This is a genomic window from Pseudomonas sp. BP11-1-1, assembly GCF_052112105.1.
Taxonomy (GTDB): domain Bacteria; phylum Pseudomonadota; class Gammaproteobacteria; order Pseudomonadales; family Pseudomonadaceae; genus Aquipseudomonas; species Aquipseudomonas alvandae.
In genome coordinates this window covers 57,133-112,904 of the sequence record NZ_JAUTYU010000008.1, presented here as the reverse complement: position 1 = coordinate 112,904, position 55,772 = coordinate 57,133, and the positions used below count along the sequence as shown (strand labels likewise).

54 protein-coding genes, 4 tRNA genes and 1 pseudogene (2 of these 59 only partly in view) are annotated in these 55,772 nt (G+C 61.6%); 13 read left to right on the top strand and 46 right to left on the bottom strand.

Annotated elements, in window-relative coordinates; all coding sequences use genetic code 11:
- From acpP to Q7C33_RS17380, 6 genes are all read right to left on the bottom strand, one after another.
- Nucleotides 1-13, bottom strand: partial view of an acyl carrier protein gene (gene acpP / locus Q7C33_RS17405; protein WP_003175607.1) — the 5' portion only. It extends 224 nt beyond the left edge of the window; 13 of the gene's 237 nt are visible here — the first part of the coding sequence; the start codon lies at nt 11-13; its stop codon lies beyond the left edge, outside the window.
- Between the two features lie 191 nt (nt 14-204).
- Nucleotides 205-948 (bottom strand): 3-oxoacyl-ACP reductase FabG, encoded by a 744-nt coding sequence (fabG, locus tag Q7C33_RS17400; RefSeq protein WP_030137707.1) that lies wholly within the window; start codon nt 946-948, stop codon nt 205-207.
- 15 nt (nt 949-963) lie between these two features.
- A complete protein-coding gene (gene fabD / locus Q7C33_RS17395) occupies nt 964-1,902 on the bottom strand; it encodes an ACP S-malonyltransferase (protein WP_217861483.1) in 939 nt (312 codons plus the stop codon).
- Between the two features lie 123 nt (nt 1,903-2,025).
- The gene (gene plsX, locus Q7C33_RS17390; RefSeq protein ID WP_258650020.1) at nt 2,026-3,036 is read right to left on the bottom strand and encodes a phosphate acyltransferase PlsX; all 1,011 of its coding nucleotides are present in this window, start codon (nt 3,034-3,036) and stop codon (nt 2,026-2,028) included.
- Between the two features lie 4 nt (nt 3,037-3,040).
- Nucleotides 3,041-3,223, bottom strand: a complete 183-nt coding sequence (gene rpmF / locus Q7C33_RS17385; RefSeq protein WP_003179396.1) for a 50S ribosomal protein L32 — start codon at nt 3,221-3,223, stop codon at nt 3,041-3,043.
- 13 nt (nt 3,224-3,236) lie between these two features.
- Nucleotides 3,237-3,764, bottom strand: a complete 528-nt coding sequence (locus tag Q7C33_RS17380; RefSeq protein WP_003204262.1) for a YceD family protein — start codon at nt 3,762-3,764, stop codon at nt 3,237-3,239.
- A gap of 105 nt (nt 3,765-3,869) precedes the next feature.
- Here Q7C33_RS17380 and Q7C33_RS17375 point away from each other — a divergent pair, with 105 nt between their 5' ends.
- Nucleotides 3,870-4,448, top strand: coding sequence for a Maf family protein (locus tag Q7C33_RS17375; RefSeq protein ID WP_323155164.1), 579 nt, complete (start codon nt 3,870-3,872; stop codon nt 4,446-4,448).
- 77 nt (nt 4,449-4,525) lie between these two features.
- Here Q7C33_RS17375 and Q7C33_RS17370 read toward each other — a convergent pair whose 3' ends face one another.
- From Q7C33_RS17370 to rluC, 3 genes are read right to left on the bottom strand one after another with little or no spacing between them, the layout of a single operon-like run.
- Nucleotides 4,526-5,515, bottom strand: coding sequence for a S49 family peptidase (locus Q7C33_RS17370; RefSeq protein ID WP_198798208.1), 990 nt, complete (start codon nt 5,513-5,515; stop codon nt 4,526-4,528).
- A 20-nt stretch (nt 5,516-5,535) separates the two neighbouring features.
- A complete protein-coding gene (locus Q7C33_RS17365; protein WP_030137702.1) occupies nt 5,536-6,198 on the bottom strand; it encodes an HAD-IA family hydrolase in 663 nt (220 codons plus the stop codon).
- Nucleotides 6,188-7,144, bottom strand: coding sequence for a 23S rRNA pseudouridine(955/2504/2580) synthase RluC (gene rluC, locus Q7C33_RS17360; RefSeq protein ID WP_030137701.1), 957 nt, complete (start codon nt 7,142-7,144; stop codon nt 6,188-6,190). The genes Q7C33_RS17365 and rluC overlap by 11 nt, the downstream gene beginning before the upstream one ends.
- Nucleotides 7,145-7,844: 700 nt before the next feature.
- On the opposite strand from rluC, the gene rne reads away from it, so the two are divergent.
- Nucleotides 7,845-11,042 (top strand): ribonuclease E, encoded by a 3,198-nt coding sequence (gene rne, locus Q7C33_RS17355; RefSeq protein ID WP_407683844.1) that lies wholly within the window; start codon nt 7,845-7,847, stop codon nt 11,040-11,042.
- A 208-nt stretch (nt 11,043-11,250) separates the two neighbouring features.
- Here rne and Q7C33_RS17350 read toward each other — a convergent pair whose 3' ends face one another.
- From Q7C33_RS17350 to Q7C33_RS17295, 12 genes are all read right to left on the bottom strand, one after another.
- The gene (locus Q7C33_RS17350; protein ID WP_407683843.1) at nt 11,251-11,841 is read right to left on the bottom strand and encodes a nucleotidyltransferase family protein; all 591 of its coding nucleotides are present in this window, start codon (nt 11,839-11,841) and stop codon (nt 11,251-11,253) included.
- A gap of 20 nt (nt 11,842-11,861) precedes the next feature.
- Nucleotides 11,862-12,833, bottom strand: a complete 972-nt coding sequence (locus Q7C33_RS17345; RefSeq protein ID WP_407683842.1) for an XdhC family protein — start codon at nt 12,831-12,833, stop codon at nt 11,862-11,864.
- Nucleotides 12,833-15,148 (bottom strand): xanthine dehydrogenase family protein molybdopterin-binding subunit, encoded by a 2,316-nt coding sequence (locus Q7C33_RS17340; protein ID WP_407683841.1) that lies wholly within the window; start codon nt 15,146-15,148, stop codon nt 12,833-12,835. The genes Q7C33_RS17345 and Q7C33_RS17340 overlap by 1 nt, the downstream gene beginning before the upstream one ends.
- Nucleotides 15,145-15,615, bottom strand: a complete 471-nt coding sequence (locus Q7C33_RS17335) for a (2Fe-2S)-binding protein (RefSeq protein ID WP_030137696.1) — start codon at nt 15,613-15,615, stop codon at nt 15,145-15,147. The genes Q7C33_RS17340 and Q7C33_RS17335 overlap by 4 nt, the downstream gene beginning before the upstream one ends.
- A 269-nt stretch (nt 15,616-15,884) precedes the next feature.
- A complete protein-coding gene (murB, locus tag Q7C33_RS17330) occupies nt 15,885-16,904 on the bottom strand; it encodes a UDP-N-acetylmuramate dehydrogenase (RefSeq protein ID WP_030137695.1) in 1,020 nt (339 codons plus the stop codon).
- Complete coding sequence (locus Q7C33_RS17325) at nt 16,901-17,365, bottom strand: low molecular weight protein-tyrosine-phosphatase (RefSeq protein ID WP_030137694.1); 465 nt, start codon at nt 17,363-17,365, stop codon at nt 16,901-16,903. The genes murB and Q7C33_RS17325 overlap by 4 nt, the downstream gene beginning before the upstream one ends.
- On the bottom strand, nt 17,365-18,129 hold the full coding sequence (kdsB, locus tag Q7C33_RS17320; RefSeq protein WP_030137693.1) for a 3-deoxy-manno-octulosonate cytidylyltransferase: 765 nt from the start codon (nt 18,127-18,129) through the stop codon (nt 17,365-17,367). Before kdsB ends, Q7C33_RS17325 begins: the two co-directional genes overlap by 1 nt.
- Complete coding sequence (locus Q7C33_RS17315; protein WP_003179363.1) at nt 18,126-18,311, bottom strand: Trm112 family protein; 186 nt, start codon at nt 18,309-18,311, stop codon at nt 18,126-18,128. Before Q7C33_RS17315 ends, kdsB begins: the two co-directional genes overlap by 4 nt.
- A gap of 23 nt (nt 18,312-18,334) precedes the next feature.
- Entirely contained in the window at nt 18,335-19,345 is a 1,011-nt protein-coding gene (gene lpxK / locus Q7C33_RS17310) for a tetraacyldisaccharide 4'-kinase (protein WP_030137692.1), read from the bottom strand.
- Nucleotides 19,345-19,773 (bottom strand): ExbD/TolR family protein, encoded by a 429-nt coding sequence (locus tag Q7C33_RS17305; RefSeq protein ID WP_249875658.1) that lies wholly within the window; start codon nt 19,771-19,773, stop codon nt 19,345-19,347. The genes lpxK and Q7C33_RS17305 overlap by 1 nt, the downstream gene beginning before the upstream one ends.
- A complete protein-coding gene (locus tag Q7C33_RS17300; protein WP_030137690.1) occupies nt 19,770-20,405 on the bottom strand; it encodes a MotA/TolQ/ExbB proton channel family protein in 636 nt (211 codons plus the stop codon). Before Q7C33_RS17300 ends, Q7C33_RS17305 begins: the two co-directional genes overlap by 4 nt.
- 96 nt (nt 20,406-20,501) lie before the next feature.
- Nucleotides 20,502-22,748: a DNA internalization-related competence protein ComEC/Rec2 gene (locus tag Q7C33_RS17295; RefSeq protein ID WP_407683840.1), complete on the bottom strand. Its 2,247-nt coding sequence runs from the start codon at nt 22,746-22,748 to the stop codon at nt 20,502-20,504.
- A 144-nt stretch (nt 22,749-22,892) separates the two neighbouring features.
- On the opposite strand from Q7C33_RS17295, the gene Q7C33_RS17290 reads away from it, so the two are divergent.
- A complete protein-coding gene (locus Q7C33_RS17290; RefSeq protein WP_030137688.1) occupies nt 22,893-23,408 on the top strand; it encodes a DUF2062 domain-containing protein in 516 nt (171 codons plus the stop codon).
- Nucleotides 23,409-23,574: 166 nt separating this feature from the next.
- Here the strand turns inward: Q7C33_RS17290 and Q7C33_RS17285 are convergent, their stop codons facing one another.
- The 3 genes from Q7C33_RS17285 to Q7C33_RS17275 all read right to left on the bottom strand — a co-directional run bounded on the left by Q7C33_RS17285 (nt 23,575) and on the right by Q7C33_RS17275 (nt 26,041).
- Nucleotides 23,575-24,354: an ABC transporter permease gene (locus Q7C33_RS17285; RefSeq protein WP_030137687.1), complete on the bottom strand. Its 780-nt coding sequence runs from the start codon at nt 24,352-24,354 to the stop codon at nt 23,575-23,577.
- A complete protein-coding gene (locus Q7C33_RS17280) occupies nt 24,351-25,283 on the bottom strand; it encodes an ABC transporter ATP-binding protein (RefSeq protein ID WP_030137686.1) in 933 nt (310 codons plus the stop codon). Before Q7C33_RS17280 ends, Q7C33_RS17285 begins: the two co-directional genes overlap by 4 nt.
- Nucleotides 25,284-25,417: 134 nt before the next feature.
- Nucleotides 25,418-26,041 carry a glutathione S-transferase family protein gene (locus Q7C33_RS17275; RefSeq protein ID WP_030137685.1) on the bottom strand — a complete coding sequence of 208 codons (624 nt, stop codon included), beginning with the start codon at nt 26,039-26,041 and terminating at the stop codon, nt 25,418-25,420.
- A gap of 294 nt (nt 26,042-26,335) precedes the next feature.
- On the opposite strand from Q7C33_RS17275, the gene Q7C33_RS17270 reads away from it, so the two are divergent.
- From Q7C33_RS17270 to Q7C33_RS17250, 5 genes are all read left to right on the top strand, one after another.
- Nucleotides 26,336-28,783: an acyl-CoA dehydrogenase gene (locus Q7C33_RS17270; protein WP_030137684.1), complete on the top strand. Its 2,448-nt coding sequence runs from the start codon at nt 26,336-26,338 to the stop codon at nt 28,781-28,783.
- Between the two features lie 88 nt (nt 28,784-28,871).
- Nucleotides 28,872-29,279 carry a PA2817 family protein gene (locus tag Q7C33_RS17265; protein ID WP_030137683.1) on the top strand — a complete coding sequence of 136 codons (408 nt, stop codon included), beginning with the start codon at nt 28,872-28,874 and terminating at the stop codon, nt 29,277-29,279.
- A 472-nt stretch (nt 29,280-29,751) separates the two neighbouring features.
- Nucleotides 29,752-30,975 (top strand): type II and III secretion system protein family protein, encoded by a 1,224-nt coding sequence (locus tag Q7C33_RS17260; protein ID WP_030137682.1) that lies wholly within the window; start codon nt 29,752-29,754, stop codon nt 30,973-30,975.
- A 56-nt stretch (nt 30,976-31,031) separates the two neighbouring features.
- A complete protein-coding gene (locus Q7C33_RS17255; RefSeq protein ID WP_030137681.1) occupies nt 31,032-31,745 on the top strand; it encodes a tetratricopeptide repeat protein in 714 nt (237 codons plus the stop codon).
- Between the two features lie 20 nt (nt 31,746-31,765).
- Complete coding sequence (locus tag Q7C33_RS17250; RefSeq protein WP_030137680.1) at nt 31,766-32,035, top strand: DUF3613 domain-containing protein; 270 nt, start codon at nt 31,766-31,768, stop codon at nt 32,033-32,035.
- A 900-nt stretch (nt 32,036-32,935) separates the two neighbouring features.
- Here Q7C33_RS17250 and Q7C33_RS17245 read toward each other — a convergent pair.
- The 12 genes from Q7C33_RS17245 to Q7C33_RS17190 all read right to left on the bottom strand — a co-directional run bounded on the left by Q7C33_RS17245 (nt 32,936) and on the right by Q7C33_RS17190 (nt 43,195).
- A complete protein-coding gene (locus Q7C33_RS17245) occupies nt 32,936-33,901 on the bottom strand; it encodes a type II secretion system F family protein (RefSeq protein ID WP_030138418.1) in 966 nt (321 codons plus the stop codon).
- Nucleotides 33,902-33,927: 26 nt separating this feature from the next.
- Nucleotides 33,928-34,914: a type II secretion system F family protein gene (locus Q7C33_RS17240; protein ID WP_198798362.1), complete on the bottom strand. Its 987-nt coding sequence runs from the start codon at nt 34,912-34,914 to the stop codon at nt 33,928-33,930.
- On the bottom strand, nt 34,911-36,353 hold the full coding sequence (locus Q7C33_RS17235; protein ID WP_407683839.1) for a CpaF family protein: 1,443 nt from the start codon (nt 36,351-36,353) through the stop codon (nt 34,911-34,913). The genes Q7C33_RS17240 and Q7C33_RS17235 overlap by 4 nt, the downstream gene beginning before the upstream one ends.
- A gap of 3 nt (nt 36,354-36,356) precedes the next feature.
- Nucleotides 36,357-37,577 carry an AAA family ATPase gene (locus Q7C33_RS17230; protein WP_407683838.1) on the bottom strand — a complete coding sequence of 407 codons (1,221 nt, stop codon included), beginning with the start codon at nt 37,575-37,577 and terminating at the stop codon, nt 36,357-36,359.
- The gene (locus Q7C33_RS17225; RefSeq protein ID WP_030138422.1) at nt 37,571-38,065 is read right to left on the bottom strand and encodes a TadE family protein; all 495 of its coding nucleotides are present in this window, start codon (nt 38,063-38,065) and stop codon (nt 37,571-37,573) included. Before Q7C33_RS17225 ends, Q7C33_RS17230 begins: the two co-directional genes overlap by 7 nt.
- The gene (locus tag Q7C33_RS17220; RefSeq protein WP_030138423.1) at nt 38,065-38,544 is read right to left on the bottom strand and encodes a TadE/TadG family type IV pilus assembly protein; all 480 of its coding nucleotides are present in this window, start codon (nt 38,542-38,544) and stop codon (nt 38,065-38,067) included. The genes Q7C33_RS17225 and Q7C33_RS17220 overlap by 1 nt, the downstream gene beginning before the upstream one ends.
- 8 nt (nt 38,545-38,552) lie before the next feature.
- Nucleotides 38,553-39,890: a Tad domain-containing protein gene (locus Q7C33_RS17215; protein ID WP_030138424.1), complete on the bottom strand. Its 1,338-nt coding sequence runs from the start codon at nt 39,888-39,890 to the stop codon at nt 38,553-38,555.
- Between the two features lie 69 nt (nt 39,891-39,959).
- Nucleotides 39,960-40,775: a Flp pilus assembly protein CpaB gene (gene cpaB / locus Q7C33_RS17210; protein WP_198798364.1), complete on the bottom strand. Its 816-nt coding sequence runs from the start codon at nt 40,773-40,775 to the stop codon at nt 39,960-39,962.
- Between the two features lie 15 nt (nt 40,776-40,790).
- Nucleotides 40,791-42,119 (bottom strand): AAA family ATPase, encoded by a 1,329-nt coding sequence (locus Q7C33_RS17205; RefSeq protein WP_198798365.1) that lies wholly within the window; start codon nt 42,117-42,119, stop codon nt 40,791-40,793.
- Nucleotides 42,120-42,121: 2 nt separating this feature from the next.
- On the bottom strand, nt 42,122-42,652 hold the full coding sequence (locus Q7C33_RS17200) for an A24 family peptidase (protein ID WP_030138369.1): 531 nt from the start codon (nt 42,650-42,652) through the stop codon (nt 42,122-42,124).
- A 27-nt stretch (nt 42,653-42,679) separates the two neighbouring features.
- Entirely contained in the window at nt 42,680-42,871 is a 192-nt protein-coding gene (locus Q7C33_RS17195) for a Flp family type IVb pilin (RefSeq protein WP_030138368.1), read from the bottom strand.
- 132 nt (nt 42,872-43,003) lie between these two features.
- Nucleotides 43,004-43,195, bottom strand: a complete 192-nt coding sequence (locus tag Q7C33_RS17190; RefSeq protein WP_030138367.1) for a Flp family type IVb pilin — start codon at nt 43,193-43,195, stop codon at nt 43,004-43,006.
- Nucleotides 43,196-43,496: 301 nt separating this feature from the next.
- On the opposite strand from Q7C33_RS17190, the gene Q7C33_RS17185 reads away from it, so the two are divergent.
- Nucleotides 43,497-44,357: a response regulator transcription factor gene (locus Q7C33_RS17185; protein WP_030138366.1), complete on the top strand. Its 861-nt coding sequence runs from the start codon at nt 43,497-43,499 to the stop codon at nt 44,355-44,357.
- A gap of 57 nt (nt 44,358-44,414) precedes the next feature.
- Here Q7C33_RS17185 and Q7C33_RS17180 read toward each other — a convergent pair.
- The 4 genes from Q7C33_RS17180 to Q7C33_RS17165 form a co-directional block, all read right to left on the bottom strand.
- A tRNA-Gly gene (locus Q7C33_RS17180) sits at nt 44,415-44,490 on the bottom strand.
- Nucleotides 44,491-44,493: 3 nt separating this feature from the next.
- Nucleotides 44,494-44,569, bottom strand: a tRNA-Glu gene (locus Q7C33_RS17175).
- Between the two features lie 105 nt (nt 44,570-44,674).
- Nucleotides 44,675-44,750 (bottom strand) — tRNA-Gly (locus Q7C33_RS17170).
- Between the two features lie 2 nt (nt 44,751-44,752).
- Nucleotides 44,753-44,828, bottom strand: a tRNA-Glu gene (locus Q7C33_RS17165).
- Nucleotides 44,829-45,197: 369 nt separating this feature from the next.
- Between Q7C33_RS17165 and Q7C33_RS17160 the strand changes: the two genes are divergently transcribed.
- Entirely contained in the window at nt 45,198-45,956 is a 759-nt protein-coding gene (locus tag Q7C33_RS17160) for a hypothetical protein (RefSeq protein ID WP_030138365.1), read from the top strand.
- Nucleotides 45,957-46,232: 276 nt separating this feature from the next.
- On the opposite strand, the gene Q7C33_RS17155 is transcribed toward Q7C33_RS17160, so the two are convergent.
- From Q7C33_RS17155 to Q7C33_RS17140, 4 genes and pseudogenes are all read right to left on the bottom strand, one after another.
- Nucleotides 46,233-47,096, bottom strand: coding sequence for a methyl-accepting chemotaxis protein (locus Q7C33_RS17155; RefSeq protein WP_407683877.1), 864 nt, complete (start codon nt 47,094-47,096; stop codon nt 46,233-46,235).
- Nucleotides 47,094-47,288, bottom strand: a pseudogene (locus tag Q7C33_RS17150) (HAMP domain-containing protein); the annotation flags it as partial. The gene Q7C33_RS17155 and the pseudogene Q7C33_RS17150, both read right to left, overlap by 3 nt.
- A gap of 1,022 nt (nt 47,289-48,310) precedes the next feature.
- Nucleotides 48,311-49,705 carry an aminotransferase-like domain-containing protein gene (locus Q7C33_RS17145; protein WP_407683837.1) on the bottom strand — a complete coding sequence of 465 codons (1,395 nt, stop codon included), beginning with the start codon at nt 49,703-49,705 and terminating at the stop codon, nt 48,311-48,313.
- A gap of 207 nt (nt 49,706-49,912) precedes the next feature.
- On the bottom strand, nt 49,913-50,674 hold the full coding sequence (locus tag Q7C33_RS17140) for an SDR family oxidoreductase (protein ID WP_198798369.1): 762 nt from the start codon (nt 50,672-50,674) through the stop codon (nt 49,913-49,915).
- A 224-nt stretch (nt 50,675-50,898) separates the two neighbouring features.
- Between Q7C33_RS17140 and Q7C33_RS17135 the strand changes: the two genes are divergently transcribed.
- Nucleotides 50,899-51,903: an NADP-dependent oxidoreductase gene (locus Q7C33_RS17135; RefSeq protein WP_407683836.1), complete on the top strand. Its 1,005-nt coding sequence runs from the start codon at nt 50,899-50,901 to the stop codon at nt 51,901-51,903.
- A gap of 153 nt (nt 51,904-52,056) precedes the next feature.
- Here Q7C33_RS17135 and pyrF read toward each other — a convergent pair whose 3' ends face one another.
- A complete protein-coding gene (gene pyrF / locus Q7C33_RS17130; protein WP_160893102.1) occupies nt 52,057-52,755 on the bottom strand; it encodes an orotidine-5'-phosphate decarboxylase in 699 nt (232 codons plus the stop codon).
- A 274-nt stretch (nt 52,756-53,029) separates the two neighbouring features.
- Here pyrF and Q7C33_RS17125 point away from each other — a divergent pair, with 274 nt between their 5' ends.
- Both Q7C33_RS17125 and Q7C33_RS17120 read left to right on the top strand, forming a co-directional pair.
- Nucleotides 53,030-53,788, top strand: a complete 759-nt coding sequence (locus Q7C33_RS17125) for a response regulator (RefSeq protein WP_198798372.1) — start codon at nt 53,030-53,032, stop codon at nt 53,786-53,788.
- The gene (locus tag Q7C33_RS17120) at nt 53,788-54,825 is read left to right on the top strand and encodes a sensor histidine kinase (RefSeq protein ID WP_407683835.1); all 1,038 of its coding nucleotides are present in this window, start codon (nt 53,788-53,790) and stop codon (nt 54,823-54,825) included. The genes Q7C33_RS17125 and Q7C33_RS17120 overlap by 1 nt, the downstream gene beginning before the upstream one ends.
- Before the next feature lie 78 nt (nt 54,826-54,903).
- Here Q7C33_RS17120 and Q7C33_RS17115 read toward each other — a convergent pair whose 3' ends face one another.
- Nucleotides 54,904-55,772: the 3' portion of an AI-2E family transporter gene (locus Q7C33_RS17115; RefSeq protein WP_030138355.1), read on the bottom strand. Its footprint extends 169 nt past the window's final position; only the last 869 of its 1,038 coding nucleotides appear in the window; its start codon lies beyond the right edge, outside the window; its stop codon occupies nt 54,904-54,906.

Here is a 55,772-nt window from a genome sequence, read left to right as displayed (position 1 = left end):
CGATGGTGCTCATACCTTGTTTTCACTCCTAATGGACAAATTCAGGCAGCTGGCCGGTGGGTAAGTGTATAGAAAGACTTTTCGGTTTTTCAACCGAAAGCTTCACTCCTCGAACCCTGGGGCCCGCCGCCTATAAATAGATTGCAGCTTTATAACGGATTTTAGACAGCTCGTATGACATTTTTTTGAAGCAATCCGTCACATTTAACTCATGTACATCCCGCCGTTCACCGGGATTGTAGCCCCGGTCACGTATGCCGCACCGTCCGAAGCAAGAAAAGCGACCACGGACGCGATTTCTTGAGCTTGCCCCAGACGACCCAGCGGAATCTGCGTCAACAAGGCTTCACGCTGTGCTTCCGGCAGTTCACGGGTCATGTCGGTGTCGATGAAACCCGGTGCAACCGAGTTTACCGTAATCGAGCGCGAACCGACTTCTCGTGCCAGCGCACGGCTGAAACCTTCCAGACCGGCTTTCGCCGCAGCATAGTTTACTTGGCCTGCGTTGCCCATGGCACCCACAACCGAGCCGATACTGATAATTCGACCCCAACGTGCCTTGGTCATGCCGCGCAAGACGCCCTTGGACAGCCGGTACAGGCTGTTCAGGTTGGTGTCGACCACGTCGAACCACTCGTCATCTTTCATGCGCATCATCAGGTTATCGCGGGTGATGCCGGCATTATTCACCAGGATCGCCGGTGCACCGAACTGCTCCTGGATGCTTGCCAACACGGCGGCAACGGATTCATCACTGGTCACGTTGAGCTCGAGCCCGGTGCCCTGGATACCGTTTTCCTTCAAGGTCGCGGCGATACGCTCGGCGCCCGAAGCGGACGTCGCGGTGCCGACAACGATGGCGCCTTGACGACCCAGTTCCAGGGCGATGGCCTGGCCGATGCCGCGGCTTGCACCGGTCACCAGTGCAACTTTACCTTGCAGACTCATGCAAGCTTCTCCTGTTCAGGCTTGCGCTGCGCGAGCGGCAGCGAAAGCGTCTGGGGTGTTGAGGTTGGAAGTGGACACGCCTTCGGCGCAGCGCTTGTTCAGGCCTGCCAGCACCTTGCCAGGGCCGCATTCGACCAGCTCGGTCGCGCCCTTGGCTGCCAGCGTCTGCACCGATTCGACCCAGCGAACCGGCTTGTAGAGCTGCTCCAGCAAGTCGCGCTTGAGGGTCTCGAGATCCGGTGCCACGTTGGCGCTGACGTTCTGCACAACAGGAATCTGCGGAGCCTGCCAGTCGATGGCGGCGATGGACTCGGCAAAACGCTCGGCAGCCGGACGCATCAGTTCGCAGTGCGACGGCACGCTGACCGGCAGCGGCATGGCGCGCTTGGCGCCACGGGCCTTGCAGCCTTCGATGGCACGCTCGACGGCAGCCTTGGCTCCGGCGATAACCACCTGGCCCGGGGAGTTGAAGTTGACGGCGCTGACCACGTCGCCTTGCGCCGCTTCGGCACAGGCAGCCAACACATCGGCATCTTCCAGGCCGAGGATCGCGGCCATGCCGCCCTGCCCGGCCGGAACGGCTTCTTGCATCAACTGGCCACGACGCTCCACCAGTTTCACCGCATCAGCCAGGCTCAGGCTGCCAGCGGCCACGAGTGCGCTGTATTCACCCAGGCTATGACCGGCGACAAACGCCGGGCGCGCGCCGCCTTCAGCCAGCCACAGGCGCCACAAGGCAATCGAGGCGGTGAGGATGGCCGGTTGGGTTTTATCGGTTTGATTGAGTTGCTCTTCCGGCCCTTGCTGGGTCAGTGCCCACAAGTCGTAGCCGAGCGCGTCGGACGCTTCTTTGAATGTTTCGAGGACCAGCGGGTATTGCGCGCCCAGCTCGGCCAGCATGCCGAGGGACTGCGAGCCCTGTCCTGGAAAGACGAATGCGAGGGAAGCAGACATGAAAACAAAGCCCCTAATGATCTTGTCGTCAAAAATTGACGCCCCTGGGGGCGCTAGGAAACTGACAGTTGGATGACGGCTTGAACCGACCGGTCACATTTAAGCATTGTCAGACGAAAACGCCTAAGTTAACAAATCCTCGAGACGGCCGTGCAAGCGTTCCGGCAGGTTTTCCTGCACTTCGATCACCGCCCGGTTGATAGCGCTTTGAAAGCCCTGCACGCCCGCCGAACCATGGCTCTTGATAACGATACCTTGCAGCCCGAGGAAACTCGCACCGTTGTGCCGCGCCGGCGCCAGGTCTGCCTGCAGCCGTCGCATCAATGGCAGCGCCAGGGCACCCACCACCCGCGAAGCCAGGCTTTGCTTGAACAGTGTCTCGATGCGCTGGCCAATCATGGTCGCCAGCCCCTCGCTGGACTTGAGCAGGATATTGCCAACGAAACCATCACAGACCACCACATCGGCCTCGCCGCGATAGAGACCATCGCCTTCGACGAACCCGATGTAATGGATGCCCCGCGCATTTTGCAACAAGGTCGCCGCCAGCTTGACCTGCTGGTTTCCCTTGATGTCTTCGGTGCCAATGTTCAGCAGCGCAACGCGAGGTCGCGCAATGCCGAGTGTCTGCGCGGCAACCGAGCCCATCACGGCAAATTGCAGAAGGTGCTCGGCGCTGCAATCGACGTTGGCGCCCAAATCGAGCAGTTGGCAGAACCCGCGCTGGGTCGGGATCGCCGCGACCATTGCCGGACGATCGATCCCCGGCAACGTCTTCAGGACATAGCGCGACAGCGCCATCAGCGCCCCGGTATTACCCGCACTGACACAGGCCTGGACCTTGCCGTCGCGCAGCAACTCAAGGGCTACCCGCATCGACGCGTCAGGCTTGCCGCGTAGGGCCTGTGCCGGCTTTTCGTCCATGGTGATGACTTCGGACGCTGGCGCAATTGTCAGGCGCGCAAGATCGACAGCCGACTGGCCGTTGAGCAGTTCTTCAAGGAGAGAGGGTTGACCGACGAGGGTCAGGTGCAGCGAGGGCGTAGCATTCAGGCAAGCAAGGCTGGCCTGAACAATGCTGCGGGGACCGAAGTCCCCGCCCATTGCGTCAATCGCGATGACTTGAGCGGACAAGTGATTACTCGTCGGCGCCCTTGTCGATCACTTTACGGCCACGGTATACGCCTTCTGGCGATACGTGGTGACGCAGGTGAACTTCACCAGTGGTTTTTTCTACAGACAGGGTGCTAGCCTCGAGAGCGTCGTGCGAACGGCGCATGTCACGGGCGGAGCGGGATTTTTTGTTCTGCTGAACAGCCATAATTGATTAACTCCTAAACGTTTGGGTCACGCTTTAACTGCGCCAATACACTGAACGGGTTGGACCGCGTTACCTCGTCCTCGCTCGGTTCGGGCTCATCTGCTCCCGCCGGCTGCTGGCATTCTTCCGGATGATGAGCAGGCACAATGGGCAAGGCGAGCAGAAGCTCCTCCTCGATCAGTGACTGCAGATCCAATGGATCTTCGCCCAGTTCCAGCACGTCATAACCTTTCGGCAACGACTGGGTATTCGCACCCTCCTTCACCACGGCGTAACTGCATTCGCTGTGGATCGGCAGGGTGACCAGCTCAAGACAACGCTGGCAAACCATTTTGACTTCAGTGTCGATAAAGCTGTGGATCACCACAGATTTACGTTCATCTCGTTCAAAAACGAATTTGGCCTGGACCGTCCCGACATCGTCGGAAAGCGGGTCGCAGAGTCTCTTCAAATCGGCCAGCAGCAGTTCACCTTGAAGGGTGGTGCCACGGTCAGCCAATTTGCGCGGGTCAACGTGAGGTGGAATCGGGTCATTCAACATAGGCGCAGCATTATAGGGATGCACCGGGCCATGTCAAAGGAAATTCAGCCCTGTCCGTCACTTGCGCGCCTGGCTAGAATCCTCCCCTGCCCATCGGAGAGAGCCATGCTGCCTTTATTATTAGCCTCAAGCTCGGTTTATCGCCGGGAACTGCTCGCCCGCCTGGGGCTGCCATTCGTCTGCAGCTCGCCAGACATCGACGAAAGCCGCCACCCCGACGAATCCGCGGTCGAGCTGGTAAAGCGCCTGGCCCGGGAAAAGGCCTTGGCATTGACCGACAGACACCCAGCGCACCTGATCATCGGCTCGGACCAGGTCGCCGTGCTCGGCGAGCGCATCCTGGGCAAGCCCCACACATTCGAAAATGCCCGCGAGCAGCTAATGGCCGCCAGTGGCGCCAGGGTGACGTTCCTGACCAGCCTGGCGCTGTTTAACAGCCAGACAGGCCGATGCCAGGTCGACTGCGTTCCGTTCACCGTGAATATGCGAACCCTGGATCCGGCCCGCGTGGAGCGCTACCTGCGCGCCGAACAGCCGTACGACTGCGCCGGCAGCTTCAAGGCCGAGGGCCTCGGTGTGAGCCTGTTCCAGAGCACTGAAGGCCCGGACGCCACGAGCCTGATTGGCCTGCCGCTGATTCGTCTTGTGGATATGTTGCTGGCTGAGGGCGTGCAGGTTCCCTGAACCGCCTCCGTGGCGAGGGAGCTTGCCCCCTCGCCACAGGGACCGCATCACCCTTCAGGTGCGCAGCCTTTCAAAAATCAGCGCAACGCCGGCCCCTGGAAGCCCATCCACATCGCCAGGTGCTCGGCGATGCTAGCCCCCAGCTTCTTCGAGAAGCGATCAAACGGCGATTCTTCGATGGTGAAATCCACCAGATCCTTCTGGCCGATCACATCCCGCGCCACAGAGCTGGCACTGCCCAAGCCATCGATCAGGCCCAGGGGCAAGGCCTGCTCGCCAGACCAGACCAGTCCGGAAAACAGCTCCGGGTGCTCCTTGTCCTTCAGACGGTCGCCCCGCCCTTTCTTGACGCTGGCAATGAACTGCTTGTGGGTGGTGTCCAGCACGCCTTGCCAGAATGCGGTTTCCTCAGGCTTCTGCGGCTGGAACGGGTCAAGAAACGACTTGTGCTCGCCGGAGGTATAGACCCGACGCTCCACACCAAGCTTTTCCATGGTCCCGACAAACCCGTATCCGGCCGCCGTCACGCCAATGGAGCCGACCAAACTGGCCTTGTCGGCATAGATCTGGTCCGCCGCACTGGCAATGTAATAAGCGCCTGATGCGCCGAGATCGGCGATCACCGCGTAGACCTTGATGTCCGGGTGCAAGCCGCGCAATCGGACAATCTCGTCGTAGACATAACCGGACTGCACCGGACTGCCACCAGGACTGTTGATGCGCAGCACCACGCCCTTGACCTTTGGATCCTCGAACGCCGCCCGCAGGCTGCCGACGATATTGTCCGCGCTCGCAGGCTCCTTATCGGCAATCATGCCTTCGATGTCGATCAACGCAGTGTAAGCCGAGCCGCTCACGGCGCTTTTTTCGATGCTCATCAGCGGTGTAAACAGCATGAGCGCGCCGAACAGATACACGAAAGTCAGCAATTTGAAGAAAATACCCCAGCGGCGTGAACGACGCTGCTCCTGCACACTGGCCAGCAGGGTCTTTTCCAGCAGTTTCCAGCTTTTATCGTCACCGCTTTCGGCATTCGCCTTGGCCGGGGCCTTCCATTCGTCCGTCATGCATGCCACTCCATCAAAACTTAATCGGTACGCCGGCTCAACCAGGCGTGCAATTCAGGAAAGCGGTCAATCGCCAGGCACGGTTCGAAGGTCTTCAACGCCTCGATCGTCTGCGCGCCGTAGCTGACAGCCACCGAACCCATGCCTGCATTGCGGGCCATCTGCAGGTCGAACGATGAGTCGCCGACCATCAGCGCCTGCCCAGGCGATACATCGCAATGGGCGAGAATCTGCTCAAGCATCAGCGGGTGTGGCTTGCTCGCGGTTTCATCCGCCGCACGGGTGATATCGAAATAATCTTCCCAGCCATGGGCCTTCAATACCCGATCCAGCCCACGCCGGGCCTTGCCGGTTGCGACTGCCAGGTGATACCCCTCTTCGCGCAAGGCATCGAGCGTTTCCACCACGCCGTCAAACAGCGGCGACGGCTCGGCTTCCAAGGCGATGTAGTGGTCGGCGTAATGCTGGCGAAAAACGATCAGCTCACCCTCCTCGATTTCCGGGTACAGGCTGCGAATCGCCTCCGGCAAGCCGAGACCGATGATGCCCTTTACCGCCAGATCATCGCACCGGGCAAACCCCGTACGATCCGACGCCACGTGCATCGCGTCCACGATCCGACCGATGGAGTTCGCCAGAGTGCCATCCCAATCGAATATCAGCAGCTTGTAGTCAGGATGCACTCAACCGCTCCACGGTCTTGGCCCACATGTCATCCACGGGAGCCTGCAATTTCAGCTCGCCGCCATCGGGCAGTGGCACGGTCAACATGTAGGCATGCAGAAACAGGCGCTTGCCACCCAGGTCGCGGATTTCCTTGGTGAAATCATCATCGCCGTATTTGCTGTCGCCGGCGATGCAGTGTCCGGCATGCAGCGTGTGGACGCGGATCTGGTGGGTACGCCCGGTGACCGGCTTGGCCTCGACCATGGTGGCAAAGTCGCCGAAACGCCGAAGCACCTTGAACACGGTCAGCGCCTCCTTGCCTTCCTCGTTGACCTCCACCATGCGCTCGCCTGAACGCAGGTTGCTCTTGAGCAACGGTGCGCGGACTTGCTTGATGGAGGTATCCCAACGCCCACGCACCAGCGCCATGTAGCGCTTGTCGACACCATCGCCGCGCAATTGCTCGTGCAAGTGGCGCAGCATGCTGCGCTTCTTGGCAATCATCAGCAGACCGGAAGTATCGCGATCGAGGCGATGGACCAGCTCCAACTCCTTGGCGTCCGGACGCAACTGACGAAAGGCTTCGATCACGCCGAAATTCAGGCCGCTGCCGCCGTGGACCGCGATGCCCGCAGGCTTGTTGACCACGATCAGCGCTTTGTCTTCGTAGACGATGGAGGCTTCCAGGCGTTGCAGCAGGCCTTGGGCCAAAGGCACCGGCTCATCACGCTCAGGCACGCGAACCGGCGGTACGCGCACGACATCGCCGGCCTGCAGCTTGTATTCGGGCTTGATCCGACCTTTGTTCACCCGCACTTCGCCTTTGCGCAAGATGCGGTAAATCAAGGTCTTGGGCACGCCTTTGAGCCGGGCCAGCAGGAAATTATCGATTCGTTGGCCGGCATATTCCGGCGAGACCTCGAGCAGTTGAACGCCAGGGGTCGAAGGGGCAGTAGTCGTCATGGCGGCGATCATAACAATTTTTTATGGAATTGAAGCACTTAATCATTGCTGCTATAGTCGCGAACGCCGCCAAAAGTGGCTGGACAGCGGACTAGCGGTCAAAAACCGGCCCTGACCAACGCAATTCACGAGGACGAGAGGCCGTCCTACGGGGTTCTTGCTACGTAACGGCAGAGTTTGCAGGTGTAACGAGCGCAGGTGACATGAGGCCTGAAATACGCCGCAAAGCAGAGTTCTGACTCGCCTTGCGCGCCACATTCACGGCCAGTTCACAAAGTGCAGTCACCCGGAAACGACCCCGAGCGAGAGCTTCGGAAACAACGCCTAAATTAGCCATGATGCGTGACCTCCCCTTTCGGAGCTCACGGTAAATGCCAACCCGCTGCGGATTCTGCGCGCGGCAGCACCCGAATTATCAGGGATACGTGTAGGGTGGAGATGTACAACCGTCGGACTGTGTAGCACTAGGCTTATATTTAGACGCTTCATCTCGTCCACAGGCGCCGGTTGATTCCTCCTCCTGACTGAGTGCTTGAGTACCAGCAAGCAGGACGCGTCCGTCGCGACTTCACCGCCATTTGGGTCGAACTCGCTGGACACTGGAATGGCACTGCCATCTCCAGGACGCACCTGACACCGACCGTGAGAAGTCGTGTGTGCCGAACGCCGTTTCCGGCAGCCCGGAAACCGACGGTACTACATGAAAAGAATGCTGATTAACGCAACTCAACCCGAAGAGTTGCGTGTTGCACTGGTAGACGGCCAGCGCCTCTACGACCTGGATATCGAATCCGGTGCACGCGAGCAGAAGAAGGCCAACATCTATAAAGGCCGGATTACTCGCATCGAACCAAGCCTTGAGGCTGCCTTTGTCGATTTCGGCTCCGAGCGCCACGGCTTCCTGCCCCTCAAAGAAATCTCCCGCGAATACTTCAAGAAGGCCCCAGAAGGCCGCGTCAACATCAAGGACGTCCTGAGCGAAGGCCAGGAAGTCATTGTCCAGGTCGAAAAAGAAGAACGTGGCAACAAGGGCGCCGCCCTGACCACCTTCATCAGCCTCGCCGGCCGCTACCTGGTCCTGATGCCGAACAACCCGCGTGCCGGCGGCATTTCCCGCCGCATCGAAGGCGAAGAGCGCAACGAACTGCGTGAAGCCCTCAATGGCCTGGTCGCACCTGCCGACATGGGCCTGATCGTTCGCACTGCCGGCCTGGGCCGCAGCAGCGAAGAAATGCAGTGGGACCTCGACTACCTGCTGCAACTGTGGACCGCCATCAAAGAAGCCTCGCTGGATCGTTCCGCGCCGTTCCTGATCTACCAGGAAAGCAACGTGATCATCCGCGCCATCCGCGATTACCTGCGCCAGGACATCGGCGAAGTGCTGATCGACAGCGTCGAAGCCCAGGACGAAGCCCTGACCTTCATCCGCCAGGTGATGCCGCAGTACGCCAGCAAGATCAAGCTCTACGAAGACAGCGTCCCGCTGTTCAACCGTTTCCAGATCGAAAGCCAGATCGAGACCGCATTCCAGCGCGTCGTCGAACTGCCGTCCGGCGGTTCCATCGTCATCGATCCGACCGAGGCCCTGGTGTCCATCGACATCAACTCGGCGCGCGCCACCAAAGGCAGCGACATCGAAGAAACCGCCCTGCAGACCAACCTTGAAGCCGCCGAAGAAATCGCCCGTCAGTTGCGCCTGCGTGACATCGGCGGCCTGATCGTCATCGACTTCATCGACATGACCCCGGCCAAGAACCAGCGCGCCGTGGAAGAAAAGGTCCGTGAATGCCTGGAAGCCGACCGCGCCCGCGTACAGGTCGGTCGCATCTCGCGCTTCGGCCTGCTGGAAATGTCCCGTCAACGCCTGCGTCCATCCCTGGGCGAAAGCAGCGGCATCGTTTGCCCGCGTTGCAACGGCACCGGCATCATCCGTGACGTCGAATCGCTGTCCCTGGCGATCCTGCGCCTGATCGAAGAAGAAGCCCTGAAAGACCGCACCGCCGAAGTCCGCGCCCAAGTGCCGATCCCGGTGGCCGCGTTCCTGCTCAACGAAAAACGCAACTCGATCACCAAGATCGAACTGCGCACCCGTGCCCGCATCGTCATCCTGCCGAACGATCACCTCGAGACGCCGCACTTCGAAGTGCAGCGCCTGCGCGATGACAGCCCGGAAGCCCACACCAACCAGTCCAGCTACGAAATCGCTGCTGCCGCTGCCGAAGTGGAAGACGTCCAGCCAGCTGCCGCCACTCGCACCCTGGTTCGCCAGGAAGCAGCGGTCAAGACCGCTCCGGCCCGCGCCAACGCACCGGTTCCGACCGAAGTGGCCGCTCCGGTTGCCACTCCGGCCGCAGCACCAGAGCCAAGCCTGTTCAAAGGCCTGGTGAAGTCCCTGGTCAGCCTGTTCGCCACCAAGGAAGAACCTGCCGCCCCGGCCGTCGTCGCCAAGCCGGCCGCCACCGAGCGCCCTGCCCGCAACGAAGAACGCCGCAACGGTCGCCAGCAGACCCGCAACCGCAACGGTCGTCGCGACGAAGAGCGCAAGCCCCGCGAAGAACGTGCACCGCGTGAAGAGCGCGCGCCACGCGAGCCGCGTGAAGAACGCCAGCCTCGCGAAGTCCGTGAGGAAGTGCCAGCCGTAGCCCGCGAAGAACGCGCACCGCGTCCGCCGCGTGAAGAGCGTCAGCCTCGCGCACCGCGTGAAGATCGCAAGCCGCGTGGCGAGCGTGAAGAACGTGTTCGCGAACTGCGCGAGCCACTGGATGCCGCCCCGGCCGCTGCTGCCGCCACCGCTGAAGAGCGTCCGGCCCGCCAGCCTCGTGAAGAACGCGCACCGCGTCCGCCACGTGAGGAGCGCCAGCCACGCGCCGAGCAAGCCGCCGCCGCTGCCAGCGAAGAAGAAGTGCTGAACGCCGAAGAGCAGTTGCAGGAAGACGGCCAGGACACCGTCGAAGGCGATCGTCCACGTCGCCGCTCCCGCGGCCAGCGTCGTCGCAGCAACCGTCGTGAGCGTCAGCGCGATGCCAACGGCAACGTGATCGAAGGTTCGGAAGAATCCGAGTCCACCGAGAACGCCGAAGCGCCAAGCGCTGCTGACCTGGCTGCCGGCCTGGCCGTCACTGCGGCCGTTGCCAGCAGTGCGATCAGCGCTCCGGCCGAAGCCCAGGCAAACGAGCAGGCTGAACGCGCCACCGCTGCGGTGGAAAACGCGCCAGTTGAAGCGCCTGTCGTCGAATCCACTGCCCCGGTAGAAGTCACCGCTTCGCCAGAAGTGGAACTCGCGCCGGTACGTGAAGCCCAGCCTGAAGCTGAAGTCGCCGCCGAGCCTGCGCCCGTTGTTGAAGCGCCCATCGTCGCTGCCGAACCGGTTGTCGAAGCACCGGCCGAGGAAAAGGCGCCAGAGCCTGCCCGCGAGGAGCAGACTGCGTTCAACTGGACCGCAGAGCCCGCCGCACCGGCACCTGTTGTCGAGCCTGAGCCAACGCCAGAGCCCGTGCAAGCGGTCGAGCCAGAAGTGGTCGAACCTGCTCCAGTGATCGAAGCACCGGTGGCTGTCGAAGCGCCTGCCCCCGCGCATGAGCCTGCCCCTGCCAGTGCCCTGACCGCGAATGGCCGCGCACCGAACGATCCACGTGAAGTGCGTCGCCGCAAGCGTGAAGCCGAGCGCCTGCAAAAGGAAGCTGAACAAGCCGCCGCTGCCGCCGCTCAAGCGCCTGCTGCCGAACCGGCTCCGGTCGTGGAAGAAGTCACCGAGGCAGCCCCTGCCCCGGTCGCTGAAACCCCAGCCGAACCAACCCCGGCGCTCGACGAACCCCAGCACACCGCTGAAGAAGTCGAAGTCGCGCCACGTCACACTGAAGCCTTGGAAAAAGAGCACGAGCCTAAACCTCACGCCTGATTCCATCGCCCAGTAAAAAGCCCCGCCTGGTGATGCCAGGCGGGGCTTTTTTATGCCTTCAGACTTATCCACAGGGACCTGATGCCCATCGAAGATCGTTGTGGGAGCGAGCTTGCTCGCGAAGGCGGTGGGTCAGCTTGCATCAATAATGAATGTCAGACCGCTTTCGCGAGCAAGCCCGCTCCCACACAGGGTTCTGTGTCATCTGTTATTTAAAGACCAAGGCCTCTGGCACATCGACATCCCAGGTCACGCCAGGATCATCCACCGGCACTTCAAGCACCTGCGCCCCGGCAAACAACACCTTGGCACCACGATCCCCGGTCAGCGCCATCAGTTTCGGCCCAAACTCCCGACCAAATCCCACCGGATGCCCGTACTCGCCAGCCAGGACTGGCACGCTGATGCCATCCTCACGTATTCCTGCAACGACCTGCTCGATGCTCGACGGCAGGATAAAAGGCATATCGCCCAAGATCATCAGCCACCCATCAAGGTCCGGGCAGGCCTGGACGCCCGCGGCAATGCTGTCGCCCAACCCGGGCGAGTCCAGTTCCACGAAGTCGCACCCGTAAGCCTGGGCCATGCGAATGGCTTGCGGCCGCCCCTTGCCTGTCACCAGCACACGCTTTTCCAACGAGGCCGGCAGGTTGACCAGTACATGCTCGATCACCGATCTGACGGCGCCATCTCGGCCCGCACAATCGGCCAGCAACTTATCCTTTTCCGCACCGGCCACCTGACGGAAACGGCTGCCCGATCCCGCCGCCAGGATAATCACGCCTATCGACTTTCCCATTCGCCCTCCTCGCCCACGGCCTACAGCGATTTTTTCTGCCGCAGTTCCACGCCATTCTTGACGGCCACGATTTCCGCCAGCAGCGACAAGGCGATTTCCGCCGGGGTGTGGCTGCCGATGTGCAAGCCGATCGGTCCATGCAGGCGTCCAATCGCCTCCGCAGACAAGCCTAGCTGAGCCAGATTGTCCCGGCGCTTCTGGCTGTTGACCCGCGACCCCAGGGCACCCACATAAAAAGCCTTGGAGTCCAGGGCCGTGAGCAGCGCCATGTCGTCCAGGCGTGGATCATGGGTCAGGGCCACGATGGCCGTGCGCTCGTCGGTCTGGATACTCAGCACCGCTTCGTCGGGCATACCCGAGACAAAGCGGCCATGTTGCTCTTCCCAACCGTAGACGAACTCCTTGCGCGGGTCACAGATCAACACCTCGAAATCCAGCAAGCGAGCCATTTCCGCCACGTAGCGAGACAGTTGCCCGGCGCCGATCAGCAACAGCCGCCATCGCGGCCCATAAATGGCGCGCAGCACCTGCCCATCGAACACCAGGGCGTCGGTTTTGCTCGCCGGAACCAGAGTCACGCGACCACTGGCCACCGTCAGCTCACGGGCGACGATCTCATGGGCCTCGCAACGCTCCAGCAACTCGGCAACCCAGTGTGGATCGCCCACCCGCTCCTCCGTCAGGCGCAAGGTGCCGCCACACGGCAGGCCAAAGCGCGCCGCCTCCTCGCGGGTGACGCCGTAGGTAATGAGTTGCACTGGCGGCCCCTCCGCCGGAATCCGACCGTCGTGCAACCGGGCGATCAAGTCATCCTCGACACAGCCGCCCGACACCGAACCAATCACCATGCCATCCTCGCGCAGGGCCAACATGGCCCCCGGAGGTCTTGGCGCGGTGCCCCAGGTCTGAACCACGGTAAACAACACCACTCGCTGCCCGGCGCGGCGCCATTCCAGCACACTGCGCAATACGTTCAGGTCAACGCTGTCCATCAGGCTTTGGCCTGCTGCCAGCCTTGCAGCTGATAACGCACGGGCAGATCGCGGATACGCTTGCCGGTGGCGGCGAAGATGGCGTTGCACAGGGCTGGCGCAATCGGCGGCACGCCCGGCTCGCCAACGCCGCCCAACGGCACCTCGCCCGGCGGAGTGACCAGATGCACCGCCACTTCCTTCGGAGCCAGGGACATGCGCGCGACTTCGTACATGTGGAAATTGTCCTGTTGGACCTTGCCGTCCTTGAAACTGATCTCGCCGATCATCGCGTTACCCAGGCCCATGACGCAGGCGCCTTCGAACTGCGAACGGATGCGTTCAGGGTTGATCTGCGGGCCGCAGTCCACGGCAATATCAGCCTTGTGCACGATCACCGTGCCGTCGTCCTTGACCTCGACTTCGATCGCCGCCGCGACATACGTGACGAAGCTGTAATGCACCGCCAGCCCCAGCCCGCGGCCCTTGGGCAACTCTCGCCCCCAACCGGCAGCCTTCGCGGCGGTTTCCAGCACGGTGCGGATCCGCGCCGTATCGATGGGATAGCGCTCGGGAGATTCACCGTAGTTCCAACTGTCATTGAGGCTGTTCGGATCGATCTTGCGGTCCGGGCCGAGCAGCTTCAGGTGATATTTCAGCGGATCCTGGCCGGCCTTGTGGGCCAGTTCGTCAATGAAGCTCTGGATCGCGAACCCATGGGGAATGTTCGACACCGAGCGGTACCAGCCAACCCGCGTGTGGGCCACCGCTTCAGGGTTTTCCAGGCGCATGTTGGGAATGGCGTAGGCCATGTTGGTCACGCCCATCCCCACTTCGAACGGCGCTTCATGGGTCATCCCCGGCGCGAACAGCGCGGTGATGGTCGGGGCCACGGTGCGGTGCAGCCAACCGGAGGGCAACCCGTCCTGGTTCAGGCTGGCCTTCAGGTATTCGGCCGAGACGGTGTGGAAGTACGAATGATGAATGTCGTCCTCACGGGTCCACTGCACCCGTACTGCCTGGCCGGGGAACTCCTTGGCCAGCACGGCCGCTTCGACGACGAAGTCGGGCTTTGACTTGCGCCCGAAACCGCCACCCAACAACGTGATGTTGACCGTGACCTTCTCGAAAGGAATGCCCAGGCGTTCCGCCACGCGCTCACGGGTAACCTGGGGTGCCTGGCTCGGCGCCCAGGCTTCGCATTGACCGTCCTTGAACCGGGCGACAGCGACCATGGGTTCCATGGGCGACTGGGACAGGTGCGGCAGGTAGTACGAAGCCTCCAACGTCGAGTCGGCCTTGGCCAATGCGTCGTCGAGGTCGCCGGTGCTGCGCAGGACTTTTCCCGGCTGGCGGGTGGCCGCTTCCAGTTCCTTGCGGTAGGCAATGGAGTCATAACCGGCATTCGGGCCATCGTCCCACTGGATCTTCAGTGCTTCGCGCCCCTTGATCGCCGCCCAGGTATTCTTCGCCACCACGGCGACGCCGCCCAGGGGCTGGAATTCGGAGGGCAACGGACGCCCCTCGATCTGCAGCACCTTGACCACGCCCGGTACTTTCAGCGCTGCACTGCTATCGACGGACTTGACCTTGCCGCCATAGACCGGCGGACGCGCCACGACGGCGTAGAGCATGCCATCAAAATGCACGTCGGCGCCGAACACCGCGCGACCGTTGACGATGTCCGCACCATCGATGGCGCGGCTCGCTTCCTTGCCGATATAGCGAAACTCCGACGGCTGCTTGAGACGCAGGCTGTCACGCCCCGGCACCGGCAAGGCACTGGCGGCGGCGGCCAACTCGCCATAACCCAATTCTCGACCTGAAGGCTGGTGCACCACTTTATGTAGCTGCGCGTGGCATTCGCCCACCGGCACCTTCCACTGGGCAGCGGCGGCCAGTTCGAGCATGGTCCGGGCGGCGGCACCGCAGCGACGCATCGGCTCGTACCAGTGACGCATGCTGCGTGAACCGTCAGTGTCCTGGTTGCCGAAACGCGCCTCGTCCGCCGGTGCTTGCCGAACCTTGACGAGCGCCCAGTCGGCATCCAGTTCGTCGGCCACCACCATGCTCAGACTGGTGCGCACACCCTGGCCCATTTCCGAACGGTTGCAGATCACCGTCACGCTGCCGTCGGCGGCAATGCTTACGTAAATATTAGGGTCATCGACCGCGCCATGGGGCATCCCCTCGGCGCCGTATTTCTTCTCTTCGGCGAAGGCATCCGGCAACCCCCAGGTGGCCGCCAACACCAGCACGCCGGTAGCGCTGGCGCCCTTGAGGAAACCCCGACGACTGAGGTTGCTCAGCACGAAATCATTGGGCAGACGGCTCATGCCTTGGCCTCCTTCAGGTGGGTGGAAGCCTGGCGGATCGCGGTCTTGATCCGGTTATACGTGCCGCAGCGGCAAATGTTGCCAGCCATGGCCTCTTCGATCTGCTCGTCGCTGGGGTTGGGGTTGGTCTTGAGCAACGCCGTGGCGGACATTATTTGCCCGCCCTGGCAGTAACCGCACTGGGCCACCGCGGTATCCAACCAGGCCTTCTGGACCACTTGCCCGACCGGGTCGACGTGAAGTGCGTCGATGGTGCTGATCTCCTGGCCTTTCACCGAGCCAATCGGCGTGATGCAACTGCGCGCCGGGGCGCCGTCGATATGAATGGTGCACGCGCCGCACAAGCCCATGCCGCAGCCGAACTTGGTGCCGTTGTAGCCGGCCACGTCTCGGATCGCCCACAGCAGCGGCATGTCCTCGGTCACATCCAGTGAGTGGTCTTTTCCATTGAGTTTCAGGGTAATCATGGGCACGCCCGCATCGTTATCGAGTTATGTGGGTCGAGCCATCTGCCGTTGGGTTATCGGTTCGGTATCGCAGACTGGCTCAGGCTAAATCGGGCTCTCTTGTGCACACGCAAGCAAGCGTCTGCACCGGGCCTTGTGGATACGAATGCTCGCATCGTCAGCCAATTAAATTAACTCAGGATCAAGCAAAACGCCCTGCACAATCCTGCACGAATCACGTTGTGCAGGTCATGCAGGGCGTTTTTCTTCTCGCGGTTGCGAGGTGCCTGTCAGTACCGATTAGGCTCCATCTCAAGATCAACCTGAAACCGCTCCGCGATGTCCTTCTGGATCCGCCGAGCCAGGTCCAGCAACTCCAGCCCCGTGGCATCGCCGTAATTGACCAGCACCAGCGCCTGCAACTTATGCACCCCGGCGTCGCCTTCACGAAAACCTTTCCAGCCGGCCCGTTCGATCAACCAGCCGGCGGCGATTTTCATTTGGCCGCCAGGCTGTGGATAAGCCACCAGGTCGGGGTACTGCTCCTTGAGATGCGCCACATGAGCGGCTGGCACCAACGGATTTTTGAAGAAGCTGCCGGCGTTGCCCAGCACGGCTGGGTCTGGGAGTTTTTCGCTGCGGATGCTGCAGATAGCCCGGCTGACGTCCGTGGGCGTTGCCTGGTCGATGCCTTGTTCGGTCAACCGCTGGCGCACCGGGCCGTACTCCAGATGCAAATGAGCGACACGACTGAGGGCGAAACGCACCCGCAGGATCAACCAGCGATCGGCCTGCTGCTTGAACAGGCTGTCGCGGTAGGCAAAAGCACATTCATCGAGGGTGAAATCGCGCAGCTCGCCGGTGTAGCGATCCAGCGCGGTGAGGCCCGCGAAGACGTCCTTTATCTCAACGCCGTAGGCTCCGATGTTCTGCATCGGCGCCGCACCCACCGTACCGGGAATCAGGCTGAGGTTTTCCAGGCCCGCCCAACCTTGGGCCAGCGTGTGCTGGACAAATGGATGCCACGGCTCCCCTGCTTCGGCCTCGACCACCACGCGCTCACCGTCATCGCTGAGCAGGCGGATTCCCTGGCTGGCCATGCGCAGCACAAAGGCGTCGATGTCACCGGTCAACAACAGGTTGCTGCCGCCGCCAATGACCAGCAACGGTACGTCGTGACCCGCGGCGTAAGCCAGGGCCTCGCGAACATCCGTATCGCTATGGGCTTCGGCGAACAGCCGGGCTTTTACGTCGACGCCAAAGCTGTTGAACGGCTTGAGGCTGACGTCCGCCTGGACTTGCAAGCTCATAGCCGCCCCTTCAATTCGATCACCAGACGATCCGTGGCGCGCTCGATCAGGTCCAGCACCTGCTCGAAACCTTGCTCACCGTCGTAGTACGGGTCTGGTACGTCGTCGAGTTCGGCCTCGTAACGACGCAGGAACAGATCCAGTTCCGCGCGGGCATTGGCCGGTTGCAGGGCCTTGAGATTGCGCAGGTTGCTGCTGTCCATCGCCAGGATCAGGTCGTAGGCAGCGAAATCGGCCCGCGTCACCTGCCGGGCACGTTGGGCCGACAAGTCGTAGCCGCGACGCAGGGCCGCGGCCATGCTGCGTTTGTCCGGCGCCTTGCCGACGTGCCAGTCGCCAGTACCGGCGGAAGCGACTTCCACCTGCCCCTCCAGCCCGGTCTCGCGCAACTTGTGGCGCAAGATGCCTTCGGCAGTGGGCGACCGGCAGATGTTGCCCAGACAGACGAACAAAACCCGCATCAAGCCTCCAACAGGCGACGGATGCGCTCAAGGTCTTCAATGGTATCGACACCGGTGGGCGGGGCGATCAGCGCATCGGCAACATGGATTCGCACGCCGTGCCACAAGGCACGCAGTTGTTCCAGGGATTCGGTGTTTTCCAGCCAGCACGGGCCCCATGCCACGAAGTCCTGGAGGAAACCGGCGCGGTAGGCATAGATGCCGATGTGACGACGGTACGGCACGCCTTCGGGCAACACGTCCGGGTTCTTGGCAAATGCCTCCCGGGCCCATGGCAAGGTCGCCCGACTGAAGGTCAGCGCCAGGCCATTGAGGTCGCTGACGACCTTGACCACGCTGGGATTGAACAGGGTCTGCACGTCCTCGATCGGCTCGGCCAGGGTAGCCATCTGCGCTTCGGGGTGAGCCGCCAGGTTGGCCGCGACCTGATCGATCACGCTGGGCGGAATCATCGGCTCGTCACCTTGCACGTTCACCACGATGGCGTCGGGCGAGAGACCGAGCTTGCCGGCCACCTCCGCCAGGCGATCAGTGCCGGAATTATGATCCTCACGGGTCATCACCACCTCGGCGCCGAAGCCCTTGCAGGCTTCCTCGATGCGCGCGTCATCAGTCGCGACCACGACGCGTTGGGCGCTGCTCTTGCTGGCCTGCTCCCAGACATGCTGGATCATCGGCTTGCCGGCGATCAACAGCAGCGGCTTGCCAGGCAAACGCGTCGAGGCAAAGCGCGACGGAATAACAACGGTAAAGGCAGTGGTCATTTATCCAGGCGCTCGTCAGTGGTCAGAGTGCGAGCTTCGCTCTCGAGCATCACCGGGATGCCATCGCGAATCGGATAGGCCAATCCGGCGCCCTTGCTGATCAGCTCGGTCTTGTCGGCGCTGAGCTTGAGCGGGCCTTTGCAGACCGGGCAAGCCAGGATATCGAGCAGTTTGGTGTCCATGTAATTCCCCTGGATAAAACGTGTTAAGGCAAGAGTCGATCCGGCAACAGGCGCATCAGCTGCGTATCGAACCAGTCCGCGAAGGCCGGCGACGGAGCTGCGTCCACCGCCAGGTACCACCAGTCGGGCGCGGCGAAGGCGCGGCATTTGACTGCGTCCTTTTCCGTCATGACCACCGGCAGGGACGGCGTGAAGCTCAAGGCCTGGGCGCTGTATTCGGCATGGTCGGCAAACCCGTGCGGTATGGGCCGCCAGTGTAGCGTTTCGAGGGTCTTGAAGAAACGCTGGGGATTGCCGATACCGGCCACGGCGTGCAGGGCCTGGCCCGCTGGAAAATGGTCGATGGGGCGCCGTTCACCGCTGGCCAGGTTGACCAGCGCGGTGGGCCGCAATTCGAAGGCAAAGCCGTCGTCGCGATCAGCGGCAGCGCCGTTGAACAGCACGGCGTCGACCGATTGCAGGCGCTCGACCGGCTCGCGCAACGGGCCGGCGGGCAGGCACCGCCGGTTGCCCAGGCCACGGGCATTGTCGATCAATACCAACTCGAGATCGCGGGCCAGCCGATAATGCTGCATGCCGTCGTCGGACAGGATCAGGTCCAGCGGCTCGGCCTCCAGCAAAGCCTGGACAGCCCGGCTGCGATCGGGATCGATCATCAATGGCACACCGGTGCGCTGGACAATCAGCAGCGGCTCGTCGCCCGCGACATCGGCGCCTTGGCTGGCCTCGACTCGCCAAGGCAATTGCGGCGGCTTGGCACCATAGCCCCGACTGACCACGCCGACCCGCAGGCCACTGCGCTGGCAATGCTCGATCATCCACAGGATCAACGGCGTCTTGCCAGTGCCACCTACCGTGATATTGCCGACCACGACCAGCGGCACGGGCGGCTGGTAGATCTCACCCTCGCCCGCCAGGAAACGCTCGCGCTTGCCGACCACGACGCGGCGGTACAGCCACTCCAGCGGTCGCAGCAGCGCCAGGGCGGGATGCCCTTCATACCAGGCGGCAAGCAATCGATCGGACATGGCCATCAAGGTGCAGGCGCCGCCTCGACCGTCGTCATGCGCAGATGGCTGAAGCCGAGCTTGCCGGCTGCGTCCATGGCAGTGATGACCGATTGATGGGGCGTCTTGCCGTCGGCGCTGATGGACAGCGGCAGGCTGGTGTCTCCGCCGGATTCCTTCTGCAAGGCCTCGATCAGGCTGGCGAGGTCACTTTTGGGCAGCAAATGGTTGTTCACCGAGAACGTCCCTTCGGCGCTGATCGTGACTTCGAGATTCTTCAATTGCTGGTCTTCAGCCGGCGAACCACTGACGGCCTCCGGCAATTCGACCTTGAGCTGGGTTTCCCGGGTGAACGTGGTCGTCACGACGAAAAACAGCAAGAGGATGAATACCACGTCGATCAGCGACGCGAGATTGATCTCGATGTTTTCCCGTGGTTTGCGGCGGAATTTCACTTCTTGCCCCCGGCCAGGTCCACATCACGGTCGCCCTGGACCACCTCGACCAGCTTGATGGCTTCCTGCTCCATGCCGACCACCAACTCGTCGACGCGGCGCTGCAGGAAACGATGGAAAAACACCGAGGGGATCCCCACCATCAAACCGGCGGCGGTGGTGATCAAGGCCTTGGAAATACCGCCCGCCAGCACCGACGCATTGGTGGTCATGCCGGTACCGGTAAAGGCGCTGAAAATATCGATCATGCCCAGCACCGTGCCCAACAAACCCAGCAACGGGGCCATGGCGGCGATGGTGCCCAATGCATTGAGGTAGCGCTCCAGTTCATGGATGACCCGGGCCGCCGCCTCTTCGATGCATTCCTTCATGATCTCGCGACCATGCTTGGAGTTGGCCAGGCCTGCGGCAAGGATTTCTCCCAGCGGCGAACTGGCCCGCAGTTCCTTGAGCTTGTCCTTGTTCAGTTGCTTGTCCTTGATCCAGACCCAGACCTGCCCGAGCAAATGCTCCGGGGTTACGCGACTGGCCCGCAGGGTCCACAGGCGTTCGGCAACGATACCCAGTGCCGCGATGGAACTCAGAATGATCGGCAACATCATCCAGCCGCCGGATTTGACCAATTCCCACACAGTGACAGCCCCCTCGAAAAAGTGCGCCACTTTATCATACAGACTCGCCGTGCAGGCCCGCCCAGCCAACAACGCAACCCACAACACTGAGGCAGGTCAATGCCGGGGCGACGGCCCAGCGGACGGCGGCTCGCGCCAGTAGCGGCGATTCCCAGCCTCGGTGTGCGCGGGTTCGAATGCACCCAGTTGCAGACGAATGGCGCCCTGCTCGGCGCTGTCGTGGATTGCCATGCCCAATTTCCTATAGCGTTGCATGACCCAGGGATGCGGGTGGCCGAATGCGTTGTTTCGCCCTCGGGAAATCAATACCGAATGCGGCTTGAGACGCGCCAGCAGCGCCATCGACGACGAACTGCGACTGCCATGATGCGGCGCGGCCAGCCAATGAATCGGCGCCCCCAGCGGGCCATCGAGCATGGCTCGCTCGGCGTGGGCATCGATATCCCCGGTTAACAGCAAGCGCTCGCCGTCGGCTTCGATCAACAAGACGCAGGACTTCTGGTTGCTTTCGACCGCTGACGCCCAGCGCCACAGCTCGAACCGGACCCCATCCCATTCCCAGCTCTCGCCGCTGTCGCACGGCGCCGCCAGCAGATCGGCGGGCAGCGCATCAGGATCGCCGCTGATGACCCGAGTCGTCGCCAACCCATTGCGCACCGCTTGTGCTCCGCCGGCATGATCAGCGTCGGCATGGCTGAGCAGCATCAGGTCCAACCGTCCCACACCAAGCTTGCGCAAGGTCGGAACCACCACGCGCTCGCCTGCATCGGCCTCGCCAAAGCGTGGCCCCGCGTCATAAAGCAACGCATGCCGATGGGTACGCACCAGGACTGCCAGCCCCTGGCCGACGTCAAAATGCCAGATTTCGGCGCGTCCGTGGGGCACCTGTTCCCGAGGAGGAAACACGATCAGCATCAACATCGGCCAACCCAGGACACGCAGTGGCAGGCCCTTGGGCAGCAACAACAGCACAGCGCCGAGCGCCGCGATACACAGCGCCCACAACGGGACAGCGGGAGGCATCCAGGCCGCCATTCGCCCTGCAACCAGTTCGAGGCCTTTGAACAGCAGATCGAGCAACCCACCGGCGACCCACAACAGGTTTTCCCCGACGCCCGGAACCGGCAGCAACGCCGTGCCAAGCAGTGCCGCCGGTAATACCAGCAAACTGATCCAGGGCACCGCCACCAGGTTGACCAACGGACCGCTCAGGCTGACCGGCAAGCCAAGGATCAATAACAACGGGCATAGGCCGAGCGCAATCAGCCACTGGGCTCGGGTCCAGGTCTGCCACCAGCGCCAAGGGCCCAGGCGACCGCCGAAGGTGAACATCAATATCGCGACGGCGGCAAACGACAACCAGAACCCGGGGCGCAGGCTCGCCAGCGGATCGAACATCAACACGCCGATGAAGGCCAGCAGCCAGGCCCACCAAGGTTCGGCTTGGCGGTAACGCCAGCGCCACAGCAACACCAGACCGATCATCGTGCAGGCCCGCCGCACCGGCACTTCAAATCCGGCGAGCAAGCCGTAGCCCACAGCGGCGACGAAAGCCAAGGCGCAGGCCCAGGGCAACCACGGCAGACGCGCCGGCCAAACGCCATAACGCGCCGCGCCAGCCACCAGCAGATACACCAAGCCGGCAAACAGGCCGATGTGCTGGCCGGAAATCACCAGCAGATGGACCGTGCCGGTGTCTTGCAGTACTTGCCAATCTTCGCGGCTCAATCCAGCCCCGTCGCCAAGCACCAGCGCCATCAGCGCACCGGAACGCCCTTGGACATCGACCTTTGCCAACGCCTGGCGCACCCCATCGCGCCAAGCGCCCTGCGTCGGCTGCACCCGCAAACCCTCCTTGACGGTGCCGGTCGCGCCGATGCCACGGCTCAGCAGCCACGATTCGTAGTCGAAACCATGGGGGTTGAGCAACCCGACGGGCCGCTTGAGCTTCACTGCCAGGCGCCACTTTTCACCGCTCCTGACCGGCGGCCCGCCATACCAGGCCAGACGCATCAACGCAGGCAAGCGCGTGCGTCGGGAGTGGGCATCGGCAAGCTCGAAACGCACCATGCCCTCACCGTATTGCGGCAAACCGACGACGTTTCCCTCGACCCAGCGGGTTTCACCGTCCAGGGCAGCGGGCAACCGGTCATCCAGCGCAAGCTGCGCCCCAACGCAGGCCCAGGCCAATCCGAGAAGAAAAAAACTGGCCGGGCAGGTGCGAAACGGCAGCATGACCATCGCTGTTATCGCCATCGCCACGATCAGCCACGGTGGCGGCAACGCCGGTAAGAAAATCGGGACCAGCAACCCGAGTGCGAGCGCGATCATCACTGTGCGCATAAGCCCATCCTTGAGAGTTCCCTCTAAGGCTTAGCCGGTCTGCGGCACCGCGAACGTTATCAATTGTCACAAAGTCTGAATCTGCCGGCCGTAGAATCCGGACATACTTGCGGCCTGACTGCTTTGACCCGACCGAGAAGCCTTATGCCCCGGCGCCTATTCAAACGCTACATGCCTGACCCTGCGAGCATTCGGGAACACAAATCCTTACGCTTTCTTGGCACCCTGCTGCACGACCCCAACCTCTGGCACCTCAATCGCCATTCAGTGGCGCGGGCAATGGCTGTCGGATTGTTTGCCGCTTTTTTACCCATTCCTTTGCAGATGTTGCTGGCCGCCGCACTGTCCATCATGGTTCGCGGCAACATCCCGATTGCCGTGAGCCTGGTCTGGCTGACCAACCCCATCACCATGCCTGCGGTATTTTTCTGTACCTATCAAACCGGCGCCTGGCTGATGGACGTGCCCGCCCGTACGCTGCCGGACGAATTGACCTGGGAGTGGATTACCAATCAACTGTCAACGTTGTGGCAGCCGTTTTTGCTGGGTTCGGTGGTGACTGGGTTGGTGCTTGGGGCTTTGGCCTACTTCGTGACCATGAGTTACTGGCGCTGGTGGGTGGCGCGGCAGTGGCGGCGGCGCAAAAAAAGCCGTAAGTGAGATGCATAAAGGCCTCCTGGGAATGGAGGCCTTTTTTGTGGTGTTCTGATGGGCCTCTTCGCGAGCAAGCCCGCTCCCACATTCGATATTCAGTGAACGCCAGATCAGCGTTCGACATAGATCAGTGTGGGAGCGGGCTTGCTCGCGAAGAAGGCGATGCGTCTTGTCAGGTGCGCATCCCGCGGCCGCTGACCAGCAACCGCGCGCAGCCCACATAAAGCACAACAGTCGCCACCAGCATGAACGTAATCGCAATACTGATCCGAATGTCCGAAACCCCAAGGATCCCATAGCGAAACGCGTTGACCATATGCAGCACCGGGTTGGCCAGGGACACGGTCTGCCAGAACGGTGGCAGCAACGAGATCGAATAGAACACGCCACCGAGGTAAGTCAACGGCGTGAGCACGAAGGTCGGGATGATGGAGATGTCATCGAAGTTGCGCGCGAACACGGCATTGATGAACCCCAGCAGCGAAAAGATCGTGGCCGTCAGGACTACCACCAGGATCGTCACCCCCAGGTGATGCACCTGCAGATTGGTGAAGAACAGCGACAGCAGCGTCACGATCAGGCCCACCGCCAACCCTCGTAACACGCCCCCCAAAGTGAAGCCGATCAGGATTGTATGGGGCGAAACCGGCGAGACCATCAGTTCTTCGATCGAACGCTGGAACTTGCTGCCAAAGAAACTCGACACGACGTTGCCGTAGGAGTTGGTGATCACCGACATCATGATCAGCCCCGGCACGATGTAGTCCATGTACGTGAAGCCGCCCATGTCGCCGATCTGCCGACCGATCAGGTTGCCGAAGATCACGAAGTACAGAACCATTGTGATGGCCGGGGGCAGCAGGGTCTGCGGCCAGATCCGCATGAAGCGCCGGACTTCACGGTAGACAATGGTATTGAGGGCGATCAGGTTGGGTCGCAGTTCGGAACTCATACCGCCACCTTCGCCAGGTTTTTTTCCACCAGGGACACGAACAACTCCTCAAGGCGATTGGTCTTGTTGCGCAGGCTCAGCACTTCAATATTTTGCAGGGCCAGTTGAGTGAACAGCCCGGTGATGCCGGCGGATTTGTCGACTTGGACTTCCAGGGTATGGCCGTCGAGCAACCGAGCCGGGTAGCCGATGAGCTGCGGGGCGACACTGAGGTCATGCTTGAGATCCAGCAGGAAGGTCTCCACATGCAACTGGCTCAGCAACTGACGCATGCTGGTGTTCTCGACGATGGTGCCATGGTCGATGATGCCGATGTTGCGGCACAGTTGTTCGGCCTCTTCCAGGTAATGCGTGGTGAGGATGATGGTGATGCCTTTCTGGTTCAATTCGGTCAAGAAGGTCCACATCGAACGGCGCAACTCGATGTCCACGCCCGCGGTCGGTTCGTCGAGGATCAGCAGGCGCGGTTCGTGCACCAACGCACGGGCGATCATCAGGCGGCGCTTCATGCCGCCGGACAACGAGCGGGACGGCACATCACGCTTGTCCCACAGCCCCAGTTGGGTCAGGTATTGCTCGGCGCGTTCGTTGGCGATTTTCGGCGGAATGCCGTAGTAGCCGGCCTGCGTCACGACAATATCGAAGGTCTTTTCGAACTGGTTGAAATTGAATTCCTGGGGCACCACGCCAATGCAGCGCTTGAGCGCGGCGGGAGCGCGGTCCAGGTCATGGCCGAACACGTTGACCGTGCCGCTGGTCTTGTTCACCAAGGTGGAAAGAATGCCGATGGTGGTGGACTTGCCGGCGCCGTTAGGGCCAAGCAAGGCGAAGAAATCACCTTCGGCGACGTCCAGATCGATACCACTCAGGGCCTGGAAACCGTTGCCGTAGGTTTTGGTTAACTGCCGTATGGACAGAGCGGAACTCATATCGGATTACGCACCAAGAAGGGGAAAAGAGAAGAATAGATAAGGGCGTGCGACGAGCAATGCAACCACCCGCACGAAGGCAATGGTGCGTGGCGTCGCCGCACAAGTACAGTGAAGCGTGTCGATAGTAAGTATTAAGTCAACGCGGTCATCACGGCTTTGCGATAGGCCGGACGCTGCTGGAGCCGTGCGTACCAGGCTTGCACATTGGGCAGCGCGGCACGCTCGATGGGCATCTCGAACCAGGCATAAATGAAACTGCCCAGGGGGATATCGCCCATGCCGATTTCATTGCCGCTAAGGTAAGGCTGTTGGCCCAGGGTCTGCTCCACCATTGCCAGCAGGTCTTCGCATTCCTTGATCGCAGCCTTGATGGCGGCCCAATCCTGCTGCTCGGCTGGGGTGCGCAAGACGCCCCAGAACACCGTGCGAAACGGTGCGGCAAAACTCGACGTCGTCCAATCCATCCATTTTTCCGCCGTGGCCCGGGCCTGTACGTCAGCGGGGTACCAGGCGGAATCCGGGGCGTGGCGAGCAACCAGATACCGGACGATGGTGTTCGACTCCCAGAGCACGAAGCCGTCGTCTTCTATCATCGGAACCCGGCCGTTGGGGTTCTTCGCGCGGTATTCGGGCGTGTCCACCACACCGAACGCGCCGCCTGCATCAACAGACTCATAGATGAGCCCCAGTTCTTCGGCGCACCACAACGCCTTGCGCACGTTCGATGAATTCTTCCGGCCCCAGATCTTCAGCATCACGGCTTCCCTCGATGGATAAATGCCGCAGCAGCATACGCCGGATCAGCAATGGCTCAAATCACCGAGCGAGAGCGCACCGCCAAACCTTCCTGAGCCGCCAGGGCATTTACGCCAAACAATGACGTTTTCTCACTTCGGCAACGAACGATTTCCCACGGCTGTTGCCAACCAGACTGGCGCAATACAGGGAGGGTTTCCCACGAAATCAGTCCCATTGCGCCTACCGCCGGTTTTGCACGGGCCGTCTACGCTCTGAAGGTCGGTTTTGCCTTGGTTCACGGAGGATCACTTATGCTGTTGTTGTGGATACTGGTTCTGGTCATCGGAGTCGCCTGGCTGGCGCATCGGCGCACCGCCCCGCTACCGGCGCTGGGTATTGTCGCGGTCTACCTGCTGGCGATGGGTGTCGCCAGCCATGCGCCCGGCTGGCTGATGCTCCTTCTCTGGCTGGTGCTCGCCGCCATCGCGACGCCGCTGCTGCTGCCGGACCTGCGCCGCAAATATTTCAGCGCACCGATGTTCGACTGGTTCCAGAAGACCCTGCCACCCATGTCGCAGACCGAGCGCGATGCCATCGACGCGGGCACGGTGTGGTGGGATGGCGAACTGTTCAGCGGCCGGCCGGACTGGGACCTGCTGCTGACCTATCCCAAGGTAAAACTGACCGAAGAAGAACAGGCATTCCTCGATGGCCCAGCCGAAGCGCTTTGCGCGATGGTCAGCGACTGGCAGATCGGCCAGGCCATGAACCTGCCGCCAGAAGCCTGGGCACATATCAAGGAGCACGGTTTCTTCGCCCTGATCATTCCGAAGGAATACGGCGGCAAGGGGTTCTCCGCCTACGCCCATTCCCAGGTGGCAATGAAACTCGCGACCCGCAGCGGCGACTTGGCTTCCACCGTGATGGTCCCCAACTCCCTCGGTCCGGCGGAACTGCTCCTGCATTACGGCACCGACGAACAACGCAACCACTACCTGCCGCGACTGGCCCGTGGCGACGACATCCCCTGCTTTGCATTGACGGGTCCATTGGCCGGTTCCGACGCCGGGGCGATGCCAGACACCGGGATCATCTGCAAAGGCGAATGGCAAGGCGAGGAAACCCTCGGCCTGCGCTTGAACTGGGAAAAGCGCTACATCACCCTTGGCCCGGTCGCCACGCTCCTTGGCCTGGCCTTCAAGGCCTATGACCCGGACCACTTGCTCGGCGACGAAGAAGACCTGGGGATCAGCCTGGCACTGATTCCTACCGATACGCCCGGCGTCCACATCGGCCGTCGCCACCTGCCCCTCGGCGCCGCCTTCATGAACGGACCGAACTGGGGCAAGGACGTCTTCATCCCCCTGGATTTCCTCATCGGCGGCCAGGCCATGCTCGGCAAGGGCTGGATGATGCTGATGAACTGCCTGTCGGTCGGCCGCTCGATTTCCCTGCCGGCGGTCGGTACCGGCGCGGCGAAGTTCACCAGCCTGGTCACCGGCCAGTACACCCAGGTGCGTGAACAATTCAACGTTCCATTGTCGGCGTTCGAAGGCATCCAGGAAGCCATGGCGCGGATCGGTGGCAACGCCTGGCTGATGGACGCCGCGCGCATGCTGACCGCCAACGCGGTGGACCTCGGCGAAAAACCTTCGGTGCTGTCGGCGATCCTCAAATACCACCTGACCGAACGCGGCCGCGAATGCATCAGCCACGCCATGGACGTGCATGGCGGCAAGGGCATCATCATGGGGCCGAACAACTACCTGGGGCGCAGTTGGCAAGGCGCACCGATTTTCATCACCGTGGAAGGCGCGAATATCCTGTCGCGCAACTTGATGATCTTCGGCCAGGGCGCCATCCGCTGCCATCCGTTCGTGCTCAAGGAAATGGCCCTGGCCACCCGCGAAGACAAGGACCAGGCGTTGCTCGAATTCGACGGGCTGCTGCTCAAGCACATCGGTTTCGCCATCAGCAACGCCGCCAGTACGCTGGTGCTCAACCTGGGCCTGGGGCATTTCGACAACGTGCCAGGCAATGCCCTGAGCCAAGGTTATTTCCGTGCACTCAACCGGCAGGCGGCAGCATTCGCCCTGCTGGCGGACCTGAGCATGATGTTGCTGGGCGGTGAGCTCAAGCGCCGCGAGCGTTTGTCTGCCCGACTGGGTGACGTGTTGAGCAACCTTTACCTGGCCTCGGCTGCCCTCAAGCGATATCACGATCTCGATTCGCCGGACCACATGGCGCCACTGTTCCAGTGGGCCATGGAAGAAAGCCTGGGCCAGTCGGAGCGCGCATTGGACGAACTGCTGGGCAACTTTCCCAACCGGGTGCTGGGCTGCCTGTTGCGCCTGGTGGTGTTCCCCTTGGGTCGTCGCCACAGGGGACCGAGCGACAGGCTCGATGCCGAGGTCGCGGCTGTTATCGGACGTTCCAAGGGCGACCCGACCCTGGAAGAGTTGCTACAGGGCTGCTATCGCCCGCAATCCACCGACGATCCGGTGGGCGCGCTGCAACACGCTGCCGACCTGCTGGCCGCAGCCCATCCGCTGCAGAAAAAAATCCATGCTGCCCTCAAGCAGGGCCAGCTCAATCCGCCCCCCGGAGAACACCTCATCGATGCTGCCCTGGAAGCAGGCGTGTTGCAAGCCGGTGAAGCACAGACCCTGCGGGCGGCCGAGGCGGCACGGCGCAAGGTCATCGACGTGGATGACTTCGATAAGGAAGCCTTGACGCTCGCCGAGGACAAAGTCCGGTGATCCGGACGGCGATCTGATCACTAGCATGTAAAAGCAGGCGCAGGCACTTTATACTCCTGCGCCCGTTTTGCTCTTGAGGACTTATCTCGTGTCCAATGTCGTTGCCGATCACCTTGTCTTGCTTGACCACTTGCGCAGCATCCTGGTCGCTGTGGGTGAGGCCGAACAGGTTCCCGAAGAAAGCCATGCGCTGTTCCTGGAGCGCTTTGATGACCTGCGCGCGCAACTGCCCGTCGACCCGATCGAAAGCCAGTACCTGGGTCAGGATCTCCTGTGCCAGGTGATCGTCCGTTATCCCCAGATTGCCCACCTGGTCCCCCGCGACCTGCTGTGGTATTTCGCCGGTGATTGCCTGCACTACATGCCCGACGAAGAAATCAGTCTGTACCAGGCCCTGGAGGAGCGTCGTTTCGAAGCAGAACAAAACGACGAGCCCTTCGATTGGAACCAGGAAAAACAATTGCTGGCAATGTCGGATCAGGACAGCAAGCACTGATCGCAAGCAGCAATGCAAAGGCCCGCACGGTTTAACCCTGCGGGCTTTTTTGCGGCTTTTTGTTGATGGCGGCGCCTGGGATTTGTCCTGCTGAATAACAGCGAAAGACAAATTATTGACGCACTCAACCCCATGCTTTTCGCCCCCGTCACTTTTTAGACGTTTTTTTCACAAACGCCGTGGCGCTTTGCCAGCGTTGAACTACTGTCAATCAGAAGCGAGCAGGGAACAGGCGAACCGATCCATAGCCGACCTGATTGGCAACCGTCGTTCTGCTCGCCAGCCCGGCTATCAAGGGCGTTTCAAGATGTGCTGAGTACCGCGTGCCATCCAGTCAGGACGTCCAATGTGCCCCAGGCCAATTGCCGGCGACATTGAGTGATTTGATGAAAATGGGGGGGCAGCCCGGGCCCCATAAATGATCCGAGGCACTGGTTAGCCTAGGGACGGCCTGTCTGTCGAGGATCATTTTATGAGCTATCGTACTGTGCCCGCGTTGAAACACCTTGTTCATGGTTTGTTCTGGATGGGCCTCGGCCTGGATGCGGCTTACGCTGCGGCGGACAGTTGTTCCCAACTGGACAATTTGCCCGCCACCTTCGAGGTTGGCCAGGGCCTGCAGAGCGAGCTGCGTATTCTTGCTCCCGTCACAAAGCTGGCGGTGGGCGATCCGAAAATCGCCGATGTGCAACCCAGCGGCAACGATGCCTTCATTCTTACGGGCCTCATGCCCGGCGCCACCAGCCTGATGGTGTGGACGGCCTGTTCGAAAATTCCCCGTCAAAGCATGGTTTTCGTGACAGGCCGAGCCACCACCGCACTGACCAGCGCAGCAAGCGTGCCGTCGGACGACCCGATGCTGCTCGCCCAAGTGCAGACCGACATCCGTTTCGTCGAAGTCAGCCGGACCAAACTCAAGGAGGCCTCGACCTCCATTCTCGGCACACGAGGCAATTTCCTGTTTGGCTCGCCGAGAACCTTGCCCACCGTCGGCGGTATCGTCCGGCCCTCCTTGCCGGTCAATAACGATATGTTCAATCTGTCGTTCGCCACCGGCAAGACGCTATTGATGATCAACGCCCTGGAAGGCAGCGGCTTCGCCTACACCCTGGCGCGGCCAAGCCTGGTGGCCCTCAGCGGGCAGAGCGCCAGCTTCCTGGCCGGTGGCGAAGTGCCGATTCCCGTGCCCAGTGCCGGCAGCGACAACGTGTCCATCGAGTACAAGGAATTCGGCATCCGCCTGACCCTGACGCCCACCGTGATCGGCAAAAACCGCATCGCGTTGAAAGTCGCGCCAGAAGTCAGCGAGCTGGATTTCACCAACGCCGTGAACATCGCCGGGACGCTGGTACCCGCCCTGACCGTGCGCCGCACCGATACCAGCATCGCTTTGGCCGATGGCGAAAGCTTCGTCATCAGCGGCCTGATCAGTACCCGCAACAGCTCACAGGTGAACAAGTTTCCCGGTTTGGGGGATATACCCATTCTCGGCGCGTTCTTTCGCGATAACTCCATCAACCGCGAAGAGCGCGAGCTGTTGATGATTGTCACCCCGCACCTGGTCCAACCGCTGGCCGCCGACGCGCAACTGCCTACTTTGCCGGGCGAGCAACTGCGCAATTACGACCCGAATTTCTACCGCATGTATTTCCTTGAACATGGCGAGTTCGATAACCGCAGCGGGCTGTCCCAATGAGCCGCTACGTGCAGTGCGAAGCGCCAGCCATTCAACCGGTTTCCAAGGGGCATGGGATGAAAGCAATGATTGCGATAACGGCGACCTTGATGCTCGCCGGTTGTGCCAGCCATGGCACCGTGGCGTCGAGCGCGGCCAGTTGCGCCAAGCCCGGCGCCGATCAGGAATTGGCCCTTAACCTGGCCGATGACATGGCCAATGAAGGTCGCTTGTATGCCAGCCTGGCGAACCTCGAACGCTTGCCCGAGGACTTGGTCCAGGTCCGTTTGCGCAAGGCCCGGGTGCTGCGCCTGATGGGACGCAGCGAGGCCGAGCCTTTGTATAAAAGCCTGCTTGGAACTTGCCTGGCTGCCGATGGTGAACATGGTCTTGGTCAATTGGCCGCTGCCAAGAATGACAACGCCAACGCCACGGAACACCTCGAACGTGCAGCAAAGATGGCGCCCACCGAAGGAAAAATCCGCAATGACCTGGGGGTTGTCTACCTCAATCAAAAGCGGATTCCCCAAGCCCGCTTCGAGTTCATGACGGCCATGGAACTGCAGCAGTCAAACACGCTGGCTGCGCTCAACATGGTGACCCTGCTGATCTACCAGGACAACTGGAAGCAGGCGGCGGAACTGGCGAGCATGGCCAAGCTGAGCCCCCAACAGGTGGCGGATGCACAAGCCCGTGCGGAAAAAATCCGCGGCTCTGCCGGTAATGCAACGACCTCACAATCGAACCGCCTGACCGAGGTCGTCGATGCCTCTACCGGCGCGGTCAAGTAGCGTTTCGAGGAGTCCGAGAGATGAAGACCCAACAATTGTTGATCGTATGCCTGACTTGCCTGTCCACTTCCGCCTGGGCGATCGACCCAGGCCCGTCTTCGGCGGCGCAGCAAGGGACCGAGAGCTGGATGCAACTGCAAATCCGCGGCGTGGTGGCCTCCACCAACCTGCAAACCGCCTCGGCCGCCGAACGCGAGCTGGCCATGCAGCGCTGGCTCAACAGCTTTACTTACCCGATCCCGATGTTCTTCGACCAGGACATGGGGGGAGACGTCAGCAAGAGTGAGTGAAGCGTTGCAAGCATAAAGACCGCAGCCTCCGACACCCCTACGCTTGATGTAGGGAGTTGCCGGGGGCTGCGGTCTTTTGGCTGAAGGCATTGACTAAAGCAAGCCGGGGCCGCCTGTGGGAGCGGGCTTGCTCGCGAAGGCGGAACCACAGCCAACACCTGCATTGACTGACCCACCGCTTTCGCGAGCAAGCCCGCTCCCACACAGGCTCCGGGGTGGACATGCGGCACATGCATCAACACAAAACCCTGTGGGAGCGAGCTTGCTCGCGAAGACGGAATTACAGCCAACATCTTCATTGACTGACCCACCGCTTTCGCGAGCAAGCTCGCTCCCACACTGGATCCGGGGTGGACATGAGGCACATGCAACAACACAAAAACCTGTGGAAGCGAGCTTGCTCGCGAAGACGGAATTACAGCCAACATCTTCATTGACTGACCCACCGCTTTCGCGAGCAAGCTCGCTCCCACATCGGTTCTGCGGCGACATCTGGCGCATGCAACAACACAAAACCTGTGGGAGCGGGCTTGCTCGCGAAGACGGAATCACAGTCAACACCTGCATTGACTGACCCACCGCTTTCGCGAGCAAGCTCGCTCCCACATCGGTTCTGCGGCGACATCTGGCGCATGCAACAACACAAAAAACCTGTGGGAGCGAGCCTGCTCGCGAAGGCGGAATCACAGCCAACATCTTCATTGACTGACCCACCGCTTTCGCGAGCAAGCTCGCTCCCACATCGGTTCTGCGGCGACATCTGGCGCATGCAACAACACAAAAACCCTGTGGGAGCGGGCTTGCTCGCGAAGACGGAATCACAGTCAACACCTGCATTGACTGACCCACCGCTTTCGCGAGCAAGCCCGCTCCCACAGCATATTCGGCAAGCCGGCCTTGCTACATGTTCCCGAAAGCCCTGAACACGCCGATCATGGCGGGGCCGATGGCGACCAGGAAGAAGCTTGGCCATAGGCAGAAGATCAGCGGGAAGATCAGTTTGGTGCCGATTTTGGCGCCCATTTCTTCGGCAGCCTGGGTCCGCCGGTCGCGGAACTCATCGGCGTAGATCCGCAGGGTATCGGCCACGCTGGTGCCGAAACGGATACTTTGCGCCAACAGGCTGACCAGGCCCTGGATGTCCTCCAGGCCGGTGCGCACGGCCAGTTGCTTGAGCGCCTCGGTGCTGGTGATGCCCGCGCGGATCTGCGCGTTGACCAGCGCCAGTTCCTCGGCCAGCTCGACCTGGCTGACGGACATTTCTTCAGCCACCCGTTCGATGGTGGTGGGCAAGGCCAGGCCCGACTCGACGCAGACCACCATCAGGTCCAGCGCATCCGGAAATGCGGCGCGCAGCCGACCTTGCCGTGCGTTCTTGCGCTTGCCGACATAGAGCGCCGGCACCAGCCAACCAATGCCCGCCATGAGGACCACCGCCAGCAGGCCGATGGCCAGTGAGACCTTGACCATCGGCAGCAACAACAAGGCAACGCCGATCATCACCAGGGGCAGCATCAGGCGCACGGCCCAATACATCTGCACCGCCGAAGCGGATCGATAACCGGCATGGGTCAGCAACGTCTGGGTCGCGGACGTCTGGGTCGTGTCGGTCGAGGCGAAGCGCTGGCCGACTCGCTCCAGTAGCAGTTGCAGATTACCGGGCGCCTCCTGCCCCGTCGCGCTACCGGCATAACCGCGCTTGATCAACGCCAGCCGACGCTGCACCGGGTCTTGCAGACCCAGCATCATCAACAGCACGGCACCGGCCGCCAACACCGTACTGACGCCAATCACGGTGACGAACAGCAGGCGCGCAAGCTCCTCGTTCCCGGTGAATCGACTGAACAACCCGAGCAAAAAGTCCATGACCGATACCTCTGGGCGCAACAGCGTTAGACCTGGATCCGAATGATCTTCCGGATCCAGAAAATCCCCACCAACATGGCGCAGAACGCGCCGAAGATCAGCTTGTGGCCGATGGGGTCATTGACCAGTACCGGCATGTAACTGGGGCTGGTCACCACGATGGCGATCGCCAGCACGAAAGGAATCGCCACCAGCACCCAGGCGGACATACGCCCTTCGGCCGACAGCGTCCGGACCTTGCGCTGGAAACGGAAACGCCCACGGATCAACCGGCTCAGGCGTTCCAGTACTTCGGTCAGGTTGCCGCCGGTCTCGCGGTGGATCAGGATCGACGTCACCAGCATCATCACGGTCATGCTCGGCATGCGCTCCAGCAGGCCGAGCATGGCTCTGCGCACGTCGTTGCCATAGTTGATGTCGGAGAAGGTCATGCCGAATTCCTGGGCGACCGGCCCCTTATGCTCCTCGGCGACCAGGCGCAGGGTTTCGTTGAAGGGATGGCCGGCGCGCAAGGCCCGGCACATGGCATCCAGGGCGTCCGGCAAACCTTCCTCGAACGCGGCAAAACGCTTGTTGCGATCGCGCAGGATTTTCAGCACCGGCAACCAGGCCACGGCAAACGCCACCAACAGCGCCACCCACCAGATCGGCCAGACCATCAACACCAAGGCACCCACCGCCGCGCCAATGGCCAGGCCAAGCAACATCACCCGATAGGCGCGGTACTCATGGCCGGCCTGCTCGATCAACTGAGTCAGGTTGGCCATGAACGGCAGCTGTTCCAGCCGGGCTTCCAGGGGAGACAGGCGCGTCAGGTATTTTTGCCGCAGTACGGTCTGCATGTTCGGCAGGTGGTTGGCTTTCTCCAGGACGAGCAAGCGACCGCGAATGCGCTTGCGCATTTTCCCGGCCTCGCCGAACACCGGCACCACCACGCCCTGGGACAGCAGGAACACGGCAATGAACACCATGCCAAGGAAGATCAGGATGAATTCGCCCGGGATACCTTTCATGACTGCCGGCCCTCCATCCATTCAGGACGGAACATGCTCAGCGGCAATTCGATGCCGCGCTTGGCCAGTACATCGCGAAAGGCCGGGATCATGCCACTGGGCTTGTATTCACCGAGGACCTCGCCGTGCTCACCGATGCCGTGGCGCGCAAAGGAGAAGATTTCGGTCATGGTGATGACCTCCCCCTCCATGCCGTTGATCTCTTGAATGCTGGTGACGCGACGCTTGCCGTCTTCTTGACGCTCCAACTGGATCACCACATCGATGGCCGAGGCAATTTGTTGACGCATGGCCTTGATCGGAAAGGTCGCCCCGGTCATCGACACCATATTCTCGACACGACCCAACGCATCGCGGGCGGTGTTGGCGTGAATGGTGGTCAGCGAACCGTCGTGGCCGGTGTTCATCGCCGTGAGCATGTCCAGCGCTTCGGCGCCACGCACCTCGCCGATGACAATGCGGTCCGGGCGCATCCGCAGGCTGTTGCGCACCAGTTCGCGCTGGCTCACCTCGCCGCGCCCCTCGATGTTCGAGGGCCGGGTTTCCAGGCGCACCACGTGAGGTTGTTGCAGTTGCAGTTCGGCCGAATCCTCGATGGTGACGATCCGTTCGTTATGCGGGATGAAACTCGACAGCACGTTGAGCATGGTGGTCTTGCCACTGCCGGTACCACCGGAAATCAACACGTTCAAGCGCCCGCGGACAATGGCCTTGAGCAGCAAGGCAATGGCCGGTGTCATGGTGCCCACCTGGATCAGGCTGTCGGTGTTGAGCAGGTCCACGGCAAAGCGCCGGATCGACATGCTCGGGCCGTCGATGGCCAGCGGCGGGATGATCGCGTTGACCCGCGAACCATCCTTGAGCCGGGCGTCTACCAACGGCGAGGACTCATCGATGCGCCGCCCAAGGCTGGAAACGATGCGGTCGATGATGTTCAGCAAGTGCTGGTCATCCCGGAAGCGCACGTCAGTGCGTTGCAGCTTGCCGAAGCGCTCAACGTAGACCGAGGCGAAACCGTTGACCAGGATGTCGGACACGCTGTGGTCGGCAAGCAGCGGTTCCAACGGGCCAAGCCCCAACACTTCATCGGTGATCTGCTTGATGATCAACTGCCGGCTGACTGTACTCACCGGCGCCGAATGTTCTTCAAGCAAGCGCTGGCAAATATCGCGGATCTGCCGCGTGGCCTCGGCTTGTTCGAGTGCATCGAGCAAGGACAGGTCCATCACCTTGAGCAACTGCTGATAGATTTTTTCCCGCCACTCGGCTTCTACCGGGGTGACCTGGGTGCGGGTTTCGTAAGGCACATCGGGAACGGCATGCTCCCAGGCCATCAACGCTTCGGTCGAGTCTGTCTGGCCGTCACCGGGCTGGGCGGCCATTGAAGCACCAGTTTTGCCGGGTTGTTTGCGCAAGCGGTTGCGGAAGTCGCTGATCATGGGTCATCCCCCGAAGAAACGGTTGAAGGCGCGTTTGAGCAGGCCTTTGCCTGCCGCCATCTGGTGACCGACCAGGTCTTCGGTCAAATCGCGCAACGCGGCGGTGATGGCCGCCTTTGGCGCATGCAGTCCCAACGGCACACCAGTGTTCTGACTCTGGCTGACCAGGTTGAAGTCATTGGGCAATTTCGAAATATTCGGGCAGCGCAGGGCCTCGCCGATGTCCTTGAGGCTGACCGCGGCGGTCTTGTCGTAGCGGTTGACCACGATTTGCAACTGGTCGCCGCGTACGCCGAGGTCTTCGCGAAGGATCCGCACCAGGGCGCTGGCATCCCGCAGATGACTGACGCTCTGTTGCACCACCACGTAGACCCGGTCCACCTGTTCAAGGACGGAGCCGGTGAGGTGATCGATCTGCCGGGGCAAGTCCACCACCACCCAGTCATAGCTGGTGCGGGCCAGTTGCAAGAGTGCGTCGAGCTGTTCCGGCTGGGCATCCTGGGGCAGGCACAATTCGCCAGCGCGGCCACCCAACACGTGCAAGCTCGGACTAAAGTGGCTGCAAAAGCCTCGCAATGCCACGCTGTCCATGTCCTCGACTTGTTGCAGCACTTCGAGGTGGCTGTGGGATTGGGCGACGTCCAGGTAATGGGTCACGCTGCCGAACTGCAGGTCCATGTCCAGTAACAAGGTATTGCCTGAACGGGCGCTGAGTTGCTGGGCCAGGTTGCACGCCACCAGCGTGCCGCCGGAGCCGCCCTTGGCGCTGATCACTGCGATCAACTTGCCTTCGTTCCCATTGCCGAGGCGTACTTCCGCCACCAGGCGATTCAGGGCCGCCACCAGTTCGGTATCAGCGAAAGGTTCGGGCAACACGTCTCGCGCACCGGCCTGCATCGCCAGGCGCATGCCTTCCTGCTCGCCCAACAGACCGCACACCAACATCGCCGGACGCTCGTGGGCCGGCCGTTGCAGTAACGCCGAGAGTTCCTCGCGCCACAAATGGCTGACCCGCAACAGCAGCAGATCGGGCATCCGGTCGAGGCCGTAGAGCGGATCGACATGGCCGTTGCTGACCAGGCGCGTGCTCACTTCAAGGCCGGGCATGCGCTGGCAGACGCATTGCAGATCGCGCAACGACGCAGCATCGCGGCTGCTGATCAATATGCGCAGCCCGACCTTGCCGGTGGCGCTTGTGAGCGGAGTTTCCCGGGTGTTCAGCATGGTGTGATCTCCCCTGAATCGGAATGACGCCCTAGGCTTTCGCGTGGCAAGGTTGCCCTGAAGGTGGGCAAGGTAATGGGCACGCCCAGTCCGGGAATGAACAGGTTGAAAACGAAATTCTGCAGGCTCAGCTGGACATAGCGGATGGCTCTGAAGCCCGTGCTGCCGGAGGTGTCGCCGGGGTTTGCCACCACGGCTCCGTCGACGTCCAGGTACGTCAGCACCAGGTTCGAGGTGGCCAGGCTGCTGATCAGTTGGCTGGTGCCTGAATCCGTCGCGGCGTTGAAAATCGCCCGGCGCAGGATCACCGGATCGCTGATGTTGCACACCGCCGCCAGGCGCGCACCACGCCGCGCGGCTTCATCGAGGGCGTTGACGGTGAAATACAACCGGCCCATTTCCAGCACACCGAACAGCAGGGTGAACACCAGCAGGCCGACGAAGGCGAACTCGACGATATAGGTGCCGTGCATCTGCTTGCGATTCATCACAGCGCCCTCATGACGGTGGTCGCCACCAGCGGAATGCCCAGCGCAATGGCGCTGCCGAAGAAGCCGGGGATCGATCCGCTGCAACTGCCCGCGCCAATCACCGGGCAGAAGGTGTAGGTGATGGTGACGCGCACATGGCTGGTGCCTTCGGCGACAACCTGCACGTTCGCCGTGGTCAGGCCCGACACCACGGCAGTCCCGGAAGCGCTGGGCACGCCATACACCGCGACGTTTTTCGTCTGGGTCTGCAGCGTGCTGCTCAGGGAAACCGCGCCAAGGGTGGAATTCCAGGCCTGGCTGGCGACGAAGCGGTCGGCATCGCGGCTGGCCTGCAACAGCACGTTGTATTGGTACAGCATGCGGCCGAACTCGCCGAAGGCGAGCAACAGCAGCAGCAACACCGGCAGCACCAGGGTGAACTCCACCAGCGCGACGCCTTGCTGGGCCCGGGGTGATTTGAACGGGGCAAGTTTCATGACGCCTCCTACGAGTCTGTGCTCGGCGTGCCGCTGCCATTGATATAGGTTTTATAGAGCTGGATGATCTGCGGTCCGGCGTCGCTGCTGGGTGTCGGGCCAGGCACATTGTCGCCTTCGCATTCGTGGACGAACTGGCCGAAGATCTGCGCCTGGGTGCCGCCGCTGTTCATGGGCTGCACGACGAAATAGCAGCCGAAACCCAACACGGGAATGGTGCTTGAGCCGCCCTGTTTACCGGTGCAATTGCCCACCACAATCTTCAGCATCCGGCGCTCGAAGACGCCGTTGCTTTGGCAGCCACTGCCGCTCCCGCCCACGCAGGCGGCGACTTGGGTGCGCCAATCGTTGTAGTCCGCTATCGCCTCACCGCCTGCCGAGAGGTCGCCACTGCTCGACGTGACAGGCTGGCCTTTGTATTGCGCCTGGCCGAGCGTGCCGTTGTAGGTCATCGCTGGCGAGCTCGAAGAGGTGACCAGGTCCGGTGGATAGTTGGAAGCACTGACCGGGCCGTTGTAGATGCCGAAGCGCGTGTTCAAGCCTTGGGACGCCGGACCGACCGTATTGCCGGGGGAAGTCTGGACGTTGTCCCCGACGGCACGACAGACCGAACCGCCCCCTGCAAGGTCCTCACGCACCGAACTGCCGCCGGAACCGAAATCGAGCAGCTGGAAATTGCCCGGCCCGATCGGTGAGCTGTTTCCCGCTGCGGTCTTCAGCACCACCAGGTCGCCGAAGTGATAGCTCCAGAAATTCCCGGCGGACGGGTCATATTGGCCGGGATCGCCACAGACCATCAGCGGCGCGACGTCACAAGGCGATGTGGGGCTAGGGCCGGCGGTGGCGATGGCCGCCACGGCTTTGTTGCCCAGGCTGCCGCTGCCCATCGATTGGACGAAGCTCCAGAAAAAACCGTTGAGTTGATAGTTGGCGACCGACACCCGCACGTACTTGGCGTCGCTGGGGCCGGGGTAAGAGAACGGGCCGTAGACGCTGCTGGACAATTCAACCGCGGCAAACGTGCCCGGATTGCCAGCGACGGCGGTGGCCAGTTCGGTGTTGCCCACGGCGCTGGCATTTCTGCTCAGCGTGTCGAGGGCCGCCGTGCGGGTCGTGCTGGCCATGTTCATGCTGCCTTTGACCTGGCTCAGGGTCTTGGCGCCCCCCAAGGCGGCGGCATCCACCGCGTTTTGCAGGCGGGTCTTGTTCAGCAGCATATGCCCGCCGTCCAGGGCCAACGCCGCCGTCATGGCGATGGCCGCCATGGCGATCACCATCAGTACACTCACCGCCCCTCCCTGGCGTCGTGGCAGCGTCAACGGCTGCCGGATCTTGGCATTCATCATCGAGCCCTCATCTACAACGTTGAGGATCGGTATCGCCCTGCCCTATGGGGCCCGGCACGGGAAAGTCACCTAGCGGACATTGATCACGCTGCTTTCAACGCCACGGATCAACGTGATCGCGCCGCCCTGGGGCTTGGCACTGCGCTGCACTACGGGTCTTGGCACCGGCGCGGCGGCCACCGCCATGACCGGCGCAGGGGCTGGCGGCGCGACGGCCACGGCTTTTTTCTCCAGGTTCAGGGGGTTGCGAAGGGCCAGTTGCAGCTTGCCCTCGGTCTGCGCGGTGACCAGCAGTTCCGCTTCGCTGGCGGACATCTCCAGGGTCACGGCCCGCACCACCACCGGTTGCGTCTTGTCCGTGCCCGCGGTCTGGTCCACGGCCAGCACCCGCAGATTTTCGAGGAGAGTCCGGGATGTCGCGTTGTTGCTGCCGGCGTTAGTGGTCTTGGTCGCCAGGACATCGACCCGGTTGCCCGGCAACAGGAATCCGCCGACGCCGACCACATCATCCACGCGTACCGATATCGCCCGTTTGTCCGGCGCGATCAGCGAGGCCAGGGTGCTGCCGCCCAGGTGTTCGCTCAGCCGGGCACCGCGCACGATGTCGCCGCGCAGGATGTCGAACGTGGCAATCTTGCCCACGGCCTTGTCGCTGCTGTCGAAAGCATCGTCCGGAATCGTGTCCATGGGCATGCGCACCGTCGTGACCTGCTGGGCCTCGACCATTTGCCCGAAGGGGATTTCCACCGTCGCGACCACCACGCTTCGCAAGTGATCATCGGGGGTCGCGTTGAGTCGCGCGCTCAGCCAGGAGTCAGCCATCCATGCGGCACCAAGGCCCATTACCAGGGAAACGCCTATCAGCGGAAGCGTACGAGAGCTCATGTCGGTATCTCCAGATCAAAGGAAGTCGAGCTGAACGAAGTAGTTGTGCCAGGCCCATTCCAGCTCTTGCGGCAACAGGGGCCCGGAACCGCCCAGGTAACGCTGGCGGTCGAGCGCCATGTTCAACAGATCGCGAGGATGGCAAGGCACCAGCGGCATGCCTTCGCTTGCATACAGCCGCTGCAGCACATAGCGCACCAGCAGCGGGTCATACGGGATGCCCAGGCGTTCGCACTCCTGGCGCCAGATGCGCTCGTATTCGTCGGGCTTGAGATAACCGAACTGGACCTTGTAGCCGATGCGCCGCAGGAAGGCCTCGTCCGCCAGTTCGAGGGGATTGAGGTTGGTGGAAAACACCAGCACCAGGTCGAACGGCAGCTCGCAATGCCGCCCGCCGCCCAGGTTGATGAAGTCGCGTTTTTCTTCCATCGGCACGATCCAGCGATTGAGCAGCTCGGCCGGGGCCATGCGCTGGCGACCCATGTCGTCGATGATGAACAGGCCGTTGCTGGCCTTGAGTTGCAGGGCCGCCTGGTATTGCCGGGTAAACGGGTCGTAGCGCACGTCCAGCTGTTCCATGCTCAACTCGCCGCCAGTGATGACGATCGGGCGTTTGCAGCACAACAGTCGACGGTCGATGCCTTCGTTGAGCATCAGGTTGTTCGTTTGGCTGCTGTCATCCAGGCGTTGATGCACCTGCGGGTCGTAGATCTCGATCACCGACTCGTTGATGACGATGGCATGAGGCACCCAGATGGCCTCGGCGAACAACCGGATCAACCGGCTGCTGACGTAGGTTTTTCCGGTGCCCGCCGGGCCGTAGATCATGATCGCCCGGCCGGAGTTGAGGGCGACGCCGAGTTGATCGAGCATGCCTTGGCTGAGCACCATGCCGGCCAGGGCCTGGTTCATGTCCTTGGCAGTGATGCGACCATGGTGGATGGTCTGGATCTTGATCAGCGAGCGGTAGGTGCTGACCGGAAACGGCGCGGCACCGATGTAGCCGCTGCGAGCCAAGGCGTCGCGGGCGGAACTGCGGCCGCGTTCCGTGAGGCCATAGCGCAGCGTTTGTCCACCCGACTGGCCCATCTGGCCAAGGACTTCGACCCGCCCGTCCTTGCGCAGGAACGCCAGCACTTCTTCGAGCACCGCGCCGGTCAGGGCCAGGCGTTCCACCAGCCGCGTCATGTCCAGCACGCCGGCGTCATGCAGGTGTTTGCACACCAGTTCGCCGAGGAAGCTGTCAGTCAGGCCGGTGTCGCGAATCGAGCTCGGTTGAGGCGCCAGGCGTTGCACTGCTTCCCGTTCGCTGGGGTAGGCATCGCTATCGTTGATGACGTGCATGACTAGACTCCCCAGCCACCGGCAACCAACTGCCAGTAAACGCTGTTCAAAGTGCCGATCAGGATCGCAATCGAATAAGGAAAGGGTTTGCCGGCCACTTCATCCGACGCCGGCGCCAGATAAGCCTGGGCGCGGACGCTCAACCAGTAGCGCTGCAAGGTCTGGAGCAACTGGCCACGGGCCAGGACAATCAGGAAACCGCACACGCCGCCGGCAATCAGGCTGAACAGCGCCGCCCACAGTGCGAAATGAAAGGGCAGGAAGCTGCCGACCATGGTCATCAGCTTGACGTCACCAGCGGCCATGCCACCGACGGCGTACATGGGCAGGAACAGCGCGAAACAGATCAGCATCCCCAGAAGGCCGTCGCCCAGGCCGCCGATCCCGCCGGTATAGACCTGGCTGGCCAATCCCAGGGCCAGGCCCAACAAGACCAGCGTGTTGGGGATGCGGTGGCGACGCAAATCGCTCACCACCGCCACGCCCAGCAGTCCTAGCAGCAGTACCGTCGACATCAGCAATTCCATGGACATGATGCGTCTCCCTAAGGGTGGTTATGGTTAGCAGGCAGCGCCTTTAACCGCGGCACAGAGGGCAGTGATTCGAGTGTTCACCTCACCGCCCAAGAGAACGAACATCGCGGCAACCGCCACCGTTACCAGGCCACCGGCCACCGCGTATTCCACAATGGTCAGGCCGTCTTCATCATTTAAGAACTTGGCTATCGAAGTTCTGACTGTTTGAAGTTTCATCTTATTTACCTCACTTCAGCGGTAATAAAACGACTTGCGGAGAACAACGCGAAGCCCACTAAGCAGGTACTCCACAGCTTTATCGAATAAAGCTGAAACCGGCGCTTCGATGGGCCTCACCCCTAGCGGTTGTCAGCAGGCAGCGCCCTTGACGGCGGCGCACAGTGCGGTAATCCGGGTGTTCACGGCGCCGCCCAGCAAAACGAACATCGCGGCCACGGCCACGGTGATCAACCCGCCGGCAACGGCGTATTCCACAATGGTCAGGCCGTCTTCATCTTTGGCGAACTTCAGTACCGAAGCCTTGATAGTTTGAAGAGTCATTTCGCACACCTCATCGGGGTTGTTTTCAAAGAGGCAGTACATTGCGAACTGCCTGATGCAACCCTAGTCAGGAGGCCGGTATTGTCGTTAGGAGGATTTTGCACATCGCTAGGATTTTTTTGCGCCAGCCGCGAAATTGTCCAGGCTGACAATTCCCCCGTGTTTTTGGATCGCAGGTACGGCGCCTTCAGAGACCCTGCACTAAAGGATGAACGGCTTATGAAAATTAATTCGGCAAACTGATAGCACATTGGCAATACTGCTAGCTAACGGGCAGGAAGAACCACCGAGTAGTCGTCCTATGGCGTCGAATCTGACTGGCAAGCCAAAGCTGTTATGGTTTGATCTGACTCATGATCATTCCACCCAGGAACTCATCAGCCAGTTCGAGCAAGCGTGCGACTGCGCCGTGGCGAAAAATGCCTTGCTGCTCAGTGGCGTGCAGGCCGACATGATCTGCATCCATTTCGATCGCCCGGACACCCAGGGCTTGAGGAGGCTGCTGGACATCAAGCGCACCGTCCCGGCCATCCCCATCACCATGTTCACCGTGCAGCACTCCGAGGAACTGGCCGTCTGGGCCATGCGTTCGAGCGTCTGGGAATACATGGTGCTCCCCCTTGCAACCACCGAGCGCAAGCGTTACCTGACCGCAGTGACGCAGTTGTGCGAGTTGCGCCGCCAGGCCGGCAGCCGTGGCTCGACCTCGCAGATCGATCACTCCCCGACCCTGCCGGACAGCATCCGACTGACCTCCGGGCATCAGAAACACCAGGCCCTCAGCCACATCATGCTGTACATCGACCAGCATTTTCGCGACAGCATCGACCAGCGCGACCTCGCCAAGCGCTGCGGCATGACCACGTTTCGCTTCAGCCGGGTGTTCAAGGAGGCCAACGGGCTGGGCTTTACCGATTACGTATTGAACAAGCGCATGAGCTTTGCCAAGGACTTGCTCGATAACAGCCAGATGCCTATCACCAGCATCGGCTACGAGGCCGGCTTCAAGGATCCGTCGTATTTCGCCCGCGCCTTCAAGCAGTACGCCAACTGTACGCCCAGCGAGTACCGGCTTGCGTACCAGGTGCGCTGCTCGAGCCTTGCTCCGCCGCCTGCCGATGAGGAGGCGCTGGAAAGCCTGGTGCACAGTCTGGAGGGCTAAAGCATTTTTAACGCGCATAAAAAAACGCCGCTCGAATGAGCGGCGTTTTCTTGAATTTGGAGCGGGAAACGAGACTCGAACTCGCGACCCCGACCTTGGCAAGGTCGTGCTCTACCAACTGAGCTATTCCCGCAAATGGCGTCCCCTAGGGGACTCGAACCCCTGTTACCGCCGTGAAAGGGCGGTGTCCTAGGCCACTAGACGAAGGGGACACACTAACTGAAACACATGGTGTGTATTCCAGTGCCCAAATCCGCATCCGAAGATGTCGGCTCTGGCTTCACTCAGCCCCGCCCGAAAGCAACGCTGTTTAAAATTGGAGCGGGAAACGAGACTCGAACTCGCGACCCCGACCTTGGCAAGGTCGTGCTCTACCAACTGAGCTATTCCCGCATTGGCGTCCCCTAGGGGACTCGAACCCCTGTTACCGCCGTGAAAGGGCGGTGTCCTAGGCCACTAGACGAAGGGGACACACGTACAACATTCACTGCTTATCGCGTTTGGCTGAGTGCTTTACGCTGTAAGTGGCGCGCATTCTATGGATGGATTGGAGGGTCGTCAACCCCCAGATATAAATTTATTTAAATCAATGACTTCGCCCAATTTGGGAGGATCTGCGGATTTTACCCGTCCGGTCCTTGGCGTCTATATTCTGTCGCCCGCCAAGACGTTATAGTCTCGGCGGGCAAATAGTGGCAATGTGCATCCATGGTGTTGCACACCCATAAACAGCATGACGCCCGTCTAATCGCACGGCGTGGAACTATGCGCATAAAAGCCAAGCCACTACACTCATGACATGCGTACCCCAATAAAGAGGTCTTACCGGTGACACCACTCATGATCACCCTGCTCGTCGTAGCCGGGATCGCACTGTTGATCGCCATTGGCTACATGAACCATGTGGTGGAAAACAACAAGCTGGAAAAGGCCCGCACCAAGGTTGAACTCAACGACCGCCTGCGTCGTTGTGGCGAGCTCACCGAAACCTTCCCTGGCCAGTTGATGACCCCGGCCCTGAAGTTGCTGATGACACGCCTTGAGCTCAACGTCTGCCAGCGCTTGCTCAATCTCGACAAGTCCAACGCCGCCGTCAAGGCACGCCTGGACGAACTGTCTGCGCTGGCCGCCCAGGGTGAGTCGATTCCGGTCAACAACCCGCCGGCACCGATCCAGACCGAAGCCAAGGCCAAGGATGTGCGGTTCCTGCTCGAAGCCTTGCACGGCCAGATCACCCGCGCCGCCCAGGATGGATTCCTGCCGCCTAACGAGGCCAAGCGCTGGATTCGCGAAGTGCGACATCTCCTGGTGTTGCTGCACATCGAGTTTTTCAACAACCTCGGCCAGCAGGCCTTGCAGCAGGAACAGCCTGGGCAGGCTCGCCTGGCGTTCGAGCGTGGCGTGCAATATTTGCGCAAGCAGCAGGAGCCGCAGGTCTACGCCGAGCAGTTGGCCTATCTCGAGAAGCTTCTGGCTCGGGCCAACGCCCAGGTCCTGGCCAGCACCCAGCCTGTAGAGGGTGAGGTGAACCAGTTGACTGAAGGGTTGAAGGAAGACGAAGCGAACGATGAGTGGAAGAAGAAGAAGGTTTACGACTGAGTTGGGTTTGGGTGCATATCCGTTTCTTCGGTAACGGCAACTGGCGGTTCCGCTCTTACAGCGGGTCACTTTTGAAGAGCTTCCGGGCCGACCTGGCTCTGGTGACGCACCGCGCATCTCCAGTGGGAGCGAGCCTGCTCGCGAAGGCTCTATAGCAGTCGATGAAGAGGCTGAGTGTACTGGCTTCTTCGCGAGCAGGCTCGCTCCCACATGGATCTCTGAACACTCTTCCCCTACTGTGGGCGGGCTTGCTCGCGATAGCAGCAGCCCACCCATTCACAACCTGAAATGCCCCACCATCCCTTTCAACTCAACGCCCAACTGCGCCAATTCAATGCTGGACGCGGCGTTGCCTTGCATGGCCACGGACGATTGATCGGCGCTGGCGCGGATGCTGGTGACGCTGCGGTTGATTTCTTCAGCCACTGAGCTCTGTTGTTCGGCGGCCGCTGCGATTTGCTGGTTCATCTGTTGGATCAACGACACGGCCGCCGCGATGCTGCCCAGTGCGCTTTCGGTCTGCAGCGCATCGCTGACGGCCATTTTCACCAGTTCGCCACTGGCCTGGATTTGCTGTACGGAGGTCTGGGCCGCTGAACGCAGCGCGCTCACCAGTCGCTCGATTTCTTCGGTGGACTGTTGCGTGCGTCTCGCCAAGGCGCGGACTTCATCGGCCACTACTGCAAATCCCCTACCTTGCTCACCTGCCCGAGCCGCCTCGATCGCGGCGTTGAGGGCGAGCAGGTTGGTTTGCTCCGCCACGCTCTTGATCACGCTCAAGACCGTGCCGATGTTCTGTATTTCGGCGCTCAGGCTCTCGATGCTGGTGCTGGCCGATGTGGCCGAGTCGGCTAGTTGCTCGATGCGCACCATGCTCTGGCGCACCACTTGTTGACCCGTTTCGACCTTGTCATCGGCTGTCTGGGCCGCTTGCGCCGCCTCTTCGGCATTGCGGGCCACGTCGTGCACCGTAGCGGTCATCTGGTTCATTGCCGTGGCAACCTGCTCGGTTTCCTCTTTCTGGCTGCTGACTTCCAAATTGGTCTGCTCAGTCACGGACGACAGCGACTGGGCCGAACTGGCCAACTGCTCGATGCCCGCCTGCAAACCGCTGACGATGCTGCTCAAGCCCGCCCCCATCTGCTGCATCGCGAGCATCAGTTGCCCGATCTCGTCCCGGCGTGTCACGTCGACTTTAGCGCTCAGGTCCCCGGCGGCAATTTGCTGGGCGACGCGGATGACACTGCGCAACGGCGAGACGATCAACCGGGTGATGACCCAGGCTGCAACCAGTCCCACCAGCAGGGCCAGGGCCGACGAACCGATGATCATCAACGAGTTTTTCTTCAGCTCCGCCTGCATGGCGGCGTCTTCGGAGGTGTACGCCTGATCAACCCGAGCCACGACCTGGTCGGCGCGCTCGTGCAATTGTTGGTAGACGATCTTTTCCTTGGCCAAAAGGCCGGTGTATTCGGCCAGTTGCTGGTTGAATCCACCAATATGCCCGGCCACTTCGTTGAGCACGGTCTGGTAGCCGGGATCCTTGACGGCGCTCTTGAGTGCTTCAGCCAGTTTCATGGCCTGCTCGGCCTGTTCGATATTGCCTTGCCCGGCAGCCTCGTCATTACCCTTGCGACTCTGGTCCAGGCGAACCCGTGCCTCGTTCATCGACTGCAGCATGAGTCGCGACACTTCGCTGACCTGGTTGGCCTGCTCGATGAATTCAGCACCCTCCTTGCCCTCGGAGTCCTTCAAGGTATAGGCGCCGTCATCCGCTAGCCCGGCCTGCAACACGTCCAGGTTGTTGGCGACACTGGAAACCGACCAACTGGCCATCTCCAGCGCCAGGTCCTTGCTCTGGCTCAGTTCGACGAATTCATCGAATGCCTTGCGGTAGGCCGCCAGGGCCAGATCGACGTCATTCATCACCGGCACATTGGCCGCCGACTGGCCTTTGAGTTCGTTCGCCAACGCAATCAACCCATCGACGCCTTGACGCAACACATCGGCTGTCTTGGGGTCGGAACGCGAGGCGTATTCCTGCTCCAGCAGGCGAACCTTGAGCAGCCCGCTGTTGAGGGACGACATCTGCTTCAAGCCATCGAAGCGATAACTGATGGTCTGCAGCGACCAGACGCCTATGGCCGCCACCACTGCGGTGAGCAGCAGCACCAGGACAAACCCGATACCCAGTTTCTTTGCCATACCGAGGTTGGCAAAACGTCCTTGCACGGCCGAAATCATTGCGCCCAGTCCTCTGCCAGTGTGTGTTGATTGCAGATTCGCAACGAGACGCCCCGCAACACAAGATGCTGGCGTCGGAATAATGGCAAAAAGCTACAGCCGCGTCGTTTTCAGGACACTTGAGGTCGATCCAGAGCCGTAGCGCGGAAGAACGCCAGGGCCTTGGGATCCCTGGCGTAGGCCACGTTGATCCTCAGCCAGTCAGTGTCCAGGCCCAGAGGGCTGAATGCGGTGCGCGACGACAGTCGGATGCCGCACCGCTCTGCCAGGCGCTGCAACCCAGCATAGTCACGTAACGGTGGACGTGCCCAGATGAAAAGCCCGCCGGTCGGCTTACCGAAAACGCTCCAGTCGGCATCCTCCAGCGCCTGCAGCGTCACCGTCATGTCACTATTCAGACGCTGGCGCTGACGCTGGACCAGTTTGCGGTAGGCACCATTGGCCAGGAGATTGGCCAACACCGATTCACAGAAGCGCGATGCGCCCATGCTGGTCACTTCCTTGACTTCGCTCAGGCGCGCGATGATGGGCGGCGACGCCACCACGAAACCGACTCGCAGCGAGCTGCTCAGGGTTTTCGAGAAACTGCCCAAATAAATCACTTCGTCGTCCAGCGCCGCCAGCCGGGCTCGTGTTGGACTCTGGAAATCCGCATAGACATCGTCTTCGATGACGAGCAACGCATGCTCTTTCGCCAGCTCCATCAACCGCTGGGCCACGGTCGGAGCCAGGTTGCTGCCGGTTGGGTTATGGCAGGCACTGTTGACGAAAAGAGCACAGGGGCGATGAGTCATCAGCAAACACTGGAGAGCATCGACGTCAGGCCCCCGTGGCGTCCTGGGCAGTTCGACCATGTCAATCCCGTGCAGCCTGAGCAGGTCGAACAGTTTCGAATAACCGGGGCTCTCCACCACGACGCAGCATCCCGGCGGCAATAGTGTCCGCACGATCAAGTCCAGTCCATGGGTCGCCCCCGAGGTGGTCAGTATCCGGCTTTCATCAGCCTCGATATCGAACTGCTTAAGCCGCCTGGACAGTTGCTGACGCAGTGCCGGCAAGCCGAGGGCGGTACTGTAGTTGAACAAACCGGCCATGTCGGTTCGGCTAACCTGCCGTATCGCGTACCCCAGGTCATCGCTTTCTCGCCAACTTTCGGGCAGCCCGCCACAGCCCAGCTTCAGCTCCCACTGCGAACCTTCTACCGCGTCGGAATCGAAAAGGGCGCCTTTTAGCCCGCCGCTTCCGGCGGACTCGTGCCTGGGTGGAAGAGCGGCGGTGACGAAAAAGCTCGAACCGTTACGAGACGCCAGCAAACCCTGGGCGACCAGGCGCTGACACGCTTCGTGGACACTGGCCTGGCTAAGCAGGTTTTCCCGCGCCAACTGCCGGACCGATGGCAGGCGCGTCCCCGGTTGCACCGTATCCTGTCGAACCCAACTGACCAGCGCATCGACGATTTGCTGCACGACAGGCACAAGGGCCTGCCGGTCGATTCTCAACTCCATGAGTAATCAAGCTCCTAAGCATTGTTTTGAATCCGCAAACAGTTAAGCACAGGCCGACGCCGGGCGATGTATGACAACGCTGTAAAAACGCCCCATTCTCATCCCTTGAAATACATTGATGACTCAAGCAAGGGAACCTTCACAGACGGAAGGAAAAGCCCGCAGTCAATGCGGGCTTCGTCCTACAAAATATCGCAGCCGCTTCCGTCAGAACGCCGTAACGCCGCCGTCCACCGCCAATGAATGCCCGGTGGTAAACGCCGCGCCATCGCTGCACAAATACAGCACCGCGCTGGCGATCTCCTCAACCTTGCCGATACGCCCGACCGGGTGCATTGCGTTGGCGAAATCGGCTTTTTTCGGGTCCGCTTCATAGGCCCGACGGAACATATCGGTGTCGATCACCGCCGGACACACGGCGTTGACGCGGATTTTCTTCTTGGCATATTCAATGGCCGCCGACTTTGTCAGGCCGATCACCGCATGCTTGGACGCTGCGTAGATGCTCATCTTCGGTGCCGCCCCAAGCCCCGCCACCGAGGCCGTGTTGACGATGGCACCGCCGCCCTGGGCCAGTAGCAATGGCAACTGGTACTTCATGCACAGCCAGACCCCTTTGACGTTGACCCCCATGATCGCGTCGAACTCATCAAGGGTGCCGTCCGGCAGCTTGCCCTTCTCTATCTCGATGCCGGCATTGTTGAAGGCGTAGTCGAGGCGCCCGTAGGTGTTGATCACTTCATTCATCAGGTTTTGCACGTCACCGTCGAGCGTCACGTTGCAGCGCACGAATACGGCGTCGCCACCGACGTCGCGAATAGACTGTACCGTCCCCTCGCCGCCCGCCACGTCCAGGTCGGCAACGACGACCTTGAGCCCCTGCGCCGCGAACGCCTGGGCCGTGGCGCGGCCAATACCCGCCGCGCCGCCCGTCACCACGGCAACCTCCCCGGAAAACGTCATGCTCATTGTCACTGCCTCGAAGAATTACTGACCGCCGTACTATAGCCACCGATCGCAACGGCACGGCAGCACTATCCAGTGGCCGGTTGGCGCTGCATGAACGCCCGTGATAACACCACCCACCACACCATCACTGGCTTGGATCAACCTGCATTCGCTGGATCGGCAAACCTTGCGGTAAGCGCGTCGAAGGTCTATCAACAAGGCTTCATTCATCTTGAGTGCCTGTCATGACCGCCCAGACCAACCGCCAATTCCTGCTCGCCAAACGCCCGGTGGGTGCCGCGACCCGCGAGACGTTCACGTATCAACAAGTCCCGGTTGGCGAACCGGCGGCGGGCCAGATCCTGGTCAAGAACGAGTACCTGTCCCTCGACCCGGCGATGCGCGGCTGGATGAACGAAGGCAAGTCCTACATCCCACCGGTCGGTATCGGCGAAGTCATGCGGGCATTGGGCGTCGGCCAGGTCATTGCGTCGAATAACCCGGCATTTGCGGTGGGGGACTACGTCAATGGCGCCCTGGGCGTGCAGGATTATTTCCTCGGCGAGCCACGAGGTTTCTACAAGGTCGATCCGAAACTGGCGCCGCTGCCACGTTATTTGTCAGCACTGGGCATGACCGGCATGACCGCTTATTTCGCCCTGTTGGATGTCGGCGCGCCCAAGGCTGGCGAAACCGTCGTGCTTTCAGGCGCCGCCGGTGCCGTGGGCAGCATTGCCGGGCAGATTGCCAAGCTCAAGGGCTGCCGCGTGGTCGGCATCGCCGGTGGTGCCGACAAATGCAAGTTTCTGGTCGAGGAGCTGGGCTTCGACGGGGCCATCGACTACAAGCATGAAGACGTCCATGCCGGTCTCAAGCGCGAGTGCCCCAAAGGCGTGGACGTGTATTTCGACAACGTCGGCGGCGATATCCTCGATGCCGTGCTCAGCCGCCTGAATCTCAAGGCCCGCGTGGTGATCTGCGGCGCCATCAGCCAATACAACAACAAGGAAGCGGTGAAGGGCCCGGCCAACTACCTGTCGCTGCTGGTCAACCGCGCGCGCATGGAAGGTTTCGTGGTCATGGACTACGCCTCGCAGTTCGCCGCCGCCGGGCAGGAAATGGCCGGGTGGATGGCCAAGGGGCAGCTCAAGAGCAAGGAAGATATTGTCGAAGGGCTGGAGACGTTCCCCGAGACGCTGACCAAATTATTCAGTGGGGAGAATTTCGGGAAGCTCGTGCTCAAGGTCTGACACACATCACTGTGAGTGCTGATGCCACGGCCTGACATAAAACGACTGTGGGAGCGAGCTTGCTCGCGATGGCGGTTCATCAGTCACGTTTGAATCGACTGAGATACCGCTATCGCGAGCAAGCTCGCTCCCACACGTTTTACAGCGTCTCGGTCAGGCCAGTTCGGCCACGACCGCTGCCAACGCCTTGGCCGGGTCGGCAGCCTGGCTGATCGGACGGCCGATTACCAGGTAATCGGAGCCCGCGTCCAGCGCCTGGCGCGGAGTCAGGATGCGCCGCTGGTCGTCCTGGGCGCTGCCCGCCGGACGAATCCCCGGTGTCACCAGTTGCAGCGATGGGTGCGCCGCTTTCAGGGCACTGGCTTCCAGCGCCGAGCAGACCAAGCCGTCCAGGCCAGCCTTTTGTGCCAGCGCCGCCAGACGCAGCACTTGCTCCTGAGGCTCGATGTCCAGGCCAATCCCCGCCAGATCCTCGCGCTCCATGCTGGTCAGCACGGTCACGCCGATCAGCAGCGGTTTCGGGCCGCTGCGCTGGTCCAGCACTTCACGGCAGGCCGCCATCATGCGCAGGCCGCCGGAACAATGCACGTTGACCATCCACACGCCCATCTCCGCAGCCGCCTTGACGGCCATGGCGGTGGTGTTGGGGATGTCATGGAATTTAAGGTCCAGGAACACTTCGAACCCCTTGTCGCGCAGGGTCCCGACAATTTCCGAAGCGCAACTGGTGAACAGTTCCTTGCCGACTTTGACCCGGCACAGCTTGGGGTCCAACTGGTCGGCCAGCTTCAGGGCGGCGTCACGGGTAGGGAAATCCAGGGCGACGATGATAGGCGTCTGGCAGGCGGACATGAGCGGGCTCTCAGGCAAGTCGAAATCGGCGCGCATTGTAGCGGAACCAGCGCCCTTGCGGGACCCGATGATCGGTAAATCATCAATCGCCCTGCTCCCGTTTGTGTCGCAGCCGATACATTCATGACACGCGCACAATACGGCAGGACGCTACCCTGCGCCGCCGCAACCGGTTATTCCAGCGCTTCACGGCCCACCGTCCGAAGCTTATGCTCAAACCACGCCCTCGCCGCCCTCCATGCGGTTGGCAACCCAACTGGCAGATGACGCACCCATGCAGAACACCCCCATTGCAAATGCTGGCGATCAGAAAGTGCCTGACGATGATCGGCGCTGGACCACCCGCGCCCTGATCGTCGATGACGACGTACCGATCCGCGAGTTGCTGATCGACTACCTCGCCCGCTTCGGCATTCGCGCCAGTGGCGTGACCGATGGCGCGGCCATGCGCCAGGCGATGCAGGCCGAGCATTTCGACGTGGTCGTGCTGGACCTGATGTTGCCAGGCGAAGACGGTCTGCAATTGTGCCGCTGGCTGCGGGCCGAGTCGGATATCCCCATCCTGATGCTGACGGCCCGCTGCGAGCCCACCGACCGCATCATCGGCCTGGAACTGGGCGCCGATGACTACATGGCCAAGCCCTTCGAACCCAGGGAATTGGTGGCGCGAATCCAGACCATCCTGCGCCGCGTGCGCGATGACCGCAGCGAGCAGCGCGCCAACATTCGCTTCGATAACTGGCGACTCAACAGCGTGCTGCGCCAGCTGGTCTCCCCCACTGGATTGGTAGTGCCCCTGTCCAACGCCGAATTCCGCCTGCTGTGGGTGTTCATCGAGCGACCGCGCCGTGTGCTCAGCCGTGAACAATTGCTGGACGCCGCGCGCGGTCGTTCCATCGAGGCCTTCGACCGCAGCATCGACCTTTTGGTCTCGCGCTTGCGCCAGAAACTGGGTGACGATCCGAAGGCCCCGCAATTGATCAAGACCGTGCGCGGTGAAGGCTACCTGTTCGACGCGCGGGATATCGGCTGATGCGCCTGCGCTTCGATTCCCTGTTCGGCCGCCTGTTCGGCGTGCTGCTGCTGGCGATCATCCTGGCGCATCTGTTGGCCTTTGCCTGGTTCTTTCATTACGACAAGCCACCTCCTGGGCCGCCCCCGGCGTTCTCCCATCAAGCCGCAGGTCCCCCGCGCTCCGGCCCGCCACCGGGCCAACGCCCCTGGTTCGGCGGCCCCGTGGTACCGCTGACGTTTCAGTTCGTGTTCCTGATTGTCGCCGCCTGGTACGGCGCCAAGCTGTTGACCTGGCCGATCCAACGCCTGAGCGACGCCGCCGAACGGCTGAGCGAGGACCTCGATAGTCCGCCACTGGAGGAAAACGGTCCGCGTGAGGCCCGCCAGGCCGCCCATACCTTCAACCTGATGCAACGACGGATCCGCGAGCAGGTGCAGCAGCGCTCGCGCATGCTGGGGGCTGTATCCCATGATCTGCGCACCCCGCTGTCGCGGCTCAAGCTGCGCCTGGAGCAGATCAACGACACCCGGTTGCAGGATCAGATGCGCCAGGACCTGGACGATATGATCGGCATGCTCGACGCGACACTGACTTATCTGCACGAACAACGCACCAGCGAGGCGTTGCAGTGGATGGACGTGCAGGCCCTGGTGGAGTCATTGAGCGAAAACGCCCAGGACCAGGGCGCCAACGTGCAGGCCAGCGGCACCTGTGGGCCTATGCAGGTGCAACCGATGGCCCTGCGTTCGTGCCTTAACAACCTCATCGACAACGCCCTGCGCTACGCGGGCGACGCGTCGATTGTCCTGGAAGATCAACAGGATCAATTGCTGATCCGGGTGATTGACCATGGCCCCGGCATCGCGGCGGACAAACGCGAAGCGGTATTCGAGCCATTCTTTCGCCTGGAGGGCTCGCGCAACCGTAACTCCGGTGGCGTCGGCCTGGGCATGACCATCGCCAGGGAGGCCGCCGAGCGCCTGGGCGGGCACTTGAGCCTGGAAGAAACGCCGGGGGGTGGATTGACGGCGGTGATCAGCTTGCCTCGCCTCTAAGCCCCACCGATTTCCCCTGTGGCGAGGGAGCAAGCTCCCTCGCCACAGGTACTCGAAACACGAGTGCACGGCTTTCAATTATCGCGCCTGGCTCTTGCTCCAATCCGTCAGCAAGCTGTACGCCACTGCCAATAATGTCGGGCCGATGAACAGCCCGATGAAGCCGAACGCAATCAACCCGCCGAACACCCCCAACAGCACGATCACCAGCGGCAGGTTTCCGCCACGGCTGATCAGATAGGGCTTGAGCACGTTGTCCACGCCGCTGATGATGAAGGTGCCCCAAATGCCCAGGAACACTGCCATCCCGTATTCACCTTTCCAGACCAGCCACGCCGTGGCGGGGATCCAGGCCAGTGGCGGGCCCATCGGGATCAGGCTGAGCAGGAAGGTGACGATACCCAGCACCAGCGCTCCGGGGACCCCGGCGATCAGGAAGCCGATCAACGCCAGCACCGCCTGGGCCGCCGCGGTCCCGATCACGCCATTGACCACCCGCTGCACCGTCCCGGCCACCAGCTCGACGTAATAACCGGCACGGTCGCCGATCAGTCGTTCCAGCAGCCCTTGGACAAACGCGGCCAGCCGCGGGCCGTCACGATAGAAAAAGAAGACGAATACGATGCTCAGGGTCAGTTCGAGGATGCCGCCGCCGATCTGGGCGCTGCGGGCCAGCAACCAGTTGCCGACCTGCCCCAGGTACGGCTTGATGGACACCATCATCGCCGCGCCCTGCTGGTCGATGCTGTTCCAGATACCGACCAGGCGCCCGCCCACCAATGGCACGCCGGCCAGCCAGTCGGGCGCCTCGGGCAAGCCGTCGACCTGTGCATCCCGGATGAACGCCGTGGCGTCGCGCACATGATCGGCCAGGTTGAATCCCAGCCATACCAGCGGCACCGCCACCAGCAACATCCAGCCCACCGTCAGCAAGCCCGCCGCCAGGG

Bases quoted from the DNA above. Each gene is read 5' to 3' on its own strand.
- fabG (WP_030137707.1), bottom strand. From the start codon at position 948: ATGAGTCTGCAAGGTAAAGTTGCACTGGTGACCGGTGCAAGCCGCGGC.
- fabD (WP_217861483.1), bottom strand. From the start codon at position 1,902: ATGTCTGCTTCCCTCGCATTCGTCTTTCCAGGACAGGGCTCGCAGTCC.
- rpmF (WP_003179396.1), bottom strand. From the start codon at position 3,223: ATGGCTGTTCAGCAGAACAAAAAATCCCGCTCCGCCCGTGACATGCGC.
- Q7C33_RS17380 (WP_003204262.1), bottom strand. From the start codon at position 3,764: ATGTTGAATGACCCGATTCCACCTCACGTTGACCCGCGCAAATTGGCT.
- Q7C33_RS17375 (WP_323155164.1), top strand. From the start codon at position 3,870: ATGCTGCCTTTATTATTAGCCTCAAGCTCGGTTTATCGCCGGGAACTG.
- Q7C33_RS17370 (WP_198798208.1), bottom strand. From the start codon at position 5,515: ATGACGGACGAATGGAAGGCCCCGGCCAAGGCGAATGCCGAAAGCGGT.
- rluC (WP_030137701.1), bottom strand. From the start codon at position 7,144: ATGACGACTACTGCCCCTTCGACCCCTGGCGTTCAACTGCTCGAGGTC.
- rne (WP_407683844.1), top strand. From the start codon at position 7,845: ATGAAAAGAATGCTGATTAACGCAACTCAACCCGAAGAGTTGCGTGTT.
- Q7C33_RS17350 (WP_407683843.1), bottom strand. From the start codon at position 11,841: ATGGGAAAGTCGATAGGCGTGATTATCCTGGCGGCGGGATCGGGCAGC.
- Q7C33_RS17345 (WP_407683842.1), bottom strand. From the start codon at position 12,833: ATGGACAGCGTTGACCTGAACGTATTGCGCAGTGTGCTGGAATGGCGC.
- Q7C33_RS17340 (WP_407683841.1), bottom strand. From the start codon at position 15,148: ATGAGCCGTCTGCCCAATGATTTCGTGCTGAGCAACCTCAGTCGTCGG.
- Q7C33_RS17335 (WP_030137696.1), bottom strand. From the start codon at position 15,615: ATGATTACCCTGAAACTCAATGGAAAAGACCACTCACTGGATGTGACC.
- murB (WP_030137695.1), bottom strand. From the start codon at position 16,904: ATGAGCTTGCAAGTCCAGGCGGACGTCAGCCTCAAGCCGTTCAACAGC.
- Q7C33_RS17325 (WP_030137694.1), bottom strand. From the start codon at position 17,365: ATGCGGGTTTTGTTCGTCTGTCTGGGCAACATCTGCCGGTCGCCCACT.
- kdsB (WP_030137693.1), bottom strand. From the start codon at position 18,129: ATGACCACTGCCTTTACCGTTGTTATTCCGTCGCGCTTTGCCTCGACG.
- Q7C33_RS17315 (WP_003179363.1), bottom strand. From the start codon at position 18,311: ATGGACACCAAACTGCTCGATATCCTGGCTTGCCCGGTCTGCAAAGGC.
- lpxK (WP_030137692.1), bottom strand. From the start codon at position 19,345: ATGGCCATGTCCGATCGATTGCTTGCCGCCTGGTATGAAGGGCATCCC.
- Q7C33_RS17295 (WP_407683840.1), bottom strand. From the start codon at position 22,748: ATGCGCACAGTGATGATCGCGCTCGCACTCGGGTTGCTGGTCCCGATT.
- Q7C33_RS17290 (WP_030137688.1), top strand. From the start codon at position 22,893: ATGCCCCGGCGCCTATTCAAACGCTACATGCCTGACCCTGCGAGCATT.
- Q7C33_RS17285 (WP_030137687.1), bottom strand. From the start codon at position 24,354: ATGAGTTCCGAACTGCGACCCAACCTGATCGCCCTCAATACCATTGTC.
- Q7C33_RS17280 (WP_030137686.1), bottom strand. From the start codon at position 25,283: ATGAGTTCCGCTCTGTCCATACGGCAGTTAACCAAAACCTACGGCAAC.
- Q7C33_RS17275 (WP_030137685.1), bottom strand. From the start codon at position 26,041: ATGCTGAAGATCTGGGGCCGGAAGAATTCATCGAACGTGCGCAAGGCG.
- Q7C33_RS17270 (WP_030137684.1), top strand. From the start codon at position 26,336: ATGCTGTTGTTGTGGATACTGGTTCTGGTCATCGGAGTCGCCTGGCTG.
- Q7C33_RS17260 (WP_030137682.1), top strand. From the start codon at position 29,752: ATGAGCTATCGTACTGTGCCCGCGTTGAAACACCTTGTTCATGGTTTG.
- Q7C33_RS17255 (WP_030137681.1), top strand. From the start codon at position 31,032: ATGAAAGCAATGATTGCGATAACGGCGACCTTGATGCTCGCCGGTTGT.
- Q7C33_RS17250 (WP_030137680.1), top strand. From the start codon at position 31,766: ATGAAGACCCAACAATTGTTGATCGTATGCCTGACTTGCCTGTCCACT.
- Q7C33_RS17245 (WP_030138418.1), bottom strand. From the start codon at position 33,901: ATGGACTTTTTGCTCGGGTTGTTCAGTCGATTCACCGGGAACGAGGAG.
- Q7C33_RS17240 (WP_198798362.1), bottom strand. From the start codon at position 34,914: ATGAAAGGTATCCCGGGCGAATTCATCCTGATCTTCCTTGGCATGGTG.
- Q7C33_RS17235 (WP_407683839.1), bottom strand. From the start codon at position 36,353: ATGATCAGCGACTTCCGCAACCGCTTGCGCAAACAACCCGGCAAAACT.
- Q7C33_RS17230 (WP_407683838.1), bottom strand. From the start codon at position 37,577: ATGCTGAACACCCGGGAAACTCCGCTCACAAGCGCCACCGGCAAGGTC.
- Q7C33_RS17225 (WP_030138422.1), bottom strand. From the start codon at position 38,065: ATGAATCGCAAGCAGATGCACGGCACCTATATCGTCGAGTTCGCCTTC.
- Q7C33_RS17220 (WP_030138423.1), bottom strand. From the start codon at position 38,544: ATGAAACTTGCCCCGTTCAAATCACCCCGGGCCCAGCAAGGCGTCGCG.
- Q7C33_RS17215 (WP_030138424.1), bottom strand. From the start codon at position 39,890: ATGATGAATGCCAAGATCCGGCAGCCGTTGACGCTGCCACGACGCCAG.
- cpaB (WP_198798364.1), bottom strand. From the start codon at position 40,775: ATGAGCTCTCGTACGCTTCCGCTGATAGGCGTTTCCCTGGTAATGGGC.
- Q7C33_RS17205 (WP_198798365.1), bottom strand. From the start codon at position 42,119: ATGCACGTCATCAACGATAGCGATGCCTACCCCAGCGAACGGGAAGCA.
- Q7C33_RS17200 (WP_030138369.1), bottom strand. From the start codon at position 42,652: ATGTCCATGGAATTGCTGATGTCGACGGTACTGCTGCTAGGACTGCTG.
- Q7C33_RS17195 (WP_030138368.1), bottom strand. From the start codon at position 42,871: ATGAAACTTCAAACAGTCAGAACTTCGATAGCCAAGTTCTTAAATGAT.
- Q7C33_RS17190 (WP_030138367.1), bottom strand. From the start codon at position 43,195: ATGACTCTTCAAACTATCAAGGCTTCGGTACTGAAGTTCGCCAAAGAT.
- Q7C33_RS17185 (WP_030138366.1), top strand. From the start codon at position 43,497: ATGGCGTCGAATCTGACTGGCAAGCCAAAGCTGTTATGGTTTGATCTG.
- Q7C33_RS17160 (WP_030138365.1), top strand. From the start codon at position 45,198: ATGATCACCCTGCTCGTCGTAGCCGGGATCGCACTGTTGATCGCCATT.
- Q7C33_RS17155 (WP_407683877.1), bottom strand. From the start codon at position 47,096: ATGGGGGCGGGCTTGAGCAGCATCGTCAGCGGTTTGCAGGCGGGCATC.
- Q7C33_RS17145 (WP_407683837.1), bottom strand. From the start codon at position 49,705: ATGGAGTTGAGAATCGACCGGCAGGCCCTTGTGCCTGTCGTGCAGCAA.
- Q7C33_RS17140 (WP_198798369.1), bottom strand. From the start codon at position 50,674: ATGAGCATGACGTTTTCCGGGGAGGTTGCCGTGGTGACGGGCGGCGCG.
- Q7C33_RS17135 (WP_407683836.1), top strand. From the start codon at position 50,899: ATGACCGCCCAGACCAACCGCCAATTCCTGCTCGCCAAACGCCCGGTG.
- pyrF (WP_160893102.1), bottom strand. From the start codon at position 52,755: ATGTCCGCCTGCCAGACGCCTATCATCGTCGCCCTGGATTTCCCTACC.
- Q7C33_RS17125 (WP_198798372.1), top strand. From the start codon at position 53,030: ATGCAGAACACCCCCATTGCAAATGCTGGCGATCAGAAAGTGCCTGAC.
- Q7C33_RS17120 (WP_407683835.1), top strand. From the start codon at position 53,788: ATGCGCCTGCGCTTCGATTCCCTGTTCGGCCGCCTGTTCGGCGTGCTG.